General features: G+C 39.2%; 59 protein-coding genes, 1 tRNA gene and 2 rRNA genes. 1 reads left to right on the top strand and 61 read right to left on the bottom strand.

Translation table 11 applies throughout. From position 1 onward, the window contains the following. The 50 genes from J7W16_RS20315 to J7W16_RS20560 all read right to left on the bottom strand — a co-directional run. A 16S ribosomal RNA gene (locus tag J7W16_RS20315) occupies nt 1-69 on the bottom strand; the annotation flags it as partial. A 341-nt stretch (nt 70-410) separates the two neighbouring features. Beyond that, nucleotides 411-1,910, bottom strand: a complete 1,500-nt coding sequence (gene lysS / locus J7W16_RS20320) for a lysine--tRNA ligase (RefSeq protein WP_210599308.1) — start codon at nt 1,908-1,910, stop codon at nt 411-413. A gap of 237 nt (nt 1,911-2,147) precedes the next feature. After that, nucleotides 2,148-2,345, bottom strand: a complete 198-nt coding sequence (locus J7W16_RS20325; protein WP_210599309.1) for a helix-turn-helix domain-containing protein — start codon at nt 2,343-2,345, stop codon at nt 2,148-2,150. Then, on the bottom strand, nt 2,264-2,824 hold the full coding sequence (gene folK / locus J7W16_RS20330) for a 2-amino-4-hydroxy-6-hydroxymethyldihydropteridine diphosphokinase (protein ID WP_210599310.1): 561 nt from the start codon (nt 2,822-2,824) through the stop codon (nt 2,264-2,266). Before folK ends, J7W16_RS20325 begins: the two co-directional genes overlap by 82 nt. Next, a complete protein-coding gene (gene folB / locus J7W16_RS20335) occupies nt 2,821-3,183 on the bottom strand; it encodes a dihydroneopterin aldolase (RefSeq protein ID WP_210599311.1) in 363 nt (120 codons plus the stop codon). Before folB ends, folK begins: the two co-directional genes overlap by 4 nt. 1 nt (nt 3,184) lies before the next feature. Next, a complete protein-coding gene (gene folP, locus J7W16_RS20340; RefSeq protein WP_419095865.1) occupies nt 3,185-4,018 on the bottom strand; it encodes a dihydropteroate synthase in 834 nt (277 codons plus the stop codon). Continuing rightward, on the bottom strand, nt 3,996-4,856 hold the full coding sequence (gene pabC / locus J7W16_RS20345) for an aminodeoxychorismate lyase (RefSeq protein WP_210599313.1): 861 nt from the start codon (nt 4,854-4,856) through the stop codon (nt 3,996-3,998). Before pabC ends, folP begins: the two co-directional genes overlap by 23 nt. Beyond that, complete coding sequence (gene pabA, locus J7W16_RS20350; protein ID WP_210599314.1) at nt 4,841-5,437, bottom strand: aminodeoxychorismate/anthranilate synthase component II; 597 nt, start codon at nt 5,435-5,437, stop codon at nt 4,841-4,843. Before pabA ends, pabC begins: the two co-directional genes overlap by 16 nt. Nucleotides 5,438-5,450: 13 nt before the next feature. Continuing rightward, on the bottom strand, nt 5,451-6,905 hold the full coding sequence (locus J7W16_RS20355) for an anthranilate synthase component I family protein (protein ID WP_210599315.1): 1,455 nt from the start codon (nt 6,903-6,905) through the stop codon (nt 5,451-5,453). Nucleotides 6,906-7,030: 125 nt separating this feature from the next. After that, nucleotides 7,031-7,954 carry a cysteine synthase A gene (gene cysK, locus J7W16_RS20360; protein ID WP_210599316.1) on the bottom strand — a complete coding sequence of 308 codons (924 nt, stop codon included), beginning with the start codon at nt 7,952-7,954 and terminating at the stop codon, nt 7,031-7,033. A 103-nt stretch (nt 7,955-8,057) separates the two neighbouring features. Next, nucleotides 8,058-8,936, bottom strand: coding sequence for an Hsp33 family molecular chaperone HslO (gene hslO, locus J7W16_RS20365; protein ID WP_210599317.1), 879 nt, complete (start codon nt 8,934-8,936; stop codon nt 8,058-8,060). A gap of 5 nt (nt 8,937-8,941) precedes the next feature. Then, entirely contained in the window at nt 8,942-9,715 is a 774-nt protein-coding gene (locus tag J7W16_RS20370; RefSeq protein ID WP_210599318.1) for a type III pantothenate kinase, read from the bottom strand. Nucleotides 9,716-9,823: 108 nt separating this feature from the next. Next, entirely contained in the window at nt 9,824-11,818 is a 1,995-nt protein-coding gene (gene ftsH, locus J7W16_RS20375) for an ATP-dependent zinc metalloprotease FtsH (RefSeq protein WP_210599319.1), read from the bottom strand. Nucleotides 11,819-11,886: 68 nt separating this feature from the next. Beyond that, on the bottom strand, nt 11,887-12,426 hold the full coding sequence (hpt, locus tag J7W16_RS20380) for a hypoxanthine phosphoribosyltransferase (RefSeq protein WP_472924501.1): 540 nt from the start codon (nt 12,424-12,426) through the stop codon (nt 11,887-11,889). Between the two features lie 23 nt (nt 12,427-12,449). Continuing rightward, entirely contained in the window at nt 12,450-13,847 is a 1,398-nt protein-coding gene (gene tilS, locus J7W16_RS20385; RefSeq protein WP_210599321.1) for a tRNA lysidine(34) synthetase TilS, read from the bottom strand. Further along, nucleotides 13,828-14,277: a threonine/serine exporter family protein gene (locus tag J7W16_RS20390; protein WP_210599322.1), complete on the bottom strand. Its 450-nt coding sequence runs from the start codon at nt 14,275-14,277 to the stop codon at nt 13,828-13,830. The genes tilS and J7W16_RS20390 overlap by 20 nt, the downstream gene beginning before the upstream one ends. A 27-nt stretch (nt 14,278-14,304) precedes the next feature. Next, on the bottom strand, nt 14,305-15,057 hold the full coding sequence (locus tag J7W16_RS20395; protein WP_419095866.1) for a threonine/serine exporter family protein: 753 nt from the start codon (nt 15,055-15,057) through the stop codon (nt 14,305-14,307). A 31-nt stretch (nt 15,058-15,088) separates the two neighbouring features. Beyond that, the gene (locus J7W16_RS20400) at nt 15,089-16,075 is read right to left on the bottom strand and encodes a serine/threonine protein kinase (RefSeq protein ID WP_210599364.1); all 987 of its coding nucleotides are present in this window, start codon (nt 16,073-16,075) and stop codon (nt 15,089-15,091) included. Then, entirely contained in the window at nt 16,041-16,781 is a 741-nt protein-coding gene (locus J7W16_RS20405; protein WP_210599323.1) for a VWA domain-containing protein, read from the bottom strand. The genes J7W16_RS20400 and J7W16_RS20405 overlap by 35 nt, the downstream gene beginning before the upstream one ends. A gap of 87 nt (nt 16,782-16,868) precedes the next feature. After that, nucleotides 16,869-19,361 carry a stage II sporulation protein E gene (spoIIE, locus tag J7W16_RS20410; RefSeq protein ID WP_210599324.1) on the bottom strand — a complete coding sequence of 831 codons (2,493 nt, stop codon included), beginning with the start codon at nt 19,359-19,361 and terminating at the stop codon, nt 16,869-16,871. Between the two features lie 284 nt (nt 19,362-19,645). Continuing rightward, nucleotides 19,646-19,722, bottom strand: a tRNA-Met gene (locus tag J7W16_RS20415). 75 nt (nt 19,723-19,797) lie between these two features. Then, nucleotides 19,798-20,532, bottom strand: a complete 735-nt coding sequence (locus J7W16_RS20420; RefSeq protein WP_210599325.1) for an MBL fold metallo-hydrolase — start codon at nt 20,530-20,532, stop codon at nt 19,798-19,800. Between the two features lie 125 nt (nt 20,533-20,657). After that, nucleotides 20,658-21,152 (bottom strand): S1 domain-containing RNA-binding protein, encoded by a 495-nt coding sequence (locus tag J7W16_RS20425; protein ID WP_210599326.1) that lies wholly within the window; start codon nt 21,150-21,152, stop codon nt 20,658-20,660. A gap of 74 nt (nt 21,153-21,226) precedes the next feature. Continuing rightward, nucleotides 21,227-21,607, bottom strand: coding sequence for an FtsB family cell division protein (locus tag J7W16_RS20430; protein WP_210599327.1), 381 nt, complete (start codon nt 21,605-21,607; stop codon nt 21,227-21,229). Nucleotides 21,608-21,621: 14 nt separating this feature from the next. After that, nucleotides 21,622-22,200 (bottom strand): spore cortex biosynthesis protein YabQ, encoded by a 579-nt coding sequence (gene yabQ / locus J7W16_RS20435; protein WP_210599328.1) that lies wholly within the window; start codon nt 22,198-22,200, stop codon nt 21,622-21,624. After that, nucleotides 22,197-22,508 carry a sporulation protein YabP gene (gene yabP / locus J7W16_RS20440; RefSeq protein WP_210599329.1) on the bottom strand — a complete coding sequence of 104 codons (312 nt, stop codon included), beginning with the start codon at nt 22,506-22,508 and terminating at the stop codon, nt 22,197-22,199. Before yabP ends, yabQ begins: the two co-directional genes overlap by 4 nt. A gap of 63 nt (nt 22,509-22,571) precedes the next feature. Further along, nucleotides 22,572-22,832, bottom strand: coding sequence for an RNA-binding S4 domain-containing protein (locus J7W16_RS20445; protein WP_210599330.1), 261 nt, complete (start codon nt 22,830-22,832; stop codon nt 22,572-22,574). Nucleotides 22,833-22,842: 10 nt separating this feature from the next. Continuing rightward, on the bottom strand, nt 22,843-24,294 hold the full coding sequence (yabN, locus tag J7W16_RS20450; protein WP_210599331.1) for a bifunctional methyltransferase/pyrophosphohydrolase YabN: 1,452 nt from the start codon (nt 24,292-24,294) through the stop codon (nt 22,843-22,845). Continuing rightward, the gene (locus tag J7W16_RS20455; protein WP_210599332.1) at nt 24,291-25,886 is read right to left on the bottom strand and encodes a putative polysaccharide biosynthesis protein; all 1,596 of its coding nucleotides are present in this window, start codon (nt 25,884-25,886) and stop codon (nt 24,291-24,293) included. The genes yabN and J7W16_RS20455 overlap by 4 nt, the downstream gene beginning before the upstream one ends. Nucleotides 25,887-26,021: 135 nt before the next feature. Continuing rightward, complete coding sequence (gene spoVT / locus J7W16_RS20460) at nt 26,022-26,561, bottom strand: stage V sporulation protein T (RefSeq protein ID WP_210599333.1); 540 nt, start codon at nt 26,559-26,561, stop codon at nt 26,022-26,024. A gap of 158 nt (nt 26,562-26,719) precedes the next feature. Next, nucleotides 26,720-30,247, bottom strand: coding sequence for a transcription-repair coupling factor (mfd, locus tag J7W16_RS20465; protein ID WP_210599334.1), 3,528 nt, complete (start codon nt 30,245-30,247; stop codon nt 26,720-26,722). A 286-nt stretch (nt 30,248-30,533) separates the two neighbouring features. Continuing rightward, nucleotides 30,534-30,761 (bottom strand): anti-sigma-F factor Fin, encoded by a 228-nt coding sequence (locus tag J7W16_RS20470; protein ID WP_210599335.1) that lies wholly within the window; start codon nt 30,759-30,761, stop codon nt 30,534-30,536. 172 nt (nt 30,762-30,933) lie between these two features. Next, nucleotides 30,934-31,491, bottom strand: coding sequence for an aminoacyl-tRNA hydrolase (gene pth, locus J7W16_RS20475; RefSeq protein WP_210599336.1), 558 nt, complete (start codon nt 31,489-31,491; stop codon nt 30,934-30,936). Between the two features lie 90 nt (nt 31,492-31,581). Then, entirely contained in the window at nt 31,582-32,205 is a 624-nt protein-coding gene (locus tag J7W16_RS20480; protein WP_210599337.1) for a 50S ribosomal protein L25/general stress protein Ctc, read from the bottom strand. A gap of 89 nt (nt 32,206-32,294) precedes the next feature. Further along, nucleotides 32,295-33,245 (bottom strand): ribose-phosphate diphosphokinase, encoded by a 951-nt coding sequence (locus J7W16_RS20485; protein WP_246880131.1) that lies wholly within the window; start codon nt 33,243-33,245, stop codon nt 32,295-32,297. A gap of 29 nt (nt 33,246-33,274) precedes the next feature. After that, nucleotides 33,275-34,639: a bifunctional UDP-N-acetylglucosamine diphosphorylase/glucosamine-1-phosphate N-acetyltransferase GlmU gene (gene glmU / locus J7W16_RS20490; protein WP_210599338.1), complete on the bottom strand. Its 1,365-nt coding sequence runs from the start codon at nt 34,637-34,639 to the stop codon at nt 33,275-33,277. Nucleotides 34,640-34,890: 251 nt separating this feature from the next. Then, complete coding sequence (gene spoVG, locus J7W16_RS20495; RefSeq protein ID WP_210599339.1) at nt 34,891-35,184, bottom strand: septation regulator SpoVG; 294 nt, start codon at nt 35,182-35,184, stop codon at nt 34,891-34,893. 121 nt (nt 35,185-35,305) lie between these two features. Continuing rightward, nucleotides 35,306-35,683 (bottom strand): RidA family protein, encoded by a 378-nt coding sequence (locus J7W16_RS20500; RefSeq protein WP_210599340.1) that lies wholly within the window; start codon nt 35,681-35,683, stop codon nt 35,306-35,308. Then, nucleotides 35,680-36,531: a pur operon repressor gene (gene purR / locus J7W16_RS20505; protein ID WP_210599341.1), complete on the bottom strand. Its 852-nt coding sequence runs from the start codon at nt 36,529-36,531 to the stop codon at nt 35,680-35,682. Before purR ends, J7W16_RS20500 begins: the two co-directional genes overlap by 4 nt. Before the next feature lie 55 nt (nt 36,532-36,586). Further along, nucleotides 36,587-37,450 carry a 4-(cytidine 5'-diphospho)-2-C-methyl-D-erythritol kinase gene (gene ispE, locus J7W16_RS20510; protein WP_210599342.1) on the bottom strand — a complete coding sequence of 288 codons (864 nt, stop codon included), beginning with the start codon at nt 37,448-37,450 and terminating at the stop codon, nt 36,587-36,589. A 166-nt stretch (nt 37,451-37,616) separates the two neighbouring features. After that, a complete protein-coding gene (locus J7W16_RS20515) occupies nt 37,617-37,796 on the bottom strand; it encodes a small, acid-soluble spore protein, alpha/beta type (RefSeq protein ID WP_210599343.1) in 180 nt (59 codons plus the stop codon). Nucleotides 37,797-37,938: 142 nt separating this feature from the next. Beyond that, nucleotides 37,939-38,205 carry a biofilm formation stimulator Veg gene (gene veg, locus J7W16_RS20520; RefSeq protein ID WP_210599344.1) on the bottom strand — a complete coding sequence of 89 codons (267 nt, stop codon included), beginning with the start codon at nt 38,203-38,205 and terminating at the stop codon, nt 37,939-37,941. 253 nt (nt 38,206-38,458) lie between these two features. Then, a complete protein-coding gene (gene yabG / locus J7W16_RS20525) occupies nt 38,459-39,319 on the bottom strand; it encodes a sporulation peptidase YabG (RefSeq protein WP_210599345.1) in 861 nt (286 codons plus the stop codon). Between the two features lie 54 nt (nt 39,320-39,373). After that, nucleotides 39,374-40,249, bottom strand: a complete 876-nt coding sequence (gene rsmA, locus J7W16_RS20530) for a 16S rRNA (adenine(1518)-N(6)/adenine(1519)-N(6))-dimethyltransferase RsmA (protein ID WP_210599346.1) — start codon at nt 40,247-40,249, stop codon at nt 39,374-39,376. 2 nt (nt 40,250-40,251) lie between these two features. After that, entirely contained in the window at nt 40,252-40,803 is a 552-nt protein-coding gene (gene rnmV, locus J7W16_RS20535; protein WP_210599347.1) for a ribonuclease M5, read from the bottom strand. Between the two features lie 122 nt (nt 40,804-40,925). Beyond that, on the bottom strand, nt 40,926-42,143 hold the full coding sequence (locus J7W16_RS20540) for a G5 and 3D domain-containing protein (protein ID WP_210599348.1): 1,218 nt from the start codon (nt 42,141-42,143) through the stop codon (nt 40,926-40,928). A gap of 226 nt (nt 42,144-42,369) precedes the next feature. Further along, nucleotides 42,370-43,140 carry a TatD family hydrolase gene (locus tag J7W16_RS20545; protein ID WP_210599349.1) on the bottom strand — a complete coding sequence of 257 codons (771 nt, stop codon included), beginning with the start codon at nt 43,138-43,140 and terminating at the stop codon, nt 42,370-42,372. A 106-nt stretch (nt 43,141-43,246) separates the two neighbouring features. After that, nucleotides 43,247-45,226, bottom strand: a complete 1,980-nt coding sequence (gene metG, locus J7W16_RS20550) for a methionine--tRNA ligase (RefSeq protein WP_210599350.1) — start codon at nt 45,224-45,226, stop codon at nt 43,247-43,249. Nucleotides 45,227-45,588: 362 nt separating this feature from the next. Continuing rightward, entirely contained in the window at nt 45,589-47,418 is a 1,830-nt protein-coding gene (locus J7W16_RS20555) for an ATP-binding protein (RefSeq protein ID WP_210599351.1), read from the bottom strand. Between the two features lie 13 nt (nt 47,419-47,431). Continuing rightward, entirely contained in the window at nt 47,432-48,385 is a 954-nt protein-coding gene (locus J7W16_RS20560; RefSeq protein WP_210599352.1) for a DNA double-strand break repair nuclease NurA, read from the bottom strand. A 187-nt stretch (nt 48,386-48,572) separates the two neighbouring features. Between J7W16_RS20560 and J7W16_RS20565 the strand changes: the two genes are divergently transcribed. Then, nucleotides 48,573-48,863, top strand: a complete 291-nt coding sequence (locus J7W16_RS20565; RefSeq protein WP_246880132.1) for an AbrB/MazE/SpoVT family DNA-binding domain-containing protein — start codon at nt 48,573-48,575, stop codon at nt 48,861-48,863. 61 nt (nt 48,864-48,924) lie between these two features. Here J7W16_RS20565 and rsmI read toward each other — a convergent pair whose 3' ends face one another. The 11 genes from rsmI to rrf form a co-directional block, all read right to left on the bottom strand. After that, the gene (gene rsmI, locus J7W16_RS20570; RefSeq protein ID WP_210599353.1) at nt 48,925-49,785 is read right to left on the bottom strand and encodes a 16S rRNA (cytidine(1402)-2'-O)-methyltransferase; all 861 of its coding nucleotides are present in this window, start codon (nt 49,783-49,785) and stop codon (nt 48,925-48,927) included. Next, the gene (locus J7W16_RS20575; RefSeq protein ID WP_210599354.1) at nt 49,769-50,539 is read right to left on the bottom strand and encodes a tRNA1(Val) (adenine(37)-N6)-methyltransferase; all 771 of its coding nucleotides are present in this window, start codon (nt 50,537-50,539) and stop codon (nt 49,769-49,771) included. Before J7W16_RS20575 ends, rsmI begins: the two co-directional genes overlap by 17 nt. Nucleotides 50,540-50,626: 87 nt before the next feature. Then, nucleotides 50,627-50,977, bottom strand: coding sequence for a DNA replication initiation control protein YabA (gene yabA / locus J7W16_RS20580; protein WP_210599355.1), 351 nt, complete (start codon nt 50,975-50,977; stop codon nt 50,627-50,629). Nucleotides 50,978-50,993: 16 nt separating this feature from the next. Continuing rightward, a complete protein-coding gene (locus J7W16_RS20585) occupies nt 50,994-51,815 on the bottom strand; it encodes a PSP1 domain-containing protein (protein WP_210599356.1) in 822 nt (273 codons plus the stop codon). 4 nt (nt 51,816-51,819) lie between these two features. Then, entirely contained in the window at nt 51,820-52,809 is a 990-nt protein-coding gene (gene holB, locus J7W16_RS20590; protein ID WP_210599357.1) for a DNA polymerase III subunit delta', read from the bottom strand. A gap of 11 nt (nt 52,810-52,820) precedes the next feature. Then, complete coding sequence (locus J7W16_RS20595) at nt 52,821-53,150, bottom strand: cyclic-di-AMP receptor (RefSeq protein ID WP_210599358.1); 330 nt, start codon at nt 53,148-53,150, stop codon at nt 52,821-52,823. A gap of 19 nt (nt 53,151-53,169) precedes the next feature. Then, nucleotides 53,170-53,796, bottom strand: coding sequence for a dTMP kinase (gene tmk, locus J7W16_RS20600; RefSeq protein WP_210599359.1), 627 nt, complete (start codon nt 53,794-53,796; stop codon nt 53,170-53,172). Next, nucleotides 53,789-55,240, bottom strand: a complete 1,452-nt coding sequence (locus tag J7W16_RS20605) for an aminotransferase class I/II-fold pyridoxal phosphate-dependent enzyme (RefSeq protein ID WP_210599360.1) — start codon at nt 55,238-55,240, stop codon at nt 53,789-53,791. Before J7W16_RS20605 ends, tmk begins: the two co-directional genes overlap by 8 nt. Nucleotides 55,241-55,386: 146 nt before the next feature. After that, a complete protein-coding gene (locus tag J7W16_RS22565) occupies nt 55,387-55,605 on the bottom strand; it encodes a sigma factor G inhibitor Gin (RefSeq protein ID WP_419095867.1) in 219 nt (72 codons plus the stop codon). Nucleotides 55,606-56,492: 887 nt separating this feature from the next. Then, nucleotides 56,493-56,642, bottom strand: coding sequence for a hypothetical protein (locus tag J7W16_RS20615; RefSeq protein WP_210599362.1), 150 nt, complete (start codon nt 56,640-56,642; stop codon nt 56,493-56,495). A 99-nt stretch (nt 56,643-56,741) separates the two neighbouring features. Continuing rightward, nucleotides 56,742-56,829 (bottom strand): 5S ribosomal RNA (gene rrf, locus J7W16_RS20620); the annotation flags it as partial.

Raw genomic sequence — 56,829 nt, forward strand, 5'->3', positions numbered from 1 at the left:
CCGCTCGACTTGCATGTATTAGGCACGCCGCCAGCGTTCGTCCTGAGCCAGGATCAAACTCTCCATAAAATTGGTTTGAGTTTAAATAGCTCAATACTTGTTGCTGACTTTTAAAAAAGTCTAAATTCACGAGATGTCCTTACCGTTGAAACCAACAGTAAAATCTCTATTTCGCTTGGCTTTTGTTCAGTTTTCAAAGAACTCTTTGTCGTTTATTGGCGACTTTCATATCATAGCAAAGCACCGAATATATGTCAACAACTTTTTTAATGTTGCTTGTCCTCGTCTTAGCGACAAGAAATAATATACCATCAAACTATATTGTTGTGCAAGTCTTTTTTAAAAAAAGTTTAGCTTGTTTAAAAAGACGGTCAAGAACAGCTAATGCCGCCCCTGACCAAATAACCCTTTTATTCTCCCTGTTCACGATGTCGCATTTGAGGAAATAACAACACATCTCGAATCGAAGGCGAGTTCGTAAGTAGCATCACTAAACGATCAATCCCAATACCAAGTCCTCCAGTAGGCGGCATACCATACTCAAGTGCTTCAACGAAATCTTCATCCATCATATGAGCCTCATCATCACCTTGCTCTCTTTCAACAAGCTGCTGTTCAAACCGTTGTCTTTGATCAATAGGGTCATTTAACTCCGTAAAGGCATTCGCATGCTCACGCCCTACAATGAATAATTCAAAGCGATCTGTGAATCGTTCATCATCTGCATTTTTCTTCGCTAATGGTGAAATCGCAAGTGGATGGCCATAAATAAAGGTTGGTTGGATAAGCTCTTCCTCAACGAAATGCTCAAAAAACTCATTCACAACATGACCATACGTCATTGTTTCTTTTACCGGCACTTTATGTTCCTTAGCAATTTGGCGAGCTTCTTCATCCGTCATCTCTTGCCAGAAATCCACCCCTGTTTTTTCTTTTATCGCATCTACCATATGAAGTCTTTTCCACTTAGGTTCAAGGTCAACTTCATATTCTCCATAGGTTACCTTAGTCGTCCCTAGAACTTCTTGAGCAATATGTGCAACAAGTTGTTCTGTTAACTCCATAATGTCATGGTAATCAGCATAAGCTTCGTAGAGTTCGATCATTGTAAATTCAGGGTTGTGTCGCGTTGACACTCCTTCATTACGGAAGACTCGTCCAATCTCATAGACCTTTTCTAATCCACCAACAATCAATCTCTTTAAATGTAACTCGATAGCTATACGCATATACAGAGTCATATCTAACGCATTATGGTGAGTCACAAACGGTCTAGCAGATGCTCCACCTGCAATTGAGTGCATTGTTGGTGTTTCGACCTCAAGATAACCCTTTGAATCTAAATAACGACGCATTGATTGTAGAATGCGACTACGAAGCACGAACGTATCACGTACCTCTGGATTCATAATTAAATCAACATAACGCTGACGGTAGCGTTGTTCAATGTCCTTTAGACCATGGAATTTATCAGGTAAAGGTCTGAGTGACTTTGAAAGCAATTTGAAATCAGTCACTTTAATCGAGAGTTCCCCTACCTTTGTTTTAAATGCAGTTCCAACAACCCCTACAATATCACCAATATCGATTGTATTAAATAGTTGATACTGTTCTTCTCCAACTGCGTCTTGTCTCACATAGATCTGAACTTGCCCTGTCAAATCCTGAACATGAGCAAATCCTGCCTTACCCTTACCACGCTTAGTCATGATACGACCAGCAAAGGTAATTTCGTGTTCACTCTCGTCAAGACTATCCTTCTCTTGATCACCGTAAGCTTCATTCATTGATTTAGCCGTATGGCTACGCTCAAATTTACTTCCGAATGGATCGAGTCCTTGATCTTGTAATTGAGTTAACTTCTCTCTCCGAACCGATAATAAGTCATTTAACTCTACTTCCTGCGACATCTTGATTCATCATCTCCTCAGTTTTCTTTACACTGTTATCCCTCTATGTAGAAAAACTGTCAGTGACACGCACTGACAGCATTGTATTCACACACGCATTATAGTGAAGTAAGTAAGAAAAGTCAAACAGCACTAGACGTTCCTTCTATACTTCCTTGTACTGATATACGGATCTGTAAAGTGTGTTAATGGTATGTCCCCACCAGCTTCCACGCCGCTATTCAACTTTAATACGATTTAGCTGTTTAAATCAAACTCTGAAATATTCAAGACAACAGCTATACGCTCTAGTATCTGTTCATCAGGTTCTCTATTTCCTCTTTCAATATCACCTAAAACTGAAACAGACATTCCTACTTCCTTTGCAAAATTCTCTTGGGTATATCCCTTGAGCTTACGATACGCTCTAATTCGTTTCCCACTGTTTCGTTCCATACCCTTACCCCTTCTTCCTCTGGTAATTGATGAAATAATTCTAAGATCGTCTTTCCTAATGCTGAAATATATAAGGTTGGTGCAATCTCAGTTAAAGGAACTAGGACGAATGCTCGCTCCCACATACGAGGATGAGGAATCGTCAAATTCTCCATCTCCATATTTTCTTGGTCAAAAAGTAAAATGTCAAGGTCTATTGTTCTAGGGCCCCATTTCACTTCACGAGTCCTTCCGCATTCTAACTCGATTCTTTGAGTCTCTGTCAATAACCTCTCCGCAGTAAGATCCGTTCGAACTAAGATAACCATATTTAAAAAAGCCTGTTGATCAATATATCCTACTGGATCAGTCTCATAGATAGAAGATCGTTCAATGACATTTATTCTCTCATGTTCATCAAGCAAGAGAATGGCTCTTTCTAAATATTCTTCCCGTTGGCCAATATTAGATCCGAGTGCAATATAAGCTAGATGCTTCATACTCTTGACCTCGTAATCTCAACTGCAACCGATTGATAATGTCCCGGGATAGGTGGGTCCGGTTTTATTACTTTAATTGTACACTCAGTTAAATTATCAAAAGACCTAAGTAATTCAGAGGCAACTTTCTCCGCAACCGCCTCAACTAATTTATATGGCTTTCCCTCAACAATCTGCTTAATGATACTGTATACATCTCCGTAATTAATTGTCTCATCCAACTGATCAGTTAACCCTGCCTTCGCTAAATCTAATCCTAGCTTCACATCAACAATAAAACGTTGCCCTAATTTGTTCTCTTCTTCAAACACGCCGTGATAGCCATAAAACGACATTTGATTTAAATAAATTCTATCCATCCTATCCACTCCCTCTAACTAGGGCATCCATCATTTTAGTCATACGGCTCATTTCCTTCACATTATGAACACGCATAATTGAACATCCTTTTGTCACACCATAGCAGACGGTGGCTCCCGTCCCCTCTACTCTTTCATCAATCGGTAAATTAAGTGTCTTTGCAACAATGGATTTCTTTGATGTCCCGAGTAACACAGGATACCCTAGCTGTACGATTGTCTCTAAATTTCTCATCACTTCCATATTCTCTTCATACGTCTTTGCAAAACCTATGCCAGGATCAACAATAATGTTCTCTTCTACAACTCCAGCATCCTGACAGATTCTAATGCTTTCCTTCAAATCATTAATGACATCATCAATGAGATTGGTATACGAAACATCCCTTCGATTATGCATGAGCACAATCGGAACTTGATAAGTCGCAGCAACATATGCCATCTCATGATCCCACTTAGCACCCCATACATCATTAATAATCTCGGCTCCAGCTTGGATCGCTCGCTTTGCAACCTCAGGCTTATACGTATCAATGGAGATAGGCACAGTCACCACTTGTGAGACAGCTTCGATAATCGGCACAACTCGCCTTATTTCTTCGTCGGCGTCAACCATTGTTGCTCCCGGTCTTGTCGATTCTCCACCAATATCGATAATATCAGCTCCATCTGCAACCATTTCCTTCGCCCGACTAACCGCACTCTCTATTTCATTGAACTGACCACCATCAGAAAAGGAATCCGGAGTAACATTTAAGATCCCCATTATAAGTGTCTTTTCCCGAAGTTTACTTTTTAAATCTTGATTCATTTTATTGGTCCTCCCACAGTTCATCCTTACTCCAAAGAAGTGTTCGATTCTGTTTAAACGACTCCCTTAGCCTTGTTATTAAAGGAGAAGGTTCCTTGCGCTCTTGGGCTTCCTTAAAGAATAAAGGAACCACTTCTTGAATCGAGTTCGTTATAAAGCATTCATCCGAATTCAGTAAATCATCGGGTTGATAATGGCCCTCTTCGTAAGAGATATTCCATTTTTCTAATAAGGCTAGCACGTATTGCCTTGTAATACCATTTAAAATCCCCGTATCAATGGAAGGAGTATATACCCTTTCTTCCTTCACCCAAAAAACATTCGAGACTATCCCCTCAGCAATATAACCGCTATTAGTAAGAAAAATGCCCTCTGCATTACCCTCATTCCCTAACTCTCTTTTTGCTAGGATATTATTTAAATAATGATGCGACTTTAACCGCACATCTCCCTCAGGTGTATTTCTCGGTATTGAAAGAAACCTACCTCTTTTCTCTTTAGGGGTTAGGGGTAATGGTTTGATATAAACAATCGTCGTTGGCTCGAGATATGGACCTGTATAAAGACCAATATCCTCCTCACCAGCTGATACATTCCATCTTACATAGGCATTAGATAGATTATTTATCTCTAAGAGCTCATTTATTACCTTAACAGCATCAGTCCTCGTATAAGACCACTTAATCCCTAGCTGTTCCAGTCCTTTATGCAAACGTTGAAAATGGTCATCCAACAAGAATGGATGACCATTGATAACAGGGAATGTTTCAAAAAGACCTAGCCCATATACGAATCCATGGTCAAAAGCAGAAATACGGGCTTCTTCTCTCTTTATTATCTCCCCATTTAAATAGATGTACACGTAGTCTTCTCCTTACCATGCGTTTCAATAAAGTTTCTCAGCAATTGTTTACCTTCTGCTGTCATAATAGATTCGGGATGAAATTGAACGCCTTCAATAGCTAGTTCACGATGGCGAAGAGCCATGATTTCTCCTTCTTCCGTTTCTGCTGTAACTTCTAAGCAATCTGGAAATGTCTCCTTTTTCACGATTAGAGAATGATATCTTGTTGCGGTTAACGGCGTTGACAGCCCTTTAAAGATCGTCTCTCCATTATGGCTAATATCGGATGTTTTTCCATGCATGAGACGCTCAGCTCTAACAACATCACCACCAAAAACCTGGGCAATTGACTGATGCCCTAAACAGACGCCAAAGATAGGGATCTTCCCTGCAAAGTGCGAAATCGCTTCTAGACTAATTCCCGCCTCATTTGGACTACATGGCCCTGGTGAAATCATAAGAAACTCAGGATCAAGCTGTTCAATTTCCTCAATTGTAATTTGATCATTCCTTTTTACAATAAGGTCATGCCCCATTTCACCTAAATATTGAACAAGGTTATACGTGAACGAATCATAATTATCAATCATTAGTATCATCTTATTTTCCTCCTCAGCTCGACTGTACTGGCTTTTTACTCATCTCTTCTTCACTCATTTCAAGTGCCTTCCATAATGCCCTTGCTTTCTTCAATGATTCCTTATATTCATTCCTAGCAATTGAATCGATAACAATTCCAGCCCCTGCTTGCACATGTGCTTGACCGTCCTTACAAACCATTGAACGAATCGCAATATTCAGTTCCATATTTTCGTCAAAACCAATCCAACCGATCGAACCCGTGTAAAGACCTCGTCTGACTGGTTCAAGCTCTTCGATAATTTCCATCGTTCTCACTTTCGGAGCTCCTGTTATTGTTCCTCCAGGAAAGGTTGCCTTAATAACATCATAGAGAGTATTCCCTTCAGCGAGAGTCCCTTTGACATTTGAAACAATATGCATAACATGAGAGTATTTTTCGATCACCATCAGTTCATTTACTTCAACACTTCCATAGGATGAAACTCGGCCTAGGTCATTTCTTTCTAAGTCAACAAGCATGACGTGCTCTGCTCGTTCTTTTTCATTGTTTATTAACGTTCCTGCTAATTCTTCATCCTCTTGCTCATTCTTGCCTCTCGACCTTGTCCCAGCAATCGGCCTAGTACTAAGCTCTTTTCCATATTTCTTTACAAGTAACTCTGGAGAAGCACTTACGATTTGAAAGTCCGGTGTATGAACATAGCTCATATAAGGAGAGGGGTTAAGCTTCCTTAAATTCTTATAAACTCGAAATGGCTCGACTGTTAATGGTTTCGTTTGGCGAACCGACAGATTGACCTGAAAAACATCTCCAGCACTAATGTAATTCCGAATCTTTTCAACCGCATGGCAGAATTCTTCCTCAGTTAGGGATGACTTTTCATTTCCTTGACGAGTATAAGGAGAATAGACGTCATCTCTGATACTCTCTTCTTTCTCCCACATATCGATATACATTTCAATTCTGTCTTTCAATTGTTGCTGCTCATGCTTATGCCCATGGACGATGACCCACATTTTCTTCTGGTCATGATCATAGATAAAAACATCATCAAACAACATAAAATATAGATCTGGCATATCTAGATCATCTCTAGCATTCATTGGAAGACTCTCTATTTCACGGACAATGTCATAATTTATATAGCCAATTGCTCCTCCTTGAAAAGGCGGAAGCTCTAATTGAGTTGCTTGATAGTAAGGAGCGAGAACTTCTTTTAAACTATCTAATAAAGAGCCACGCAACTCCCACACCTTATTCTCTTCTCGAACCGTTACAAGCTGGTTCTTTCCAGAGACAATTGCAAATGGATGTAATCCAATAATACTATAGCGTCCACCTCGACCGCTCTCAAGTAAGATATGTTGAGGCTCGTCTTTAGCAAGTTGCTGATAGCGTCTAAACCATTTTTCTTCAACAAGAGGGAAAGACCTCACTCTTTTAAGCCTTGTTGATTGTTTCGGCAATGCCTTCACCCCCGTCATAGTTCTATCATCTATTCTACATGAGATGATAGCGGAAGCACAACAATGGAAAATAAGAAAAGAGAAAGAGTGTATGCTTTCAAAAAATGCATCCAAAGCTCTGTTTGGCTTTGGATGCATATGGATTAATCTTCAAATTGATATAATGGAGTACTAAGGTATCTCTCACCATTTGATGGGATGATCGCTACGACCTTCTTACCTGCACCAAGCTTCTCAGCTAGTTGAAGTGCTGCATAAATCGCTGCCCCAGAAGAGATTCCTCCTAGAATACCTTCTTCACGTGCTGCACGACGAGCGTATTCGAACGCTTGCTCTGTTGAAACTTGAATGACTTCATCATATACTTCTGTCTTTAAAATTTTCGGTACGAATCCTGCACCAATACCTTGAATTTTATGAGGGCCAGGCTTCCCACCAGAAAGAATTGGAGAATCTGATGGCTCTACTGCTGCAATATGAAGGTTTGGAAAATGTTCTTTTAAGAAACCTCCCGCACCAGTAATGGTACCACCTGTTCCAATTCCTGAAACAAACCCATCGATTTGCCCATCTACTTGCTCAAGTAACTCTTTACCTGTAGTAAGACGGTGAACTTCTGGATTTGCTTCGTTTTCGAATTGTTGTGGCATGAAATAGCCTTCTTCTTGAGAAAGCTCAGTCGCTTTGCGAATCGCTCCACCCATTCCTTCAGGTCCTGGAGTTAGTACAAGTTCAGCTCCATATGCACGAAGGAGGTTACGACGTTCCATACTCATTGTCTCTGGCATAACTAGTTTCGTTTTATAGCCTTTTGCAGCAGCAACCATCGCGAGTCCGATACCAGTGTTCCCACTTGTCGGTTCAACAATTGTTACACCCGGCTTAAGCTCTCCCGACTTCTCTGCAGCTTCAATCATCGCAAGACCAATACGGTCCTTTACACTGCTACCAGGATTCATATATTCAAGCTTCAAATAAACATCCGCGTGATTCTCTGATCCAAGACGATTTAGCTTAACTAATGGTGTTTGCCCAATTAACTCTGTAATCGAATTTACTACCTTCATTCTAACTCCCCCTCAATCCCTAGTAATTTTATTGGTTTTATTAACTTGATAGTATCAAACAGATGATTATAAGTCAATTTATGTCTCACAAATTCCCAAAAAATTATTTCGTCTGCTCTAGAAGCTGTACAAGGTCCTCTTCAGAAAATGTATAGACTTCATTGCAAAAATGACATTTCGTCTCTGCTCCATGATCCTCATCAATCATGTCACGAATTTCGGTTTCGCCAAGACTAATTATTGCATTTTCGATCCGTTCCTTCGAACAGCGACATTCAAATACGACTGGCATTGAATCAAGAAATTTAACATTATCATCCCCTAATAACGCTTGAAGCATTTCTTCTGGAGGCATACCAGCTTCTACTAACTTTGATACAGGTGGAATCGTCGAAAGTCGTCTTTCAATTTCTTCTATAATGACATCGTCAGCACCTGGCATTAATTGAATAATGAACCCACCTGCCGCAAGAATTGAATTATCTGGATTAACTAAGACACCGACACCAACTGAAGACGGTGTCTGCTCTGAACTCGCAAAGTAATAAGTGAAATCCTCACCTAGTTCTCCAGAAACAATTGGAACACTACCTGTAAAGTGCTCCTTCATCCCTAAATCTTTCACTACAGATAAATAACCACTTGTCCCGACTGCTCTCGCAACATCTAATTTACCATGTTCATTTAAGTCAAAATGCACTTGAGGATTTGAGACATAGCCCCTTGTTTCACCCTTTGTGTTTGCATCAACGATAATGGCTCCAATAGGGCCATTACCCTCAACTTTCACTGTTAGCTTGGAATCACCCTTCAACATCGTTGCCATCATTGTACTTGCCATCATCGCTCTTCCGAGTGCAGCAGATGCAGTTGGCCAAGTCCCTTGTCTTGTCACAGCTTCGTTGACCATATCAGTGGCCACAAGAGAATAGGCTCTGACTTTTCCATCAAACGCAGTTGCTTTTACTAAATAATCACTCATCTTTATTACCTACCTTTAGCATTTTTTTCATAAATCATTTGTAAACCATTTAGGGTCAAGAAAGGCTCGACAATATCAATAGTTTCTGTTTCCCCGGCAATTAACGACGCTAGCCCACCTGTCGCAATCACCTTAACAGAGTTGTCAGACAAGGCCTTCAATCGATTAACAATTCCATCTACCTGTCCAACATATCCATAGAATATTCCTGCCTGCATCGCATGAACTGTATTTTTGCCCAAAATGTCTTTCGGCTTAATTAATTCAATTCGAGGCAGCTTAGATGCCCGTGTATACAAAGCCTCAGTTGATATTGACAATCCCGGGGCGATCGCTCCACCCATATATTGCTTCTCCTCGTTAATATAACAAAAAGTCGTTGCTGTTCCGAAGTCGACAATAACAAGCGGGCCATCATATAATGCAGTCGCTGCAACAGCATTAACAATTCGGTCAGCACCCACTTCCTTTGGGTTATCATACTTAATGTTTAGCCCTGTTTTAATCCCTGGTCCAATAATCATCGGTTTAATTTTGAAGTACTTTTTGCACATATACTCAAGTGTAAACATAATCGGTGGTACCACAGATGAGATAATAATCCCATCAATGAGTGAAAAAGATAGCTTCTCATGCTCAAATAATGACTTTATTGTCATTGCCCATTCATCTTCTGTTTTTTGTCTACTCGTACTAATTCTCCAATGGTACTTTAGTTCAGTTTGTTCATACACGCCTAAGACAAGGTTAGTGTTTCCAACATCTATTACTAATATCATCTCTCATCACCACCAGCAACATCCTCATCAAAAATTCAAATTCATTCCATACCTTCTTTTTACTTAAAAAGAAAGAGGATGTCAAAAAAGACATCCTCTTTCGGCAAATTATTCATCTTTTTTCTTTGTAGGTTCTTCAACATGCTCTTGAACAGTTGTAGGATCTACCTCTTTATCGTCATCAACCTTTGAATTGATGTTCACCTTAACATCACTATCTGAATCGCCTTTTGCCTCGAGATGACGATTTGTATGATGGTTTTCAGGCAACTTCCCTTCATTGATTAACGATTTAATTTGTTCCGCATCAAGTGTTTCTAATTTAAGTAGCGTCTCAGCTACTAAATCTAAGCTTTCTTTATTCTCAGAAAGGATCACCTTACAGCGCTCGTAACATTCTTTAATAATGCGTTGCACCTCTAAATCAATTTCATGAGCAATCGCATCACTATAATTCTGTTCATTTTGGATATCTCTTCCTAGGAATACTTGGCCGCCGCCGTTACCTGACACAAATTGAATCGGACCAAGCTTTTTACTCATCCCATATTCAGTGACCATTTTCCGGGCAATACCTGTTGCACGTTGGAAATCGTTATGAGCACCCGTACTCGCCTCTCCAAATTGCAACTCTTCCGCAACACGTCCACCAAGTAAACCAATGATTTTATCAAGTAGTTCTGGCTCTGTCATAAAGTAACGATCTTCCTTAGGAAGCATGACTGCATAGCCTCCAGCCATTCCACGAGGTACAATCGTAACCTTATGTACCATATCAGCATTCTCAAGCTTCACACCTACTACAGTGTGGCCTGCTTCATGCCATGCAACAATGTTTTTCTCTTTAGGAGAAATCACTCGGCTCTTCTTAGCAGGACCAGCAATAACACGGTCAATTGCCTCTTCAATATGAATCATACTAATTTTCGTTTGATCGCCACGTGCAGCGATTAACGCAGCCTCATTTAAGAGGTTCTCTAAATCAGCACCTGAGAAACCTGGCGTTCTCGTAGCAATTGCATTTAAGTTCACATCATCATCTAGCGGCTTGTTACGTGCGTGTACCTTCAATACTTCTTCACGACCAATGACATCCGGACGGTTAACTTGAATTTGTCTATCAAAACGACCTGGACGTAATAATGCCGGATCTAGAATATCTGCACGGTTTGTAGCTGCAATGATAATAATTCCTTCATTTGCACTGAAACCATCCATTTCAACTAGCAACTGATTAAGTGTCTGTTCACGTTCATCGTGCCCTCCACCAAGACCAGCCCCACGCTGACGACCAACCGCATCAATTTCATCAATAAAGATAATGCATGGTGCATTCTTCTTCGCATTTTCAAAAAGATCACGTACACGGGAAGCACCGACACCGACAAACATTTCCACAAAGTCTGAACCACTGATTGAGAAGAAAGGAACACCGGCTTCTCCAGCTACAGCTCTTGCAAGTAATGTTTTACCTGTACCTGGTGGCCCAACTAGTAGAACCCCTTTAGGAATACGTGCACCAATAGCTGAGAACTTACGAGGGTCTTTTAGAAACTCAACCACTTCAATTAGTTCCTGCTTTTCTTCATCTGCACCGGCAACATCTTTGAACTTCGCCTTTTTCTTTTCATCACTAACCATCTTCGCCTTACTCTTACCAAAATTCATTACGCGGCTTCCGCCACCTTGAGCCTGGCTTAATAGGAAGAAGAAGAGAATGAAAATAATAATGAACGGAATGATTGAAGTGAAGAAGGTTACCCAGCCACTTGTTTCATCTGCTCCTAAAATATCAACAACTAACTGGTTACCATCAGGTCCTGTTGCATTTGATAATAACTCAGCCGTTTGCTCGCTTTGTAAAAGATTCGTCTCAAAAAATTCATCTTCACCTTGGTCGGTAAATTGACCACGTACTAAGTAAACACCACGAGCTGGCTTAACGGTCATCTCACGAACCTGACCTTGCTCAATTCGCTGAGTTAGCTCTGTAAAAGTTACAGGTTCTGTTTCCGTCTGATCATTACTAAACACGTTTACAATTCCGATAATTACAAGGAATATTAGTAAATAAAAGATGGTGTTACGAAATATTCGATTCATGTTTGACCTCCTCCCACGACAATACAGCTTTAGTTATCGTATCATAACTGTCCTTTTTATCACAAATGTTAACTCTCATAGATCTCAGGCTTTAAAACACCGATATAAGGTAGGTTACGATACCTTTCAATATAATCTAACCCATAACCAACGACGAAAGCATCTGGCACAATGAAACCAGCCATATCAGGAACCAAATCAACCTTACGTCCATCTGGTTTATCAAGTAATGTTACAACTTTGACTGACTTCGCTTTTCTGTAATGAAAAAGCTCAATTAAATAGCTGAGTGTTAAACCACTATCAATAATATCTTCTAAAATCAAAACGTCTCGTCCCTCAACCGATGTATCGAGGTCCTTTAGTATTTTAACCTCTCCAGAAGAGACTAATCCCTTTCCATAGCTAGAAACGTCCATGAAGTCCATTTCAATATGGGTATCAATTCTCTTAGTTAGATCTGCCATAAAAGGCATAGCACCTTTTAATACACCTACAACTAAAGGAAAGCGACCTTCATATTCTTCCGTTATTCGTTGCCCTAATTCACGACATTTGTCTTGAATTTCTTGTTCCGAAATGAGTACCTCTTTAATCTCGTCCTTCATCAAAAAATAAACCTCCTAAAATGTCAATCCTCTACATCGACAACTTGACGCCTGCAAGTGAGGACTAGTCTTTTCAACGTATTTCTATTAACGTTTGCAACTCTAGAACGATGGAGTAGCGGAACCCATAAAATGTTTTCCATTTTATCAACGACAAGCGGCCAATCATTTCGTTCATTATGGGCAACTTTCCGATCAATAAATAAACGCCTTATCTTTTTAGACCCGCTCATACCACGACAAAGCATTCGATCATGCGGAAGGACTTGTCGTATAGTTAATGGTAATTGAACCTGCTCCAAATCTAATATAATTTGGTTATCAGCTTCGTTCAGATCTTGTTCTTCCGTCACGTGGGCTCGTATAAACCAATCTCCTAAAGCTATACTACCAGGAATAGCTAGCTCTTCTGACGTTTGAACCAATGTTTCCTGTTCAATCTTTAGAAATTGACATCGGTCATAGTCTCGCCGAAATAAAAAAGAGTTTGGTAAATAATGTTCCCCGTTCATGTGTTCACGATTCATCATGTGGAGCACTTGCTCAATATGTATAAAATTTGTCGATGGAGAATTTTTCCCGTAAAGATAATTTAATATTAGATGAATCACTCTTCTTTGTAAAGGCATGTTAATCTTTGTGAAGGCTCGCTGTGAAATTGTAACGTTTTGTTCATTTTTTGAGAGCATAAGCGTTGGTAAGATTTCCTCTGCTAGCTCCATCAAAAACTGTTGATCCTCAGAACACCATTCCTGCTGTCTCTGCATATGTAAGTGAACATTTGGATTCTCCCTTTTTAAAAAAGGAAGAAGATCCTCTCTAAACCGATTACGTGTATAGTTCCTCGAAGAGTTACTAGAGTCTCTTCTTGGAACAATTGATACATCATTACAATAGTGCTCAATTTCCTGTTTCGTTATTCCTAAAAATGGCCGAATGATAGCTCCATGTCCTAACTTACGAAAGGCCGGAATTCCTACTGCCTTTAAAGGGTTCCTGCCGCGAACACTCATCATGATCATTGTTTCCACTTGATCATCTCCATGATGCCCCGTAGCAATTCTACTATTTTCATCTACTAATTCCTCAAACCACTGATAGCGAAGTTCTCTTGCTGCTAGCTGCGTCCCAATATTCCTCTGCTTGGCATATCCCCGAACATCCACATCTTTCTTCATATATGGGATGTGGTAATTTAAGCAATATCTCTCAATATAGGTTGCATCTTGATCAGCTTCATCACCTCTTAAATGATGATGTACGTGAACTGCCTTAACATTGATTTTCAGAATTGTTCGATGCTCCCAGAGAAAATGAAGCAACGCCATTGAATCAGGACCTCCCGATACAGCAACAAAAATAGTTTGACCCTCTTTTAAGAGTTTATGCTTCTCAATGAATTTAAGAACGTTTGATCTCATAACGTTGACCAATTCCTCCTTTTCCAATCGAAAAAAGAGATAATGCAAAGACAAGACCAGCTGCAATCGCTCCAGCCTGTAACATTGTTTCTATTCCTAGCTGCAACCCAAGAATATAATCACCATCAACAAAAGCAAGCATTGTAAAATACGCTCTGCTTCCTGGTACTAATGGAATGATTCCAGGGATACTAAAAATAGTAACGGGAACACGGATCTTCTTGGCTAGGATGTGGGATAATGCTGCTGCAGTTAATGAGGCAACAGCAGTCGCAAAAATCGTTGAAATTCCGTATGTAGGGAGTGTGGAGTGTAGAAACCAAGCTGATACACCAATTAATCCGCCAAACCACACAATTTTTTTGGGAACATTAAATATGACCCCGAAAGCAACGGTTGCTAAAAAACAAAGAATAAGTTCAATAACCATGTTGTTCTACCTGCCTTTCCTAAGGAGCTAAGTGAGGATAGCTATAGCAAGAGCAATTCCTGTAGCAATCGAAAGGGCAGTGATTAACGCCTCTGCTCCTCTACTAACTCCAGCAATTAGATCCCCCGACATAACGTCTCTTACTGCATTTGTGAGTGGTATCCCAGGCACAAGTGGCATAAGAGTCCCGATAATAACTTGGTCTAAATTATCTCCAAGGCCAAGCAGAACAAGAATGATTGCAACTGAACCACCAATAAATGCTGACATAAATTCAGCAAAGATCTTCACCTTTGTGTATTCCTGTAAGGTAACAATACACCAACTGGCAATAAAACCTGCAATAAACGCCGGAAACGTATCCATTAAATTCCCACCAAATAAATACGAAAAAGCCCCACCAGCAACTCCTGAAGCAATATGAATGAGATACGTCGGATAACTCATTGGTGCTTTAGCAATTTCCTCGAGCTGCCTTAGGGCTTCGTCACCATCAATCAATCCACTAACAAACTCTCTAGAAACTTGGTTGACGAGTGTCACTTTATTCAAATCATGAAGCCGATCATCCACTCGTACCATTTGCATAACATCGCCTTTTTCATCTTCCTCAAATGAAAGGAAAATACCTGTTGTTGTTACAAAGCTATGAACATTTCGAAAGTGGGCTGATTTAGCCATCCGTTCTAATGTCTCTTCTACCCGGTACGTCTCTGCCCCGTATGTCAGCATAATTTGACCAGATAGCATGCATATGTCCATCATTCTGTCTGAATTCACAATGTAACGCCTCCAGATCAATCCATAATTCCTACATCATTTGTCCAAATAAGTATAGGATATATGCTAGAAGAAGAAAAGAGGAAAGCAGGAAAATTTCAACAAAGTAGGACTGTTTCTTTTCCTTCTTTTCTTTCTTTGGAATCGGAGCTTGACTTACCCTTTTTTTCACTTTAGTTTTCCTTGATGACTGTATTACATTAGAGCCCTTTGATGATAGAGCTTTAACCATTTCTTCTTTCATCTCAGTTGCATTCGTATATTTAGCTTGTAGCGCCTTTAACATCACTTCTCGGAATGGATGTAATAGAGCTTCTTCGTCAATTTTCTGCTTTAATAAAATGAGTGGTTTCTCACCTTGTTTTTCAAATCGCTTAGGGTATGCACAATTGAGCATGATCATTGCAACTGCAAACAAATCATAGCTCGCTTCAGCCTTTCTTGATCCAAGTCCCCAATAACCACGATCAAAAAACTCTGTATACTCCTTAATGGATCGACCAATTAACGTAGTTCCACCAACATCAAGCCAGCGAATTCTAGCCGGTGGGCCTACGACAATAACATTCTCAGGCTTTAGATCACCAAACACCCAGCCCGCACGGTGAAGCCGATCTAAGTCTCCTAACAATTGAATCATTAATATACCGAGCCACTCAGAGCCTTTACTTTTCATATAATCGTTCAATTGAGACCCTTTTAAGTACTCCATCGCATAGAAAGGAAATGTTCCTTCTTCTTTCACAACATCGTCCACATCAAGTAAAGAAGGTCCAAGTATTTGCCCTTGAACCTTCGAAAAATGCTTTAAGACATTTACTTCTGATGTAATTGACATATTATCAAGTCCAACCTTTAATGCAACAAGCCCTGACTTTGATTGGGCTAAATATACGGTCCCATTTGCTCCAGCCCCTAACACTCGGATAATTTGGTAAGGGTTTTGATGCCATTTCCCAATGAATTTATCACCAGCGTAGAACTTACATACCTTTTTCGAGTAGCTGTTCTTCATCATCACCAGCCATCAAACTCCTTCTTGAATTTGACTTCGTAAACTTCTGAAGTGCAACCTTCAAAGCAGGACCCGTCGGTGTAATACCTCCAGAAGACAACTTCTGAAAGATCCCAGTAAGTGAATTAAGCTGTGGTGACCAATCAAGGAGCTTATCAATGTCCTTTCTCTTACCTGGGAATGAATAGAGCGAAAATCGATTAGCACCCATTCTAGAAGTAAGGCTAATAGACAAATCGGTCAGTGCTTCTTGTACCATTGGTAGTTTATTTTTCATACTTGCACTTGTATCAACTAAGATGAGAACATCTAAATTCATTGTTTCTCCAAGCTCATCTACAACTTCCATTACTTGCCCTCTTTTAGTAGGTGATAAATCTTCCATTTCTTGATTTTGGCCTAATATTTGTGAGAGCTCTTTATTCACTACTCCATGAATCGTTTGTGTCATGGCCTTTCTCGTCACCATTTGAACTGTTTGGGCAAGCTGTTTTGCATAGACAATTTGACTTACCCCATTTCCAGCCATGGCAATCGCTTCTATCTCTTCTATGCCTTGCTCACTTAAGTGGTTTTCATCAACAATTCCTATAACATTGACAGTAATTCCTTGTTCTTTTGCAAAAGCAGCAATCGCTATGGGATCTTCCCCTTGATTTGAATGTCCATCTGTTAACAATAGAATCTGTTTTAACGTACCTTTACTCACTATGATCCCCTCCAAGTTATGAATAATACCATCATTCACTAGCTTAGAAGGTTTTATACGTGCTAACGGACTTTGTCGAACGATTCTTTATGAAAGGGCCGCCTTCTGTGTTTTCTTCCTCATAATGTTTGGTGCTTTATATAGAGGAATAGCGGACCACTTCGGTGTGTTTCGTTTCACCTTTGCTACGATTACAGTCATATCATCATCAATCGTACCATGCTCTGTTCGAATAATTCGTTCAAGAATGATATCAGCCATTTCCTGCGGATCCTCTGTCTCAATTTCACTCAACATTCGCTTCATCCACATTTCCTTATTTTCAACATGTTTAGGAGCATCATAGATTCCATCGCTCATCATCACGAGGAGATCACCTGCTTTTAGCTGCTCACTTACAACATCTACATCGAATTCTTGAATCATCCCCATCGGTAAATTACTCGCTTCGACCTTCAAGACGTTTGTGCCTCTTTTAATAAAACTAGGAATCGATCCGATCTTTAAAAATCTCGTGTTCGCATTTTGTAAATCAATCATTGCTAGATCAAGTGTTGAGAAGATCTCATCAGTTGTCCGGAGTGAAAGAACTGAGTTTACGGATTTAATCGCCACCGTTTCCTCAATTCCAGACTGTAATACCTTTTGCAAGAGCTGCAGTGTCTCATTACTTTCTAAATGTGCACGTTCGCCATTACCCATTCCATCACTTATGGCAATGGCATATTTACCTGAACCGAGTTCGATTGTTGAATAACAATCTCCTGATACCCATGCCCCGCCTTTGGCAACATGGGCAACGCCAGTATCAATCACGAACTGTTTTGCTGAGCTAAATGATACATGACTATACCCATTTGGATAAAACCCATTTTCCTCTTTCTTGACAATGACCGTTTCCCTTAGCAAATCAGATAGCATTGGTGCAATAATCTTTTCACATTGTCCATGACTATTATCTGCAGATATACTCATCTCTATTTCAACATTTCCCTTTTCAAGACTGAAAATATCAATATGTCCAACTTCGAATCCAACTGTTCTTAATGCATCAAGCATCTGTTCCTCTTGGTAATGATGTGCCTCTTTCTCTCTTTGAATCTCTTTTGCAAAATCACCCATTACTCTTGATACTCCAAGTAATTGGTCAGCAACGAGTCTACGACTTTCTAATACCTGCTTTTTCAATTTTTGATTTGCTTGGTACTGTTGATGTTCATGACTAATAGCTTGGATGACTTTGTCTGGTTTGATGCAATGCCTTTTCCATTCCGCCATTAATACCTGATCTTTCACTTCATGATTTGTTTCTGTTTCTGTCATAATACGTTGCATTGAATCATAGGTTTTAGTAAAGTTCTGTACCCAGCAGCGTTCTTTTTTAAAGCAAGTCTGGCATGTTCTTTCAGTGACATTACTTAGAAAGTAATCAATTTCACGCTCATCCTCTTCGCTATTAGGTATTTGTGCAGGCGATTGAAAACTATTAGATAATGTTTGAAATAAGGTCGAGAACTGCTCCACTCTTCCAGCTGTAATATCACGTATTTTTCGTAAATACTGCTGCTGTTCCTTTGAATGCTCTGCTGTTCCCGGAATAAATCGAGCAATATACTGAATAAAACTCTTTGGAGTAAGAAAGAAAACAAGAATCGCAAGCATCGATTCCATTAATGTTACAGTCACTTGAGTTGAACCCTCTCCGTACAAGCCTATTAAGAGTGTACCGACTAGTAGTCCTATTCCAACACCAAGTTTATTGCCTTCTTTAAGAAGTCCACCTAATAGACCTGCAAATGCAAGTAAGCTCATTTGGTATAAGCTTGCTACGCTCGCTAAGCTCAAAATGAGTCCAGTTACGACACCAACTGTTGAACCAATTGCTGCTCCTCCTACAAATGCAAAAATTAATACAAGGTATCTAGCAAGCATATGTTCAACCGTTATATCTTGAAATACCCAACCAACAGTACCTGTCATAACAGAGGCCAAAAGGATAATTAAACAAACAATTTCTTCATTACGTAAAGGCTGTTGCAATCTCTTCCCTGTCATAATCGGTACACTTTGCAAAAAGATCATTGTCAAAATGAAACTTAAACCCGCTTCAACTGTTGCCATCATTAGTTCATAAGTTACAATTGTCCCTTCTGTAACAAGAACGAATGCTAAGCGCGTAACCATACTTGCAGCAAAGACCGTATAAGGTAATGCCTTTGTAGCATCTTGACCTGTCTTAACCACAATCTTCTGAATAACAATATAAACCACAATCCCACTCAGTATAAACAATGCTTGTCCATGATACCCCGACAACGCTCCAGCAACTAAGGATAATGCAGCCACTCCTGTTCGTTCACGCTTAAGCATATAAATAGCAGCTAGGTATGGAAGAGCAAACGGTGCCAGCTCTGATAAAATCATGGCCCTTCCTAATAAGAAACCTACTAATGCAATAAGCAACCCATATTGAAAAAGTGCAGCTCGGATCCATGACTTCATTTTGCCACCCATGTTCTTCATAACATCCAGTCCGTGCTCGGCAGGGTTCGTCCAATCTTTGGTCAATTTCCTAATCATTTTTCCACCACCCTATTTTAATCGTGGTTTCATTATAAACAGATTTCATACACAGTTTTTGTCAAAATGACCAAGCTAGATTGAGAAAACGTTCGACTCTTTTCGTCCTCAATTGGTATAGATTCCTATAGTATGCGTAACTACGTTTAAGAAAGAGAACTATTATAGGAGATTATTGCAGACTATGCAGAAAAGTGAGGAAGGAAAGTTGGTTTAGATTTCACTATTGTAAAATGAACACAAAAAAACCTACATGCTAGCATGCAGGTTTGATCATTTATGTATGGTAGCGGCGGAGGGAGTCGAACCCACGACCTCACGGGTATGAACCGTACGCTCTAGCCAGCTGAGCTACACCGCCATAACTTGTCACTTCAATTGCGACAAGTAATAATATATCATGATTATTTACATAGGTCAAGTACTCTAAAAAAAATTATTTAAATTCTTTTGTCCACCCAGACGTAGCAATTGAAATGGTACCATTAAAATAATCCGACGCTTCTCTCTTCAAGTTTTGATGATCGCCGATATGAGGCAGATGTGTCAATAATAATTCTTTTGTATTTGCTCGTCTCGCTAACAAACCTACATCGTGACTATTCATGTGCCCGAATTGAGAAAGGTCATTGTTTGCATATGTGCTACATTCTGCAATAAGGAGATCACTCTCATCCGCAAATACCGCTAACTCCTCCATATAACTTGAGTCAGCAGTGTAGACAATCGATTTTTGATCACACTCAATCCGCATCGCATAACAAGGAACGGGATGATTTGTTTTAAAAAAAGTAAATAAAAAGGGACCAATTTCTAGCGGTTCTCCCTCTTTATATTCAATCGCCTGCACAAAACCTTCCTTTTGCAAAGATGAAAAAGCTTCCTTGTCGTCATTATGACCATATATCGTTGGCACTTTCCGTTGCTCTTCTGAAGCTGTTAATATCTGTGCATACTGATAGACACCTATATCCGCCATATGGTCATGATGGTAATGAGACAGAACAACACCATTTAATTCAGAAAGCAGACAGTACTTCTCAATTGATGACAGGACCCCACTCCCACAATCTAAGAGCAGCTTATTATCTCCCTTTTCTAGTAAATATCCTGATGTCGCATCTCCTTTTTCTGGATACCCATGCCAAAAACCAACCACTGTGATTTTCAAATTAACCCAACCTCCACTGAATAGTTTTAGAATAGTAGTTGATTATGTTAAAAAGGCATTACATAAAGAAAAGCTACCATCTTTATTCATGGTAGCCTTAAATCTATAATATAAATAGCAGCAAGTTAACCTCGACGAGCGCCTCGACCCCCACGCTTCGATTCAGTTTGACGCTTCAATGTAGAGATGCGTTCTTCACTATCTTTTAGGAAACGACTCATTTTATCTTCAAAAGATACAGCTGGCCTTGGTTGGTTCGGTCTTGCACCACCTCGACCTCCACCTTGAGGACGACTTGGTCTTTGTCCGCCGCTCGGACGACCTGCTGGACGTGAAGCTCCTTCTGGACGCGGAGCACGCTCTGGGCGTTCTGGTCGCTCAGGACGATCCTGTGCTTTACGAATTGAAAGTCCGATTTTGCCATCACTTTCAACATTCACTACTTTTACAAGCACTTCGTCTCCAACCTTAAGAAATTCATTAATGTCCTTAACATAATTATCAGCGACTTCGCTAATGTGTACAAGGCCAGTGGAACCACCCGGTAACTCTACAAATGCTCCAAAATGAGTAATTCCTGTAACCTTACCTTGTAACTTGCTGCCTGCTTCGATTGACATGAAAAAATAGATCCTCCTTAAGAAATCTGAAAATGTTCAATTTTTTATATTATAACCGAATCCAAAAAAAAGTGTCAATCTGTTGATTTGCTAGGTAATTTAAACAAGGTTTCCCCAGGTCTAGTTAAATAATAATCCCGTCTAGCAATCTCTGCTATATAGTCGGTATCATTGTAATTCTTAATATCTTCATGTAATTGCTTTTCTTCTATTCCAAGACTCTCTAACTCTTCTTCTAATGCTAGCTTCTCTTGGTTCTTCTCCTCAAGCGTTGAAACTTGAGATAAGATTGTCACAAAACCTAGACAAGTCAGAGCAACCGCAATAATTGCTAGAACACTTAGGCGTCGCAACAGACCTCTTCGTCTTCTTGCAGTTAGCTCCATTTCCATTTCCTTTTGCTGAATATATTGATTGTCCATTTCTCTCACTCGTGAAAGACGTTTTGTGACCATACCTTATCCCTCCTCTATTCCTTTTTCTTCATGTATCGGATAAATCCCTTTATTTTTTGAATGATTGGTTTTGTTTTCTCAACTAAGCGGTTAACCCCTGTCCATTTAAATAATAGGAAGAGGATCCATCTAAGCGGCTTCCAAACAATATTTAAGATAAAGAGAATAATGGTCAAACATGTAGTTAATACCATAATACATAAGGAATAGAGCAGTTTCAATAAATACTTGATTGGGTTAATCAGCAGGACAATAATCAACCTGACAATAAAACGATAGAGTTGTATCGTTTTTTCAATCATATACTCCAGTACCCTCTGGTAGGTTTGTTTCATCAATGATTGATAACCAGCAAACCCACAAAGTAAAGCTAGAAAAATATAAAACCGAATTTCTCCATTATTGGAATGTAAAAGAACATAGAAAACAACAAGAGCCTGTACGAGCCAAAATAGTACATCATTACATGCGGTAATCCAATTAAACGAGGGTCTTCTTCGCGATAGTCGACCATACGTATCAATAGCTGCACCTAAATAAATCCCCATTGCAGCCATTGATAGCATCGTATACAGTTGAACCGTTAAGCTCACTTGAATAACTTCCCAAACAAGCCTTTAGATTTTTCCTGATTACTTTGATCAAGATAGACTAAATCATAGACTTTCCCCTCGATAGAAACAATCCCTTGCTCAACGTTTAGGTTTTTCATATGCAGGTTCTGTCCTCGTATCGACAAGAAACCCATAACCGTTTCTAACAAAAACTCCTCATTATCAAAGCTCTCAACTTGCTTAACTCCTGTAATATCTAAATGTTTTCGACCCTTTAAGATAATGTCATGGTCATTTGATTCTCGCTGCCTGCCCATTGGGGTACCAAACTCATATTGATGATCCATCCAGATCCCTCCTCATTTGCTTCTATAGCATTGTATGAGATGGGGGGACTGTTTAGAACAAGCCTATTTCGATACAGGCTCCTCACTCGTAATCGTATACATCATCGCTGCCTCTTCTTTTCGAACAACCTCTCTGACATCATCTATCCGAACAGTCACTAGCTTTTGTCCGAAACGAACAACAAGAATGTCACCACCTTTGACATTTGAACCGGCTTTTGCAACCTGACCATTAATCGTAATTCTTCCTTGATCGCAAACTTCCTTTGCTAATGTTCTTCTTTTAATTAAACGGGATACCTTCAAAAATTTATCTAGTCTCATCATGGACCTCCTATTTTTCTAATGTTTTTGCTTCTTCCCAAATGACGTCAAGCTCTGATAATGAAAGCTCACTCATTTGTTTCCCTTGTGCTTGTACCGTTTCCTCTATATAAGTGAATCGTTTTTTAAACTTCCGATTTGTTCCTAGCAAAGCCTCTTCTGCTTCAATATCATAAAAGCGGGCAAGATTAACGATCACAAAGAGAATATCTCCTAATTCCTTTTTCATTTCTTCTTTGCTTTCTCTTTTGATTTCTTCTTTAAATTCATCTATTTCCTCTTGTAACTTTGCCCACATTGGTGCTGCATCATCCCAATCAAAACCAACCTTTGCCGCTTTCTTCTGTAGTTTCTTTGCTTCTAATAAAGCAGGAAGCCCTTTAGGTATAGAAGATAGAATGGAATGTTCTTCTCCTTGTTCCCCCTTTTCCTGTCGCTTAATCTCATCCCAATTTGCAACAACTTCATCAGCATTTTCAATTTCAACAGTAGAGAACACATGTGGGTGACGGCGTATCATCTTTCCAGTTGTTGATTGGATAATATCTTGAATTGTAAAATAGCCATTATCCTCACCAATTTGGGCATGTAGCATAATTTGTAGCAACACATCACCTAGCTCTTCAATAAGATGGTCATCATCTTCTTCGTCAATTGCCTCTAACACCTCATATGTCTCTTCAAGTAAATATTGTTTTAGCGACTGATGTGTTTGCTCCTGATCCCATGGGCAGCCTCCAGGACCACGAAGTCTTGCAATGACCTTTCGTAGTATTGAAAATTCCCCATATAGGAATGGATCCTCTTTCACTGGTGGCACATAGACAGCAGTTAAATTATTTAGCGTCGTAACCCGGTCTAATTCAAATAGAGGTACCGTTGTTAAGCTTTCCTGCTTGGAGCCTACGGCTGTTGCAATCGTAACAGGGTAATCATCTGGTAATCTTTCCATCAATGTTAGCTTCACCTCTGAAGCAATCATTTCATCATACACTTGGACGATAATTATATGATGCGTTAATTCTAACTCATCTCGTTTCAAGTCTGTACCATCAACAATCTGACAGCCCTCAATCGGATCTATATTTAATGCTCCATACATCGGGTCGAGAAAGCTCTGTCCTCCAATGAACTCTAACTCTACTTGCTCACTAGCTAGAAGAAGCTGAATCGTTCTTTCTGCTACAAAAGGATGTCCAGGAACAGCATAATTAATCTCCTGTTGCTCCGTTTCAAGTAATTGCTTAACAATTCCATTATAGACGTCTTCAAATTGATCATAGGTCTCATATACATGATCAAATGAATGAAAGACAACGCCTTCCTCTTTAAGTTCAACTATCGCTGGATGATCATCTGTGCGGACATAAATTTCTTTCTGCTGTTTTATGTATCTGTACACACCTAAGGACATTTGTTCCAAATCTCCCGCACCTAAACCAATTATGTTTATTTTTTTCACCTTTTACACCATCCCTTTATTCGACTTCGGACCTTATTCATTTTCGGAATTGCGTTCCATTCATCCTCAGAAAAAATAGAAAATAACATTAGGCATCCAATAACGACAAACGCGCCTATCGCCACTGTTGAAAGAGCAACCAATGCATCATTAATCCTTGTTTGTTCGATTCCTAATGAAAGGATACCATTTTTCCATAATAGACTAACTACTCCCATTACACCTAATAACAAAAGAATTGCTCGGAAATTGTTCAACTCACCTATATAGAGAACTCTCTTCTTTCTCGCAACAAACAGTAAATAGCTAATCATTATAATAAATGCAAAAACAGTAGAATATGCAGCGGCCATAATACCGTAGATTGGAATAAATAGAAGATGCCCAACTACCTTACTAACTAGTCCGGTGACAACAGCAATCACAGGTAAATGAATTTGATCATACCCTTGCAGGACCGCTGATAGTGTAATAAAAAAAGAGCTTAAAATAATGACAAATGCCATTACTTGAAGAACATCAGCACCGATTGAATTCGTGAATAGCATATGGTTCGTTTCTTCAATAATAATCATTAACCCAAGACTTGCTGCTCCTCCAACAATTAAGGTTAGTCTGTAAGAAAGCTGTTGGAATTGATTAGCCTCATCTCTTTTACCTAAAGCAACTGCCTTTGAGACCATTGGTACTAAAGCTAATGTGAATGTTGTCGTAAGGACTGTACCGAGTTGTAATAATGGTTGTCCACGGTCATAAATGCCTTTCGTTACATATGCTTCTGCTGATGATAAGCCATACCCTTCTAACAGTCGTACAATGGTCAAGGCATCGACCATTTGAAATAGAATTAATAACAATGAGCTTAAGCAAATAAATAAACTTTGCTTTGATATGTTCACGTAGGTTCCGGCAGCCTTCTTAAGAGAAAACCCCTTTAAAAACACTGCTTCTTTTAGCCAAGTCCCTTTTGTCATCATAGTCATGACGATTACTCCTGCAACTGCTCCGAAAATAGAGCCATAGGCTGCTCCTGCACCTATTTGATATGCTGAGAAACCTTGTGAAACAAAATAAATCGTGATTGCTATTATTAGCACAACCCGGATAAATTGTTCTGCAATATGTGACATAGCTGTTGAGTAAAGTTCGCCCTTACTTTGTTGGTAGCCACGACTGACACTTAAAAACGGGAATAAAAATAAAATAAAACTTATTGCCTTTATTGGTTCAACTAATTGAGGGTCCCCCATTACCATTGCTAGACCAGATGCCTGAGTATAGGTAATGATCCAAAGAACAAGAGCTGCTACTAAATAACCGTAGAAAAACAAACTAGTTAGCTGTTTCGCCTCCTCCTCCTCACCTCTACTAAGAAGAGTGGCTCGTTGCTTTGAAAATACAACAGGCAGACCATACATTGCAAGAACCATCACAATTCCATAGATTGGATACACCTGTTGATACACGTAAAAACCAAGATCCCCAGCTAAATTTTGATAAGGGATCCGATATGCTGCACTTAACATTTTGGCGACTAGGGCCGCAACTGACAAAAGGGCCACACCCTTTAATATTCTCTGTTGTTCCTGCAAACCTTTTCTCCTCACAATCATTGATCTTCTCTTATCATACTGAATTACTAAGCAATCGCCAAGTATGGAAAAAAAAGCTACTTCCATTTCGAAATAAAAAGAAAGCTCGTCTCCAACTAGAGAACGAGCTTTCTTTTATTGTTCCATCTGACGAGCGAGGAAACTTGCTGCTGTTTCTGCTAATTTTTGCTCAATCATTCCTGATAAGTCTTCTTCTTTACTAAAGATGATTACAGCTCCAATTGGGTCGCCGTTAGCAATGATTGGTGTAGCTACAAACCCTTTTAGTTCATCGCTATGGTCACCAACGAGGTTGTATTCCCCTGCTGTTGTTTCAAGGGTTGTTTTTCGGTTTTCCATTACTTTTTCAACGATTTCTCCAATAGCCTTATTAGCAAATTCCTTTTTCGATGCCCCAGCAACCGCGATAAATGTGTCACGATCTGCAATTAGCACGTAATGATTCAAGCTATCATATAGAGCTTCAGCATATTCTTTTGCAAAATCACCTAGCTCTGAGATAGGTGAATACTTCTTAAGGATGACTTCTCCATCTCGATCAACAAAGATCTCAAGAGGGTCTCCTTCACGGATACGAAGAGTTCTTCTAATTTCTTTCGGGATAACAACCCGTCCTAAATCATCAATACGACGTACGATTCCTGTAGCTTTCATACTGTATTGCCTCACTTTCTAATGATGTATTCACTTGATGGTAAGTGTAATCTCTTAACCATAGTATCTTTCGTAAAAAAAGAACTATTCACCATTACATGAATTTGTTTGGTTGTCTAAATAATCCAGTGATACAATCATTTAGTATTTGTGAGGATTTAATTAGGGCTCTTTGCCTTTATGGCAGCATTTATAAATTGTTCTATTCGCTCCAAAATTTGTTCATCTGTTAGTGTTTTTGTTTTAATTGTACATTTAATTTTTCCATCAGATGACCCTAAACCAACTTCACGTCCAAGTTTTATGACCTGTTCCATTAGTTTTGCTCCATCAATTTCATTCGTTGTTTCAGGTGAGACGATAATTTCAATTTGATCCTTTGCTTCAACAATTCGCTCAATCCTATGTTCATTAGCAAGGAGTTTCAGCGTTGTTAGACGAAGTAAGAAATCGACTTGCTTAGGATACTCCCCAAAACGATCAAAGATTTCATCCCTTAAATCAGTGAGATCATCAATGGCTTCTGCTCCTTTGAATCGTTTATACATTTCAATTTTCTGCTTTGCATCCTGTATGAAGGATTCAGGAATATAGGCATCAATCTTAACATCCAATTCAGTTTGAAACACTGGTTCCTTTGGTTTATCTCCTTTTCGTTCTTCAATTGCTTCCTTAAGCATTTGGGAATACAAGTCAAAACCAACGGATTCAATGAAGCCATGCTGCTGAGCACCAAGTAAATTCCCAGCCCCACGAATTGACAAATCACGCATTGCTATTTTAAAGCCTGAACCAAGCTCAGTGAACTCCTTGATTGCTTGTAGACGTTTCTCTGCAACCTCTGTTAGTACTTTATCACGTTGATACGTAAAATAAGCATACGCTACTCGATTCGAGCGACCGACACGTCCTCTAATCTGGTAGAGCTGAGAAAGTCCCATCTTATCCGCATTGTAGATAATAAGTGTATTCACATTCGGAATATCGACACCCGTCTCAATGATCGTTGTTGTTACTAACACATCACTATTTCCTTCTAGGAATTCAAGCATCACTGTTTCCAATTCACGTTCATTCATTTGCCCATGGGCATAACTAATCCGAGCATCTGGTACGAGCATTGACAATTGTTCTGTCATTCGCTCAATATCATCAACACGGTTATAAAGAAAGTACACCTGGCCACCACGTGTCAATTCACGTTCAATCGCTTCTCGAACGAGAGCAGCGTTGTATTCCACTACATATGTTTGAACAGGGAAACGGTTCTCAGGTGGCGTCTCAATGACAGATAGATCACGAACCCCGAGCATAGACATATGTAATGTTCTCGGAATAGGAGTTGCCGTTAACGTGAGAACATCTATATTGGTTTTTAATTGTTTAATCTTTTCTTTATGAGTAACCCCAAAACGTTGTTCCTCATCTACGATTAACAATGCCAAGTCTTTAAACACAACATCCTTTGAAAGTAAACGGTGAGTGCCGACAATTAGATCGACAGACCCTGCTTTTAACCCCTTAAGTGTCTCCGTCTGCTCTTTCTTTGAGCGAAATCTACTTAGCACACCAATGTTAATTGGATGATCAGCAAAGCGTTCACTAATGGTTTCAAAATGTTGCTGGGCTAAAATTGTTGTTGGAACAAGAATGGCTACCTGCTTACCATCCATAATAGCCTTAAATGCTGCTCGAATAGCTACCTCTGTTTTCCCATATCCAACATCTCCACAGAGCAATCGATCCATTGGACGAATTTTCTCCATATCGACTTTAATTTCTTCAATTGCTCTAATTTGATCTTCTGTTTCCTGATATGGGAAGGAAGATTCAAACTCCGCTTGCTCAAATCCGTCCTTAGAAAAGGCAAAACCACGACTCGCTTCCCGCTCAGCATAGAGCTTAATCAAGTCATCTGCAATATCTTCAACAGATGACTGCACCTTTTTCTTAACCTTCTTCCAGTCATTTCCACCAAGTGCGTAAATCTTAGGGTCCTTATCCTCAGAACCGACGTATTTTTGAACTTGGTCAATTTGTTCAACAGGAACATAGAGTTTATCATTGCCTGCATAGCGTAAATTCAAGTAATCCTTGTGCAATCCATTTATCTCTAACGTCTCCACACCAAGGTATTTCCCAATTCCATGATTCGTATGAACAACCAAATCTCCAACTTTGAGTTCTGAGTAGCTTTTGATTCGCTCTGCATTAGATAACTTATTCTTTCGTTGTGGGCGCTTTACTTGCTTTTTGGCATATACTTCTTCTTCTGTAATGACAACAAGCTTACTAGCGGATAGCTCAAATCCACTACTAAGTGCCCCGACCATGATATGAATTTGCCCTATTTGCAAAGTCGTTGCATCCTCAACAACCCTTACATCCATTCCTTCTTCTTCTAATTGGATTGAAAGCCTTTTCGCTCGATCGTTTGAACCTGCAAGAAATACAATTGCCTGTCCGGCCTTTTGCCATCTTTTGACCTCTGATTGTAAAAGAGGCAGTTGCCCATGGAATTCCTGCATTGATTTACAGGCAATCGAAACAATATTCTCCGGATTGGTTGACGTGACGTGCTTTAGGAATAATGACAGATAGATGATCGGATTCTGTCCTTGTTTCAACTTTTCAAAAACGGAGACAGACATCGTCACATTATGAACGATTTCTCCTTGTTCAAGTAGTGCTGTATTCCATTCAGCTTCTTCCTTATCAAGATTATCCGATATTTCTTTTACTCTAGATGTCTCATCAATCATAATCACTGCATCATCAGGTAAATAAGATAATAGTGAATGTTCGCCCTCATAATACAAGGACATGTACTTATACATACCTTGAAAAGGCGTTCTTTGTTTTAATTGACTAATTTCGAAGGAGACATTTTGTGAGAGCTTTTCTTTGATTTCCGAGGATTTTATCTTTTTCAAAGTAGCAGACAAGGCAGCCCTAAGGTTTTCTTCAGCTTGAAGATAGTGCTCTTTATGAAGAATGATTTCGTTAGCCGGTCCAAGAATTACCTGCTTCCTCTCTTCAATTGACCTTTGCGTATCAATTTGAAATGTTCTAATTGAATCAATCTCTGTATCAAATAATTCAATCCGAATAGGATTGCTCTCTGTTAAAGGATATAAATCAATAATTCCCCCACGTACACTTACTTCACCTGGGGAGGAAACCATATCGACTCGTTGGAAACCCATTGTAATGACTTTTTCTAAAAACTGATCAATTGTACCAATATCTAGGCCAATATCAAGTTTTAATTGATTTTCTCTCCATACGTCAATTGGAGGAAGCTGCCTTCTAATCCCGGCTAATGGAGCAATAATAATTCCCTTAAATGAATGGGTTAATTTATTTAAGATATCAATTCTTTGTGCTTTCATTTCTGGACTTGCTATCGCAATTTCCGCAGAAATCAGTTCATTTACTGGGTAAAGTAAAACTTGTTCATCATCAAGAAACCCAACTAAGTCCTCATATAATTTCTGTGCTTGATAAAGGTTATGGGTAATTACTAAAGTTGGTTTTCGTACGTCTAAATAGAGAGAAGAAATAAATAGCGTTCTTGCGGAGCCAGTTAACCCTGATACGAGCTGTTCTTTCATCCCAGCTTCAAGCGTTTCTGCTATTGCTCTTACTTCTTCATTCGAACGGAAATAATTTTGCAATCCTATCATGCTTTTCCCCCTGTTAAGTCTACACCTAAAGTCTTAGAACCATATGTATGAGTTTACTCTCTTTTCTATTCTTGTTTAATATGCTAGAATCCTGCAATTGAAAAATGGGTTTATCCTAAAAGGTATCATTTATACCTTAACCCTTTAGGACAAACCCCGAGTAATGAGCAATGTCGCTACATCTTTTAAAAGCCTTGAGAGGAGCGGGTTTCTCCTCTCAAGGCGAGTAGCGAACGGACCATTGCCAACCTCTAATTGGCTTTTCTAAATAGACCCTTTTCGTACATTATTGAACCATTTTATCTAATTCGTGAAAATCTGGATTACGCATTAATGCCTCATGACAATCTTCACAAATAGCACTAACATGAATATCACCGTCAGATGAATAAGTGACCATTTCTGTTCGTTCTGAACTAGTTAACTGATCAAACCCTAATGAGTTTGAATCTAAACTGTTTTCAATTGTCCCAAGTTCTGTTTGACAATGACGACATTTGTAATGGACCGCCAACGGAAAGCCCCCTTTACTAGAAACTTAATATTTCTAGTATGAACGGTAAGAAAGGGCTATATACAAGGCCATTGAAAAAGGTGACAACATCCCTTTTCAATGGCCTTGCAGCAATAAGCAGAACCATTGCTACTTCAATAATTATGCTATAAAGACGTGTTCTATAGAACATTTAATTGAATTGATTCATAACCTCTAGAAATGGTTTTTCGGTCCATGCTTCTACTGCCTTAGATGCTTGCATAATTGACTCTGTTACATCTTCTCTTTGTTCAGGATGATATCGTCCTAAAACATAATTAACAATTGATATGCCTGGTTCTGGACGGTCAACCCCCATACGAATACGCTTAAACTCCTGTGTACCGAAATGTTGAATAACAGACTTAATCCCGTTATGTCCACCAGCACTTCCTTTTTGACGTAAGCGGATTTTTCCAGTTGGCAGATCCATATCATCATAGATAATGACAACATCTTCAACAGTCATGCCGTAATAGTCCATTAATGGGCGAATTGATTCACCAGATAGATTCATGTAAGTGAGTGGCTTCAACAAGAAGAGCTTTTCTTGGTTGACTAGTCCAGTCCCGAAAACGCCTTTAAATTTTGATTGATTTAACTCAATATTGAATTGCTTCGCACAGTAATCAATACAATCAAAACCAATATTATGACGGGTACCTGCATATTTTTCTCCAGGATTTCCTAATCCGACTACTAATTTCAAACTGAACCTCTCCTAACTCCCTCGTCATTTAAGCCATTATAAACAATAAGAGAGGTGTCTGAAGGGGAATACCTTCAGACACCTTATTTCTTATTCTTCTTTTTCTGCTTCACCAACTACTTCTGGTTCAGCCTCATCTTCTGTTCCTTCAGGCTCTACTTCAGCAGCAGGCGCTTGAACAGTGACGATTGTCTCTTCATCTTCATTCGTAATTTGAACATTTACTTTTGATCGAATGTCAGCAATTTGAATCGAATCACCGATATTTAAATCAGATACATCAACTGAAATCTCTTCTGGAATATCTGATGGTAAGCATTTCACTGCTACTTCATACATCAGATGTGAAACCATTCCACCTGCTTTTTCCCCTGGTGATTCACCAGTTAAATGAACAGGAACACTAGCATCAATCTCAGATGTCATATCGACTTCAAAGAAGTCGATGTGCAAATACTCATTTTTAATTGGATCAATTTGTAGGTCATGGATCATAACTTGATGTTTTTTCTTACCTGAAACATCAAGTGAAAACAAACCATTTTTCCCTACTTCTCTTACTGTTTTTAGGAAGTCTACGCTCTCTACTGATACTGGTTGACTTTCTATTTTATTACCGTACAACACGGCAGGAACATACCCTGATTTACGAATCTTTCTCGTTGCAGAACCCTTTAGATCTTCTCTTGGATTGGCTTTTAATACTGTTGCCATGATATCACCTCAACTAATTTTTAGATGTCTCTATATCATGTGTTCCCTTAAACAACATATTTCAAACCATTTTTTTGTAATTAGCAATATTAATCAAACAGGGTACTTACTGAAGCATGCTCATGAACACGAACAATAGCCTCTCCCATTAGAGCGGCAACAGAAAGTTCTGTTACCTTATCACTCTTTTTAGCTTCATCTAAAACAATTGAATTCGTGACAACTAACTCTTTAATTTTTGAATTATTAATACGTTCCATTGCCGGACCTGATAGAACAGGGTGTGTACAGCAAGCATATACTTCCTTAGCACCATGCTCCATAAGAGCATTAGCAGCAAGTGTAATCGTTCCAGCTGTATCAATAATATCATCAATGATAATCGCTGTTTTTCCTTCAATATTCCCAACGATATTCATTACTTCCGATACATTAGGCTTTGGACGACGCTTATCAATAATTGCAATTGGGGCTTTTAGACGATCAGCCATTTTACGGGCACGAACAACTCCCCCATGATCCGGGGAAACGATAACAATGTCCTCTAAGTCTTTCGCTTGGAAATAATCAGCTAGGATTGGTACACCCATTAATTGGTCAACAGGAATATCAAAGAATCCTTGAATTTGTGTTGCGTGTAGGTCTAATGTCAACACTCTTGTTGCACCAGCTGTCTCAATTAAGTTCGCAACTAGCTTTGATGTAATTGGCTCACGAGCTCGTGCTTTACGATCTTGTCTTGCATAGCCGTAGTATGGCATAACAAGGTTAATTGTGCGTGCGGACGCTCGTTTTAATGCATCAATCATAATTAATAATTCCATTATATGCTCATTAGCTGGGGCAGATGTTGATTGGATTAAATAAACATCGCAACCACGAATACTTTCCTCAATATTAATTTGGACTTCCCCGTCACTAAATCTAGTAACCGAGCAGTCTCCCATTGGGACACCAATATGTTCTGTGATTTCGTGTGCAAGCTTTGGATTTGAGTTTAATGTGAAAATTTTCAAACGCGGATCGCCGTATTTAGGCATTATTTTTTCCCTCCGAAAATGTCTTTTTTCTATGATTGGTTCTTTAAATAATCTGGTTTATTGGTTTGTCTAGATCTGGCAATTGAGAGGGAATCTCCTGGAACGTCATCAGTGATTGTAGAACCAGCTGCAACAAGTGCTTTCTTGCCAACCGTAACTGGTGCAATTAGGTTCGCATTACACCCGATGAACGCCCCATCTTCAATAATTGTTTTAAATTTATTTTTCCCATCATAGTTAACAGTCACTGCACCACAGCTAAAGTTGACATCCTTGCCAACTGTCGCATCTCCAATATAACTTAGGTGCGATGCCTTGCTTCCTTGACCAAGTGTTGACTTTTTCACCTCGACAAAGTTGCCGATTCTGACGTCATCTGCAATAGCCGATTGTGGTCTAATATGAGCAAACGGACCAATATTGACATTTTTCCCGATCTCACTATCATGAACAACAGATTGTCGAATCACCGTTTGATCACCAACAGAGCTATCCTTAATCTCTGTATTTGATCCAATTTCGCAGTTTGCCCCAATACTAACCTTCCCCTGTAAACTCACTCCAGGATGAATAACAGTATCTTGACCAATCACCACTTCGGTCGAGATATATGTATGCTCGGGATCTACAATTGTCACCCCTTGACGCATCCAGTACTCATTTATCCGTCGCTTCATTACTTTTTCAGCTTGAGCTAAAGCAACACGATCATTAACTCCAAGTGTTTCCTCAAAGTCAGCTGTTTGATAAGCTGCAATCGTTTCACCTTGTTTTTTTAGTATTTCTATAACATCAGGTAAATAGTACTCTCCTTGTGCATTATCATTTCCAACTTTCGTTAATGCTTCAAATAATGCAGCATTGTCAAAGCAATACGTTCCTGTGTTAATTTCCTGCACAGATAACTCTTCCTCTGTCGCGTCTTTTTGCTCAACAATTCGTTCAACAAGCCCCTCTGCATTTCGAATAACCCTACCATAACCAGTTGGGTTTTCTGCATTTGCTGTTAAAACCGTTACTTTTGCCTTTTCTACATCATGTGTGGCTAGTAACTGATTAAGCGTTTCAGCTGTTAGGAGCGGTGTATCCCCACAAAGCACAACCGTTGTTCCTTTCTTATCCTCGAGTAAACTTGCTGTCTGCATGACCGCATGACCAGTACCTAGCTGTTCTCCCTGTACAACATAGGATAATTGATCACCTAACTGATTTTGGACGACTTCTGCTCCAAAACCGACAACTGCAATTTTCTCTTGAAATCCAATAGCCGAGACTTGATCAACGATATGTTGAACCATTGGCTTTCCACAAACAGGATGTAATACCTTATAAAGAGATGATTTCATCCGTGTTCCTTGGCCTGCCGCTAAAATAACCGCATAACGATTGCTCATGGTTTCCCTCCAGATGTTCCATTTTCCCTTACGAATATACTCTAAAACACGTGCTATTTCAAGGATATATCAACATCCTTCACAATAATGATTATATTTCACCATTGAATACCAAGTATTTGATAGATCCTAGTAGACTTAATACTATATTAACACGTAGAAAAAGAGGATGTCGTTAAAGGTAGAGAGATAACCTTAGACATCCTCAATTATTTTCAAACATTCCATTCCAATTAAACAACTTCTAAAAATTAAGAAGCTCCAGCCTCTTCAAATTCTACTTCTTCCAATTCACCAGCTTTATCATACTCTGTCAAAACTGCTGATTGAATCTTTTCTCTCGTTTGAGAAGAGATAGGGTGAGCAATATCACGAAATTCGCCATCTGGAGTGCGTTTACTAGGCATAGCCACAAATAAACCGTTATTCCCATCAATTACACGAATATCATGAACCACAAACTCATGGTCAATTGTAATAGAGGCGATAGCACGCATTCTACCCTCTGTATTGACACGACGTAATCTAACATCTGTCACCTGCATCTTGGTCACCACCTAATAGAATGATTAATCATACCTATCATTTCTCCAAAAAAATGGCTATTCCTTCTTTTTAACAAAAAAACTTTCAAACTTTTTACTTTTTTTATTAATTGGTCGTTTTTTAGCTATTCACTAATGCAATTACTTCAATTTCGACAAGAACATCCTTTGGAAGTCTAGCTACCTCTACACAAGAACGAGCCGGCTTATGTGTATCAAAATATTCACCATAGACTTCATTAATTAACGGAAATTGATTCATGTCTTTAATGAATACCGTTGCCTTTACAACCGTCTCCAAAGATGCACCAGCTTCTTTGAGAACTGCCTTGAGGTTTTTAAATACTTGATGCGTTTGTTCTTGCACTGTGCCATCAACTAAGTCGCCTTCAGCCGTTAAAGGTATTTGCCCAGAACTATAAAACAGATTATTTACTACAATCCCTTGTGAGTATGGTCCAATTGCATCAGGTGCACTTTTAGTATAAATTGTTTTCATTCTAACCCCTCCACTTTTTCTGAATGTAATAACGAACGAACATTGCCAGGCTCTACTTTAATTGTTTTTTCACGAACATTTACCTCAGTTAGACGAGTTATTGATAAATAATCATCGACAAGCCTTTCTTCAACACCGACTGATTCTACTAGTACACCAATGCCTACTAATTCTGCTTGAAATTCCTCTAGTAGGTCCATCATTCCACGAATCGTACCTCCAGCCTTCATGAAGTCATCGACAATCAATACTCGTGACCCAGGTGCTAAACTCCGTCGAGCTAATGTCATTGTTTGGATCCGTTTGGATGATCCAGACACATAATTAATACTAACCATCGACCCCTCAGTCACTAGATGATCGCGTCGAACGATACTAACCGGGACGTTAAGCTGTTGTCCAACCGCATAGGCTAATGGAATTCCTTTTGTAGCAACCGTCATAACAGCATCAATCTTCTTATCTGCAAGAACAGAAGCAAATACTTGTCCAACCCGCTGAATAAACGTTGGATTTCCAAGTAAGTCCATCATATACAAATAGCCCCCTGGTAATATCCGTTCAGGGACAGCTAGCTCCTTGATCCAATCGTCGACATAGACTTGTACTTGTTCAGCGTTAATACGAGGAATATATTTCACTCCGCCGCTCGCACCTGAAATTGTTAATAAGGATCCATAGCCTTCTTCTTCAAAAATCTCTTTTACAATGACTAGGTCTTCACTAATTGAAGACTTTGCTGACTGGTACCGTTCTGAAAAATGCGTTAGTGATATGACTTGATGTGGATGTTGCAATAAAAAATAAGTCATATCAACCAAACGCCCACTACGTTTTATCTTTTTCATGCTACCTCCACAAAAACCGAATATTTTTTATTAACATAACATTTTTATCCGGTTTTTAGCAAGCATCTGTCGAACGAATTAGCCGAACCGCGTAAACATCATGACAAAAGCCTCTTAAACCGTTATATACACGGTGAAGTCTAGACTCATGCTCGACTAGACCAAAAACAGTAGGTCCACTTCCACTCATTAAAACCCCATCAGCTCCAAAACGAATCATCTGTTCTTTAATATGTTTCACCTCAGGGTATAACCCAAGTGTCACATCTTCTAAAACATTATGGAGGTTATCGCATATCCCTCTGAAATCCTGTTGCTTAATCGACTCAATCATTTGCGTTGTCTTTGCATGTTCAACTTCATTGACTTTCAGACGCTTGTATATATCAGCTGTTGACACACCAATGGGTGGTTTTGCTAATATGACCCAGCATGGTGGTGGAGCTGGGATCGCCTGAATGATTTCTCCCCTACCTGTAGCTAATGCAGTCCCACCATATACACAAAATGAGACATCTGAACCAATTTCCGCCCCAAGGACAGCTAGCTCGTCCAAACTAAGACCTAGCTTCCAAAGTTGATTCAACCCCTTTAACGTCGCTGCAGCATCGCTACTTCCTCCAGCTAAGCCAGCTGCGACTGGTATATGCTTTGTAATGTAGATATGCACACCTTTTTTAATACCGTACCTTTTTCTAAGTAAATCGGCTGCTTGATAAGCTAAATTTCGTTGATCACTCGGAACAAAGCCTGCAGACACATCTACGGTGATGCCGCTTTCTGTTTCGGTTAAATCAATTCGGTCAGCTAAATCAACTGTCGTCATAATCATTTCTACTTCGTGAAACCCATCTTCTCGCTTTCTGAGTGCATCAAGCGATAAATTAATTTTCGCAGGAGCTTTTACCGAACATTTCAATCTTGTCACCTTCTATAATCCATTTGCTTACGCTATTTTATCACTAGTCATTCCAACATACCACAGCTAACCATTTTTTGTGCTAAATTATATAAAAAAAGGGTGCCCCAAAATTGAGTCACACCCTTTACATAGTATCTACTGTAGACTAATTACTTTTTAAGCATTACTTATTCCTCTCGGCAAGTTGTTGTTCGGCAATTTCAATGGCCCTTTTCACCATATTTCCAGCATCCCTCGCTCTGATACCGCCCCAACCTTCATTCTGAACAGTATCGTAGAAACCAAGTTCTTTTGCGAGTTCCTCTTTAAATTGGTCTGACATGACTCCACGACGTCTACTCATGTCTAAAACAACTCCCATTTCAGAAATATTGTTTCTTCGGCTGATCCGTATAAGTGAGAATCAAACCTTGCGTATAGTATGATCTTTTTTGAACATAACTATGCCCCCCTAAAAGATTATTTTAGGGGGGCATAGTTATGTTTTATGCTTTTATAACTGTCGAATCAATACCTTCTTCACAAAGCATTAGTTCAACTGTTTCCGTAAGAATATCAGCATAGCTGTAAGAAACACGCTCAAATGCATTCTGTTGTTCATCGAGTTTCACGATAAACACTGAAGGGTATGTTTCTTCAAGTAGACCTGATCGCTCAGATGTTTTCCTACGACCACCGTTCGCTTTAATCGTGATTCTCTTCCCAACATTTGCATCTAACGCACGCTTAATATCAATCAACGTTTTCGCCATTAGGACACCCCACCTCACTGTATAATCAGTATACCACAGTCAACAAATTTCGTCAAACAAACAAAAAATTATAACAAGCGGACAAGAACATTGTCAATTATTTTGACAAAATTCAAACAATGTAAAATTTCTACCAATTCATACTTAGTATGACAAGTCCGACAATTAATATGTAAATAAATTGAAATTTGTTCTTAATTAAGAAAAAAACTTCTAAAAGATCTCAATTTTGGACCTTTTAGAAGTTTACACATTAAGAATTAAATTTCATCGGCATTCCACGTCTCATGACTCCCTTTGTTTCAATACCACCTAACCCTTTTTCTCCAGTAATCGTGCTACGGAGAACATCAGATAGACTCACCCGATCCATAAAGGAGGTCAAACTCACTCTTGAGGCAATATAGACTGGATCCAATGCATGAATATTGATTCGGTCTGGTGAACTAGCGAAATTCGCTCCTGCTTTAATTAGGGACTCAAAATGTGATTGACATGCCCCAGCAAAAATAATCAAATCATCACGATTCCAGGAATGTTTCCTGGCAATCCGAACACACTCTGCAAAGTACTTTGTGTTTCGATACGTTCGTACATCGTGATCATCGCCTCTAGATTTTAAGAGAGCATCATGGCCAGTTACAACAACAATGTCAGGCTGAACCATTTCGAGCAAGGATCCTATTTGCTCTGGCATCTCCCTTTCATGTAGATGAACCCCATATACCGGCACTCCTAGTTTTTCATAGAGATCTGTACACTTCTTTAAATAGAGCCCATCACCATCTATATGCAAGACTCTCCCACGTAATTCAAAAAAGTCAGCTTCATTTTTATAACCAGCCGTAACCTCGTATTCGCCTCTCTGTTTCAACAGCTTCGCATCTTGCCTAAATAGCTTATATGAATGCTCTTCTAACTCCTTTGCCTGTTTCTCTCGAAGGACACGATCCTCTTCGGAGACAAGGATAATATCCTCAATTGGAGCATCAGCTAATAAACGCATTTCCTCTCCAACTAATTCAACATAGGTATCACGAACATCAAGCACTCTAAATAATAAATCACAATTATATGACGGGCGAGTGACAATATCCCCTTTTTTCAGCTTCATTGGCACGCCTCCTCTCCACTTAAGTTATGTTTGGAGACGGGCTATTGTGCTATGTTAATGCAATCTTTTATAAAGAGCGTCACTTAGTATCGCAAATTCTTCGAGTGATAAAGTCTCTCCCCGGCGCTGTGGGTCAACATCAGCCTCTGCCAAAGCCGCTTCAATCTCTGGCTTCTTTTCTTTCGGACCAAGGTTATGAACCAAGTTATTCAGAATCGTTTTGCGACGGTTAGCAAATGATGCATGAAACACCTTAAAGAAATACGGCTCATCAATAACAGAGACTGCCGGCTCATCTCTAATTGTTAAACGAAGCACAGCTGAGTCCACACGAGGTTGTGGAATAAAGACCGACCCAGGAACAGTCATCACTTTTTCTGCTTTTGCATAATACTGTGCAGCAATAGAAAGGGCACCATATTCCTTTGTTCCTGGTTTAGCAGAAATGCGGTCAGCAACTTCGGCTTGAATCATAACAACAATTCCCCGAACAGGGAGTTTCTCTTCTAGAAACTTCATCAAAATAGGAGTGGTCACATAATAGGGTAGGTTAGCAACAACCATGATATCAGTGATGTCTTTGAAATTATCTTCAATAGCTAATCTTAAATCAGCCTTTAATACATCTGAATGAATAATTGAAACATTTGAGTAAGGTGCTAATGTTTCATCCAAAACAGGCAATAGCCGTTGATCAATTTCAAAGGAAACGACCTTTTTCGCTTTTTTAGCAACCTGTTCAGTTAAAGCACCTATTCCCGGTCCAACCTCAATCACTCCGGTATCCTCTGTAATTGATGCTGCTTCAACAATGTTCCTAAGAATATTTGTATCAATTAAGAAATTCTGACCTAAACTCTTTTTGAATTGAAAACCAAACTTTGTAAGAATTTCTTTTGTTCGTATTGGTGTGGCAATGTCCTTATCCATCCTTATTCCTCCTCAAGAATCCTTTGCAATGCTAGTGAAAATTCTTCTTTTGTTATTTGAAAAGTTTGAAGTCTTTTATGTAGCTGTTTTCCATTTGCATAACCAATATGTAATTGTTCGCCTAACTTTTCTCGCATCCTCTTCGCTTTTGCACCTGCAATTAAGCCAGCAGCGTGTAAATCCTGCCATTCAATTACCTCAACATATTGCATCATCTCCTGCTTCACATTCGAGAGAGCCTCTCTAATGGCATCAGGTGAGGCATTCTCAACACCAAGATCATCTTTATTTTTTGAAATGGCTTGCTTCTTAGGCAAAAAGGCATGTTTACATTCAGGAATTTGTTGACTAATAATTCTTCTAATACGCTCTCCTGGATAATCAGGATCCGTCAGAATGATAACGCCTCTACGGCTTTGTGCTAGGGCAATTTGGGCCATTACACTCTTTCCTATAGCAGAACCATTTGTCTCTATCGTATCGGCCTCTACGGCTCGTTTAATTGCAACAGTATCATCTTTCCCCTCAACGACAATCACTTCTTTTATTCTCATTGTTCGCTCCAATCTTTTTCAATCCGATCAACTGTATATGAATAACCACACTGTCTATTATAACTATTTTACATAACAAAAACACAGAGTGATGTTCACACTCTGTGTTTCCAATGAATAGACTACTCAAGGATTGTGATCTTTACAGTTCTCGTACCCCATTTATAGGCATCCGCCTTCGTAGGCATATGGACATCAATTTTGTTTCCAGATATGGCTCCGCCAGTATCGCCAGCAATTGCTGTACCATATCCCTCTACAAATACTCTTGAACCAAGTGGAATAACTCGAGGATCTACAGCAATAACCTTCATATTTCGATTGGTATTAAGATTAATACCAGTCGCTGTAATTCCACTACAACCTGGACAATTAGCTGTATAAGCAGTTGATGTCACTGTAATCGTTCTGCCTTTTTTATCTGAAGCACTCGCAGAACTAGTAGGTGCTTTGCTTCTAGATGTTGCTGGGACAGGTTGAGTACCGACAGCCACGATACGGTCTTGACTCTCTTTGACTGTCTCTGTCTTCACAAGTTCTCTAGAAATTTCCACACCATCTTCTAATATCACTTCATAATGCTTATTGATTTGCCCAGCTTCGCCTGATTGAACAACCTTTTCCTTACCCGTAAGAAGATCGCCATCTTTCCGGGTAACTGTTGCAAAATCAACATTCTCTTCCACCACATCGGTGACTTTTTCTACTCGTATCACTTGAATGTCTGTTTCCTCGTCTAGCCTTTCATCTAAAGCTGGCTCCACGCGATCTAGTTCTCCTAATGAAACATTTTCTTTCTCTAAAAAGTCAGCGACAGTCGTCGAAGTTGTCCATAACTCAAGTTGTTCGCCGTCACTTGTAAGCTCTACTAAGAATGCAGATTCATAGATTATCTCCATGTTTTCTGTAATCTCAGTGTCTAACCCAGGCTCAATTAAATCATGTTCTTTATATTGTATATCTAATTGATTTATCAGTTCCTCTACTGTTTTTACCGTTGTCCAGATAGACTCTTCTTCTCCGTCAATTGTTGCAGCTACTTGCTTCGCTTGAGTCCAAGTCACATCCATCTCGCCAGTAATCTCAGTATCCAAACTTGGCTCTACTAAATCATGTTCTTTCACTTGCCATTCCTGCTCGAGCATTAGTGCTTCAACAGTTGCAGCATGTGTTTCTATAACGGTCTCTTCACCATCAATCATTACTGTTACAGTTGCCTTTGTCGTCTCGTATACAGCGTACGTAATCACGCTCACGAAGAGAATGAGACTTACCAAGGATATGATCCATTTCTTCCCTAAAATCGCTTTGGGAAGAAACTTAATCCTGTTTACTTCCATGTTACGCCCTCCTCTTTCTCAACGTCCGAATTATAAACACTGTACCTCCCTCTTGTCAACTAATTATTTTTTGTTTCTGACACATTGACCTCATTATCCATGAAGTTGCATCTAAAATAAACAAAAACTTCTCGACAAGTCCACTCTATGCAAAAATGAGATTGTGTAGAACTAGTTCGAATGAATTCCCTATTAGACAAGCCATGCCATAACTCGCTAAAATCTGCTAGCGATTTATGCCAAAAAGTCTTATGGCATTAGCTGTGGTCTGTCTTGAAATCTCTTCAAAACTCACTTCTTTTAACTCTGCAATTTGTTCAGCTACTAGTTTAACATATGCAGGTTCATTTCGTTTGCCACGGTACGGGTGTGGAGCCAAATATGGACAATCTGTTTCAATCAATAAACGATCCATCGGTATTTCTTTTGCCACTTGCTTTGGTCTTTTCGCATTCTTAAATGTAACTGGACCACCTAATGAGATATAAAAATTCATATCTAAGCATTCTCTTGCAATTTCAACACTTCCACCGAAGCAATGCATAATTCCGCCAACCTCATTAGCTTGCTCTTCTTTTAAAATAGTGACAATGTCTTGATCTGCATCACGATTATGAATGATTATTGGTAATTTCACTTTCTTAGCTAATTGAATCTGCTTTCTAAATACTTCCTTCTGGATATCCTTAGGTGATTTATCCCAGTGATAGTCCAAGCCCATTTCTCCTAGGGCTACTATTTTTGGATGTGAGGCTAAGCTCTCAAGCCAATTTAAGTGGTCATCCGTCATGTCAATCGCATCAACCGGATGCCAACCGACTGCCGCATATAATTCATCATATCTTTCGATTAATTCAAGGGCTTTGTTAATCGTTAGCTCATCAAAACCAACGACAACCATATGCCCAACACCAGCTGCCTTTGCACGTGAAATGACCTCTTCTACGTCATCTGTGAATTGTTCAGCATTCAAATGTACATGTGTATCAAATAACATACTCTTCACCTTTTCTCAATAGTTTCTATTTTACATGCTTGCTACTATTTCTTATGAGAGAAAATAATGACCCAAAAGGAAAAAATATCCTTTTGAGTCGCCATTCTTACTTCACTTGTGAACCATTTGGTAAACTTCCATCAATTGTCGCTAACTGTAATTTCTTCCCTTTTGAACCTGCTAAAATCATCCCTTGTGATAATTGTCCTCGGAGTTTAACTGGTTTTAAATTAGTAACGCAAATGACCTTCTTGCCAACAAGCTCTTCTGGAGTATAGTATTTTGCTATGCCTGAAACAACTTGACGCTTCTCATAACCCAAGTCTAGCTGTATCTTGAGTAGACGATCCGCACCTTCTACAGGCTCAGCCTTTATAATTTCGGCTACCTTTAACTCTACCTTTGTAAAATCATCAATTGTAATTTCATTCTCGTCTTCTACTTCTTCTACTTCCTCATCTTTTGCCAAGACTCCACCCATTTGCGTGACAATATGAGCAACCTCTTCCTCACTGTCCAAACGTGGGAAAATCGGTTCTCCTTTTTCAACAACTGTTCCATTTGGAATTTGTGCAAATGAACGTAGCGACTCCCAACTAGTTATTTCTTCACTAATTCCTAACTGCTTCCATATTCTCTTTGGAGTTTGAGTCATAAATGGTTGGATTAAGACAGAAACGACCCGTAATGCCTCCGCTAAGTGATACATAACTGAGCCGAGTACCTCTTTTTGTGTTTCTTCTTTTGCTAGCATCCATGGTTGTGTTTCATCAATGTATTTATTCGTTCGACTGATTAATTGCCAAATAGCTGTTAGGGCAACAGAGAATTCCATTTCTTCCATTGCATTTTCAACCTTAACAATTGTCGCATCGACAAGATCTAGTAATGTTGCATCAAATGGCGTCGCATCCTTCACATAAGAAGGAATTTCACCATTAAAGTATTTATTAATCATTGCAACTGTGCGATTTAATAAATTGCCTAAATCATTTGCTAAGTCATAATTAATACGTTCCACAAATCCCTCTGGTGTAAAGACCCCATCAGACCCGAATGGAACTTCGCGAAGCAAGTAATAACGAAGTGCGTCTAAGCCATAGCGATCAATTAAGGGCACAGGGTCAACTACATTCCCTTTTGACTTTGACATTTTCCCATCCTTCATTAGTAGCCAACCGTGACCAAACACTTTTTTTGGTAATGGCAAATCAAGGGCCATTAACATAATCGGCCAGTAAATTGTATGAAAACGGACAATCTCTTTCCCAACAAGATGTACATCAGCAGGCCAGTACTTATTGTATAAGGTTTGGTCATCATGACCGTATCCTAACGCTGTAATATAATTAGAGAGAGCATCGATCCAAACATAAACAACATGCTTAGGGTTACTCGGCACTTGTACCCCCCATGTAAAGGACGTACGCGAAACAGCTAAATCCTCTAAACCTGGCTTAATAAAATTATTGATCATTTCATTTTTTCGAGATTCTGGTTGGATGAACGTAGGATTTTCTTCATAGAACTTCAATAGTCGATCAGCATATTTACTCATTTTAAAGAAATAGGATTGCTCACGTACCTTTTCAACAGGATGGCCACTATCAGGACTTTTGCCTCCAATGATTTTCCCGTTCTCGTCTTTAACCGGATCAACCAATTGATGTTCGGTGTAAAATGTTTCATCTGGTATCGAATACCAACCTTCATATTCATCTAAATAAATATCGCCTTGTTTAAGAAGCTGTTCAAAAATTTGGGCAACGACCTTTTTATGACGTTCCTCTGTTGTACGAATAAAGTCATCATAAGATATATCTAACTTATCCCAAAGAGCTTGAATTCCTTTTACAATCTCATCTGTAAATTGTTGAGGTGTTTGCCCTTTTTCCTTAGCCTTTGTTTCAATTTTTTGACCATGCTCATCCGTCCCTGTTAAATACCTAACATCAAAGCCTCGTAATCTTTTATACCTGGCCATTGCATCTCCTGCTACAGTTGTATAAGCATGACCAATATGAAGCTTGTCACTTGGATAGTAGATCGGTGTCGTCAAATAAAACGTCTTGTTCGATTGTGCCATTGTTAGTCCTCCTCTATTTTTGCATACAAAAAGCCCTCATCCGCAAGGGACGAGAGCTAACTCACGTGGTACCACCCATTTTCCCTTCTCGCTTTGCAACAAAAAGGCTCATGAAGTCCTAGACTTCCCTGTTAACGCCAGCTACGTCGAATCTTATGTGAAAAAAACACACTCGAAAACGAACTCCTCCCAGGACCATCTTCCATCAAACATCTATACCGGTTTCCAGCTTCCCCGGCTCTCTGCATAGCCACAACGACTACCTATAGATTATTTGCTGTACTCATCCCTTCATCGGACTTCCCTATTCATTTCATTATTCATTAGTATACCCAAAATATACCTAACACAGTCCTCTTCTGTCAAGAACGTGTATAAAGTGTTGCAAATGGTGTTTTCTCCTTCTTAATTAAACCATCTTCACTTAAGCGCTCAAGCTCCATTTTCCAGGTCTGTACATCCCAGTTCTTTTTTGCTTCTTTGTTCAAATTAGTCAAGTGGCTCATGACATTCATCTCCGCCATTGGTAAATAAGGGTCGATCACTTTTAGCAATTCTGCTCTATCCTGATTGTTCATTTCATCTAACTCGTCAAATGGATTTAATGTGTGTGGACTCGTTGAATGTGCCATCCTAATTCGAATCGCCATCGTTCTCCCCATTATTGCTGATGAGACGAACACATCTCCTGATCTTAAATAAGGTAGACGTTTCCCTTCCTCATGGGTTAAATCTGTTTCTTCTTTTATCGTCTGAATATCTGTCCCACGAACAGTCCTAAAGACAAACTTTGTATTTAATTGAGCCGTGATCGTCTCATCGAGTAAAGTAGGTCTCTGTGTAGCAAAAATAAGAAAAACCCCATATTTTCTTCCCTCTTGGGCAATTTCCTTTAACACTGACTTTGCTGGTGCATCATATCCCTTTGGTGCAAAATTATGAGCTTCATCTGTGACAACGAGAAAAGGTGGGAAAAACTCTCCTTGTTTTTGCTGTAGCTTCGCATCGCGATACATTCTTCGTTTTCCATAGAGTGCTCCGATTACATAACTCGAAAAGACTTGTAAAAGCCAGACTGCTCCCTGGATAACAACCAACTGACCTGCATAAATCCCCTGCTCGATTGCTCGGATATTTTGTTGAAACAAGCCAGCTTGATTAAGACGATGAACACGCCATTGTATTCCTTTCACAGAAGCAAGTGGAAGACTACCAAATTGATCAAGTAGCTTCCTAAATAAATTATAGCGTGCTAGTTCATCACGCGACATTCCACCATCATTGACAAATGCCTCTACCTTCTGCTTTCCAAGTTCCAACGCCTCTGCCAAGTGAGCGACTCGATCACTGAAGGATTGGTAACTGTCCTTGCGTTTATGAATTGATTGGATGACATTAACCATTGATTCTGTTAATGAACCGGCTGCCGATAATAATCGCTCGACATCTCTAGTTGATAGTGCAGAGAAATCAACACCTACATCTTGTCCAATTTGCACAACAGTATAACGATCTCTGTAGGATTCGCCACTCCCTTCTGCTGCACTTGCTGAGAAGTTCATTTCAAAATGTGGATCAAAAACAAGTGTCGGGATTTTAAGCTTCATTAGTTCCTCTAACATCACTCGTAGTCCAAATGACTTCCCTGACCCTGATCCACCGAATACACCAATATGAGGATATTGCTGCATTGCTCGAATATCAAAAATAAAAGGAACACCATTTTGAGTTCTTAGTCCATCGTGATCATGAATGTGCAGGAGGTCTGTCAGCTTTTCTGGTAAGGTGTTATGAATAAAGTCTGTTGATTTGACCTCTCCAAGCACAAGCCCCTGTTCCGGTTCAGCTTTAACAAGGAGGTCTGCAATTTCTTCAAAATGTGGATGCCTAACATTTGCCCCTGTCTGAATCGGTTGAACGGCTTCTTCAAACAAGCGCACCTTTGCCAGATGGATATCATCGGCTCCAATATCATAACCAATTTGCTCTAATGTTTTTAATACTTGGTCATCGGCAATCCCTTTATCAAATCCCATTGGAATGTATCGATTGTAGGAAAAGGTCTCAACAACCTCACCTTTTGGCTGATAGAGAGATTCATCCTCAATCACAACCATCTCGTTCATCCTAAACTTATGTGATTTGGAAGCTACATACACCTCATGCTGAGTCGTGACTCCAACAATTTGCATGAATTTCTCCTCCTTAGTACGGTCTATTATTTCGTTTCTGTATAAAGAAACGATGCTTTAATTCTGGATCAATATATTGTTCAACTAGAGCATCGACAAGTTTATCCGTTACTCTGATTTCACGATCAATCATATCTAACCATAAAGGGATCCCCCGACCACCCATAGGGGTTAATGTTAATAATACATTACCAATCTCTTCCTTAAAACTAGCTTGTTCCTCAAGTAAATCAAAGCCGATAATTGCCGGGTCTGAACTTAATCTAGCCCAAACCGACTGGAGTCCTGCTTTATGCTGAACGGCTTTAACATGAAGTAGCTCATCTTGATGTAAAACACCAAACAGTAGATCACGATCATATGTATAAGGCTGCTTCTTATAGGAGTGAAACGCCTCTAGAGTAACTAAGTTTTCAGTTGTAATCTCTTCAGATACTCCAACTAGTAGCACTTCATTTTCGAGTGCCTTCTTCCGCAAGCGCTCCCATTCATCTGGTGCGTCAATACGGTAATGATAAAGGGCTCCGTCCATAATCAGCAGTTTGAGACTTCTTTGTTCTAATAGCTGATATGCTGCTTCAAGTTCTAATTTTGCTAACATATATGAACGCCAATGTGTAGAACTCTCCTCTTCGTTTTCCTTTTCTAATAATGGGGTATATATATCTGAGGTATGACAACTAAAGCCTGTCGTTGTTTTAGCTATCGCTTGAAACAGGTAAAGAATATGAGGTGGCTCACCTTTTGTCTGATTAACCGAACCATCAACCGCTGCAATTTCCTTGCCATTCAACCAAGTCTTCAATGAATCTGTCGAAACTCGATTTAATTTTCGACAATCTGCACTAACAGTTTCAAGTTTTTGTCGAATAATCATTTTTCCTTCTGTCGAACGGTTATACGTATCCTTTAAAACATCATTAACATTTTTTATTTTTTCTACTAACTCTGGATAAATATGTAGCATTCCACATTTTCCCTCCCTGTCTAAACATGGCGTTTTAACAACATTTTTTTGAAAATGGAAAAAAATTAACTACAAAATGGAAAAAAATAATTGACTTGTTTTGGAAACGCTGATAATCTAAGAAAAGAAAGAAATATGTCGAATATTGACTAAAAAACTGTAACGAGTCTGAGAGGAGACTATATATATGAAATCTACTGGTATTGTTCGTAAAGTTGATGAACTTGGTCGTGTCGTTATTCCAATTGAACTTCGTCGTACACTAGATATTGCTGAGAAGGACGCACTAGAAATTTACGTTGATAATGATCGTATTATTTTAAAGAAGTACAAGCCTAATATGACTTGTCAAATTACTGGTGAAGTATCTGACGAAAACCTTTCAATTGCTAATGGCAAAATCATCTTGAGCCCACAAGGTGCACAAGAGATTATTAAGGATCTTCAAGAATATCTAACACGCACAACAAACGCTTAATTATAGCTTTTTATAGTTTGGTGTTTCGACAGGATCTATTCCTATCGAAACACCTTTTTTCTTATTCTTGATGGTAGATCGCATACACTTCTCTTTTAGGAATTTTTCGTTCAACTGCTACTAGTTTTATCGCATCCTTTGAGGACTTTTCTGCATCAATATAATGATTAACATGCTCTAAAATAGTCAGTCTCTCCCACCATTGTTCCTGCTCTTCAATGTCGTTTGCTCCTTCAACCACTAAACAAAATTCACCTTTTATTTTGCCGGTCTCACACCAAGTCATCGCCTCTTCTAATGTACCCCTTTGATATTCCTCATACCTTTTCGTTAGCTCTCGACAGATGGTTATTTTTCGATTACCAAATACGTTAAGCATTGCTTCAAGTGCCTCTTTGATTCGATGCGGGGATTCATAAAAAAGCAGAGTCGCATCCAGCTTCTTTAACTGCTCTAATCGTTCACGTCGTCGTTTAGATTGTCTAGGTAAAAAACCAATAAATTGAAAAGCTTCAGTTGATAAACCGGAGGCAACTAAGCTTGTTAGGGCAGCGTTAGCACCTGGTAAAGAGATAACAGGTAGGTTCTCGTTAATTGCTTCTCGAACCAATTCTTGGCCAGGGTCAGAAATCGCTGGCATTCCTGCATCACTTACTAGAGCAACGTTCTTGCCAGCTTTCACTTCTTCAATTAATTTTGGTCCACTCATTGTCTTATTGTGCTCATGATAACTAACGAGAGGGGATGAGATATCAAAATGGTGGAATAATTTCATTGTCTGTCGAGTATCTTCTGCTGCGACAACATCCGCTTCCTGAAGAATACGGACAGCACGAAATGTCATATCCTCTAAATTACCTATAGGTGTAGGAACAAGGTATAGAGCTCCTTTTTCATTTGTAAAGCTATTTTGCTGCTTCATTTATCGATCCTTCCTGGCGAGTGGTTCGCCCTTCATAAATCTCAAGGAACTGTTCACTATATGTCCCATCTGCTTTGTAAACAACAATTGGTGGGAGACAATTCACTCCAGGACTCCCATCCTTAATTCCTTCGATTAGAACCATATTTGCTTCCTTTTCTGGCTTTGGATGAATAAATTGTATCCGCTTAGGTTCAACCCTATATTCTCTCATCATCGTCATAAGGTCTGTTAATCGCTCTGGTCTATGGACAAAGGCGACTTTTCCCTTTTGCTTTACATATTTACTTGAAAGACGAACAACATCTTCTAACGTGCAATGAATCTCATGGCGGGCAATGGCTAAGTGCACATTTTGATTAATTTCCTTTTCTGATACTGTCTGAAAATATGGAGGATTACAAGTAACCACATCAAATGACTGATTAAGCTCTAACTCCTTAATATCAGAAACAATAAAGGACACGCGATCTGTTAATTGATTTAATTGATTTGACCGTGCTGCCATATGGACAAGCCTCTCCTGAATATCAACACCGACAATAGTTGCTTTTGAACGCGTCGTGAGTAGAAAAGGGATTACACCATTCCCTGTACATAAATCGAGAATACTCCCTTTTTGAATCGGTACTCGTACAAAACGTGCTAATAATACAGCATCGATTGAAAAGGAAAATACCTCTGAGCTTTGGATGACTTTTAAATCTGTTCCCGCAATATAATCAGTTCGTTCCCCTTCTAGTAATGTCACCATATTACCTCATTCCTATATAGAAACTATATATTTATCGAAAGAAAGAACAGATCCCCCATTTCTAGAAGACCTGTCCTAAATGTTACCCTATTTTTGATGTAGAAAGGAAAGACAAAATAAACAATCATCTCCACCAGAACGGATACTACCATAATGAGTGTTACATACGTGGAATCCTTCTTGATAGAGCCTCGCTAAGTTATCATATCCTTCACCAACAAATGACTTCTTAGCTTTTTCATCCTTGGTAGTCGTCTCAATATGACTCTCTTCTTGAACTTCAAGACGTTCACGGAGATTTTCATTTTCGACATGCAAATAATGATTTTCTTCTATTAAATAGGCTAATTGTTCCTTTAGTCCTCGTAATTCATTATGCAACTCACCTAGACGCTCTTCTAAATGACTTACTTGTGTAAAGATTGCCTTCTTATCCACGATGTTTTCCACCTCATTATTCTGTGGCTTCGATCGGCTCCTTATTCGTTAACTCATCGAGTGTAAATTCAATTACACGTTCTCCATCAGCTAGTTCCACTTGAATAAGGTGCTCCAATAAATTAAGACCTGTCACTTTCCCTTTTCCATGAGGAGTGTCTATACGCTTACCTATATCAGGTAACAGCTGTTTCGCTTCCTCATACGTGTCATTTTCATACTTCAAACAACACATTAACCTTCCACATAAACCAGAAATTTTAGCCGGGTTTAAGGAAAGATTCTGATCCTTCGCCATTTTAATAGAAACAGGCTCAAAATCCCCTAAAAACGACGAGCAACATAAGACCCGGCCACAAGGACCAATCCCACCGAGCATTTTGGCTTCATCCCTGACTCCAATTTGTCTCAGTTCAATTCTTGTTCTAAAGACAGCTGCTAGATCCTTAACTAATTCTCTGAAATCAATTCTTCCATCAGCAGTAAAGTAGAACAAAACCTTATTTCGATCAAATGTATATTCAACATCAACTAGCTTCATATCAAGCTGATGCTCAACAATCTTCTCTGTACAAACCTCGAATGCCTTTTTGGCAGCCTCAAGATTTTCCTCGACAGTTAATTTATCCTTCTGAGTAGCGATACGAATGACTTGCTTCAAAGGCAATACTACATCATTCTCACCAACTGTCTTCGTTTCAATCACAACTCGTCCAAACTCAATTCCTCTTGAGGTTTCAACGATAACCATTTCTTCTTTCTCTAACTGAAACGAACCTGGGGAGAAATAATAGATCTTTCCTGCCTTCTTAAAGCGAACACCTACGACTTGATGCAATCTTCTATCCCTCCTGTATCGAAAGCATAAGCTTCTCCATCAAAAGCTGTGGATTGACATTAGAATGAAGATGTCTTTTTGCTTCAAGAACATAAGACATATTCATACTTAGCCTCTGCTGTGAACGATGAAGAGCCTGCTGCTCTATTAAACCGATTTGGTCGACAAAAGCTAAATGATCGACCTTACCTATCTTTGAAAACAATAGATCTCTAAACCATAAAAGGATCATATCCAATCCTGTTTCTAACTGCCATTTCTCTTTAAACAATGGCAACCACTTTTCTTGTATCGTAAAAAGTAGTTGTGTAGGCCGAGAATAGAGTTCCTCCATCAATTGTATCACTACGCTTCGTGCTTGTGCAATCCAATCTGCTTCTATCATTTGTTCCACATCTTCATAACTTGTTGTCAAACTAGCCAGTAAGCTAGCATTTGTTGTTGAAATTCCCATATCCTCCAACATTTTTAGAAATAACTCTCGCTTTAATGGTGCAAAACTCAAAGACTGACTTCTAGATTGTATTGTTGGTAAGATTTTTTGAGTGTTCTCTGTCAATAATATTGCAAGCGTTGCACCATTGGGCTCCTCTAAAAATTTTAGAATGCTGTTTGCTGCACCTGTTGTCATCAAGTCAGCTTGATCAACAATATATACTTTTTTTGCAGACTCAACGCCTCTATATGAAAATTCTTTTTGTAAATGCTCAACTTGATGCTTTTTTATTGATAAGCCATCAGGCTCGATCATGTGTAAGTCTGGATGATTTCCATGCTCAATTCGTTTGCAATCAACACAATATTGGCATGGGTCTATTCCTTTGACTTCCTTGCAAAAGAAGCTCTTCGCTAATTGAAGAGCTACTTTCCTTTTTCCTGTCCCTTTGCTGCCTTCAAAAAGGTAAGCATGGGCAAGACGGTTCTTTGCTAATGTTCGAGATAGTACATTGACGACCCTTGGCTGTATTTCTTCTAAATGTCCCCATGTTTCCATGTTCTCACACCTTAAAATTGTTCAAACTGCTCGACAGGTAATACAAATACAGTTGCTCCTCCAACCTGAACTTCAACTGGATATGGAACGTATGAGTCAGCATTCCCACCCATTGGCGAAATCGGTGCAACCAATTGATCACGGCTTTGACAGTTTGCTTTAATGATACCCATGACGTCCTTGACGTTCTTGTCTTCTGTACCGATGAGAAATGTCGTATTTCCTGCTTTTAAGAAACCACCTGTACTCGCTAGTTTCGTTGCTCGATAATCAGCCTTAATCAAAGCATCTGACAACTTATTACTATCCTTATCTTGAACGACAGCCATAATTAGTTTCATCTAAGACAGCTCCTTCTTGTTAAAATAACTTATCAATTTCAACCATTGCATCCTTAAATACATTAGAAATCGGTTGATTTGCATCGATCTTTTTAATTCGATTTGGGTAGGTTTCCATTACCTTCTTATAGCCTTCACGAACGCGTTCATGAAAGTGCATTGCTTCTTGATCAAGACGATTAATTTCACGATCATCATCATTTTTTATTCGTGTCAAACCGATCTCTGGATCAACATCAAAAAACAACGTCAAATCTGGTAAATAGCCTTCAATCGCAAATTCATTAATTGCCTTCACATTATCAAACCCAATTCCTCTTGCATAGCCTTGATAAGCTAGACTGCTATCAATGAATCGATCACAAAGTACAATCTTTCCTTCGTTCAATGCAGGGATCACCTTTTCAACAAGATGTTGTCTTCTAGCTGCAGCATATAGTAGTGCTTCTGTGCGGCTGTCCATCTCTGTATGCTCTATATCTAATATAACCGTTCTTATTTGTTCAGCTATGCGAATGCCACCTGGTTCGCGTGTTCGAACAACACTGTAACTCTTTTCCTTTAATGCTGCTTCAATTTCAGCTAAGACAGTTGTTTTTCCTGCCCCTTCTCCACCTTCAAACGTGATAAAAAAACCTTTACTCATTGTCATCCTCCGAATCAATAACCAAAACATCCTTCAAATCGTGCTCCAGTTGAAACTTTGCCCCTACAGCTATCAATTTTTCTATTTCTTCAATTATACGCTTATCTATCCTTTCACCTGGTAGAACTACAGGAATGCCTGGTGGATACGGAATAATAGACTCAGCTGAAATAAAACCTACTGCCTCGTTAAGTAAAACACGTCTTTTCTTTGCTTTACGAATGGCTAGGGAGCTTAATTCAAATTTCTTCACACCAATGTTAACCCTAGGAGACTCTCTTTCAGTATCATTGACTACATCATAAGCTTGTAGGAGTTTTCCTACAGAATGAATGGCCTGTATAGGTAGTTCTAGATCTACTTCACCTAATCCAAAAATAAATAACACATGCTTATCGTCAGCAAGTTCAGGATAGAGATTGTGTTTAATAAATATATCTTGAAGTTCAAAGCCTGTTAGTTTAGTTGTTGTTCTTATTGTAACTTTTAATGGGTCGGAAAGATACCAAACATTCCAATTCACGACTTCGATCTGTTTAATCTTAGATAATTCTTTTTTTACTACATCAATTCCTGCCAGAATAACATCAATTTCTGCTTTTGTTAAAGACTCAGCGTAAGACCTTGCTCCATCCAATGAGGCCATTAGTAAGTAAGACGGGCTGCTTGATTGAAACATTGCTAACGCTTCCTTTATCTTATGTTCTATATCACCATTTAGTTTCTCACTTATATGTAAAAAGGAACTCATTGTTAAAGCCGGAAGCATCTTATGTGCTGATTGCACAACCACATCTGCTCCTACATCTAATGTTGAATATGGAAAAGGATCTCCTAAACAATAATGAGCACCATGTGCCTCATCAACTAAGACAAGCATATTTCTTTGCTTCGCTTCCATGATCAAAGGCTTAAGGTCGAGACTTGTACCGTAGTAATTTGGATAAGTTAGTAGTAAACCTTTTGCTTCTGGAAAACGAGTGATTGCATCCTCAAACGTCTCAGTATTCACTCCAATGGGAAGAGTAGTAACTGGATCATATTCCGGTGCAAGCAGGATCGGAGTAACCCCTGCAATTTCCATAGCATGAAAAACAGACTTGTGGCTGTTACGCTGTACCAAAACCTGATCGCCTCGTTCAAAGCAGCCATAAATCATCGCTAAATTACCAACAGTCGTTCCACCTACAAGAAAAAAGGTTCGCTTCGCACCATATAATTCAGCCGCTTTCCTCTGGGCTTCAAGTATCGGCCCAGTCGGTGCATGTAGATCATCAAGACCAGCTAATTCTGTCACATCATATGGTAATGCTCCCTTAAAGTCCTCATACATCTCATCATGAAAAAACAGACCATTTTTATGGCCAGGTACATGGAAAGAGACCGGGTTACGACGGGTATAGTGTTTGATTGCCTCAATTAAAGGCGTCTTCTGCCAATCCAATTAACAACGTCTCCTTTGAATACTAAATATCAATCAGTAATATCCATTATGATACAGTACTTTCTTATCTTTGTTAAGGAACATCACGGATACTGCCAGTTCTCTTAAAAAGGAAAAGGCAAGTCTACAGAAGACTTGCCTTTGTATCATATAAAATTATTTGATAATGTCCTCACTTGTTTTACATAAGTATGATAGACTGCATCTTTCTCATCTGAATGGACTAGTTCACTTTCGCATGACAAACATATAAACGTGTTCACAACTTGTAATCCTTCAGGCTTCCTCTTATTACAGATCATACAATTATCGCCGAGCCGCACTTTCATTAATTTAGTCTTTGGCATTATGATCACCCCTGACATCAGTATCGGCTTTCAAATAAAAATTCATACACTCTTTCTTCTAAACTATTCAACTTAAACTAATTTGTGCCTGTATAAATAGAAATTATCTTAATGGGAAGGGGATGTCGGGAAACTTTTTAGATTTATTAAATAGTATTAGCCAATTATTAAAGTTTACTAGCTGATTTTGTGATAATATACTAGCCGATAAGAGCAACTCCCCCCTTTTTCTCGGAGAAAGAGGTCTTCTCAGCGGGCGAAAGCTGCCTTTTATCATGGGGCATGGCTCTTTATGAGCGGGATTGGGTATTTTATGAGCCGATGCTAGCAACTTATGAGCCGAATTAAATGTATTATGAGCCAAATCTACACTATTATGAGCCTCAGTTAAACTCACCATCTTTTTTGATGCACAAGCTGACAGTTGTTGGTTTGATTAATTTTAAATTTGGATTTGTTATTCTAGATATTGATCTTTCACTTAGTGGGGGGCTTTTTATTCATTGTGCTCTTTTAAAAAGAGCTAAGTGACTGAAATTCCAGCCAAATTCTCTATTTACTCGAAGAAGCAGGTCACTTCAGCGGCCTAAAGATGCCTTTTACCATAGGGAAGGGCTTTTTTTGAGCGGGATTGGCTATTTTATGAGCCGAACTAGCTGTTTTATGAGCCAAATCTACACTTTTATGAGCCTCAGCTGAACTCACCTTTCCTGATGCACAAGCTGACGGTTATTCGTTTGATTAATTTTAAATTGAATTTTATTATTCTTGATAATGATCTTTCACTTAATAGATGGCTTTTTATTCATTGTGCTCTTTTAAAAAGAGCTAAGTGACTCAAGTTCCAGCCAACTTCTCATATTTTCTCGGAGAAGCAGGTCTCCTCAGCTGCCACACTTGCCTTTTTACCATGAGGTAGGGGCTTTATGAGCAGGATTGGCTATTTTATGAGCCACTGCCTGCAATTTATGAGCCGAACTAGCTGTTTTATGAGCCCAATCTACACTATTATGAGCCTCAGCTGGAGTCCTTGATGTTTCCTTGAAATTGGCCAAAGTCAGTAGCTCCTTGGTCTCGCCTTTGGCTCTTTTCAAGATGCTTATCTATCTATATAAAAATAAAAAAAGCACAATCCAAATGGATTGTGCTTAATTGCCCGGCAACGTCCTACTCTCACAGGGGGAAGCCCCCAACTACCATCGGCGCTGAAGAGCTTAACGACCGTGTTCGGCATGGGAACGG

The organism is Halalkalibacter suaedae (assembly GCF_017939705.1).
Lineage (GTDB): Bacteria > Bacillota > Bacilli > Bacillales > Bacillaceae_D > Halalkalibacter > Halalkalibacter suaedae.

Coding starts and splice junctions, on each gene's coding strand:
- lysS (WP_210599308.1), bottom strand. CDS start 1,910: ATGTCGCAGGAAGTAGAGTTAAATGACTTATTATCGGTTCGGAGAGAG.
- J7W16_RS20325 (WP_210599309.1), bottom strand. CDS start 2,345: ATGGAACGAAACAGTGGGAAACGAATTAGAGCGTATCGTAAGCTCAAG.
- folK (WP_210599310.1), bottom strand. CDS start 2,824: ATGAAGCATCTAGCTTATATTGCACTCGGATCTAATATTGGCCAACGG.
- folB (WP_210599311.1), bottom strand. CDS start 3,183: ATGGATAGAATTTATTTAAATCAAATGTCGTTTTATGGCTATCACGGC.
- folP (WP_419095865.1), bottom strand. CDS start 4,018: ATGAACTGTGGGAGGACCAATAAAATGAATCAAGATTTAAAAAGTAAA.
- pabA (WP_210599314.1), bottom strand. CDS start 5,437: ATGATACTAATGATTGATAATTATGATTCGTTCACGTATAACCTTGTT.
- J7W16_RS20355 (WP_210599315.1), bottom strand. CDS start 6,905: ATGACGGGGGTGAAGGCATTGCCGAAACAATCAACAAGGCTTAAAAGA.
- cysK (WP_210599316.1), bottom strand. CDS start 7,954: ATGAAGGTAGTAAATTCGATTACAGAGTTAATTGGGCAAACACCATTA.
- hslO (WP_210599317.1), bottom strand. CDS start 8,936: ATGAGTGATTATTTAGTAAAAGCAACTGCGTTTGATGGAAAAGTCAGA.
- J7W16_RS20370 (WP_210599318.1), bottom strand. CDS start 9,715: ATGATATTAGTAATAGATGTTGGAAACACTAACCTTGTCTTAGGCGTG.
- ftsH (WP_210599319.1), bottom strand. CDS start 11,818: ATGAATCGAATATTTCGTAACACCATCTTTTATTTACTAATATTCCTT.
- hpt (WP_472924501.1), bottom strand. CDS start 12,426: ATGAAGGACGAGATTAAAGAGGTACTCATTTCGGAACAAGAAATTCAA.
- tilS (WP_210599321.1), bottom strand. CDS start 13,847: ATGAGATCAAACGTTCTTAAATTCATTGAGAAGCATAAACTCTTAAAA.
- J7W16_RS20390 (WP_210599322.1), bottom strand. CDS start 14,277: ATGGTTATTGAACTTATTCTTTGTTTTTTAGCAACCGTTGCTTTCGGG.
- J7W16_RS20400 (WP_210599364.1), bottom strand. CDS start 16,075: ATGATGAAGAACAGCTACTCGAAAAAGGTATGTAAGTTCTACGCTGGT.
- spoIIE (WP_210599324.1), bottom strand. CDS start 19,361: ATGATTAGGAAATTGACCAAAGATTGGACGAACCCTGCCGAGCACGGA.
- J7W16_RS20425 (WP_210599326.1), bottom strand. CDS start 21,152: ATGTCAATCGAAGCAGGCAGCAAGTTACAAGGTAAGGTTACAGGAATT.
- J7W16_RS20430 (WP_210599327.1), bottom strand. CDS start 21,607: ATGGTCACAAAACGTCTTTCACGAGTGAGAGAAATGGACAATCAATAT.
- yabP (WP_210599329.1), bottom strand. CDS start 22,508: ATGGATCATCAATATGAGTTTGGTACCCCAATGGGCAGGCAGCGAGAA.
- J7W16_RS20445 (WP_210599330.1), bottom strand. CDS start 22,832: ATGAGACTAGATAAATTTTTGAAGGTATCCCGTTTAATTAAAAGAAGA.
- spoVT (WP_210599333.1), bottom strand. CDS start 26,561: ATGAAAGCTACAGGAATCGTACGTCGTATTGATGATTTAGGACGGGTT.
- mfd (WP_210599334.1), bottom strand. CDS start 30,247: ATGATAGGATTGCAAAATTATTTCCGTTCGAATGAAGAAGTAAGAGCA.
- J7W16_RS20480 (WP_210599337.1), bottom strand. CDS start 32,205: ATGGCAACAGTATTAAAAGCCAATCCAAGAGAAGATCTAAAGGGTTCT.
- J7W16_RS20485 (WP_246880131.1), bottom strand. CDS start 33,245: ATGCCTAAATACGGCGATCCGCGTTTGAAAATTTTCACATTAAACTCA.
- glmU (WP_210599338.1), bottom strand. CDS start 34,639: ATGAGCAATCGTTATGCGGTTATTTTAGCGGCAGGCCAAGGAACACGG.
- spoVG (WP_210599339.1), bottom strand. CDS start 35,184: ATGCAGGTGACAGATGTTAGATTACGTCGTGTCAATACAGAGGGTAGA.
- J7W16_RS20500 (WP_210599340.1), bottom strand. CDS start 35,683: ATGAAAACAATTTATACTAAAAGTGCACCTGATGCAATTGGACCATAC.
- purR (WP_210599341.1), bottom strand. CDS start 36,531: ATGAAAAAGATAAAACGTAGTGGGCGTTTGGTTGATATGACTTATTTT.
- J7W16_RS20515 (WP_210599343.1), bottom strand. CDS start 37,796: ATGAGTAGACGTCGTGGAGTCATGTCAGACCAATTTAAAGAGGAACTC.
- veg (WP_210599344.1), bottom strand. CDS start 38,205: ATGGCGAAAACGTTGATTGATATTAAGCGTGCGTTAGATGCAAATGTT.
- yabG (WP_210599345.1), bottom strand. CDS start 39,319: ATGAAGCTGAAAAAAGGGGATATTGTCACTCGCCCGTCATATAATTGT.
- rsmA (WP_210599346.1), bottom strand. CDS start 40,249: ATGGATAAGGACATTGCCACACCAATACGAACAAAAGAAATTCTTACA.
- rnmV (WP_210599347.1), bottom strand. CDS start 40,803: ATGAGAATAAAAGAAGTGATTGTCGTTGAGGGGAAAGATGATACTGTT.
- J7W16_RS20540 (WP_210599348.1), bottom strand. CDS start 42,143: ATGGAAGTAAACAGGATTAAGTTTCTTCCCAAAGCGATTTTAGGGAAG.
- J7W16_RS20545 (WP_210599349.1), bottom strand. CDS start 43,140: ATGTTATTTGATACACATGTACATTTGAATGCTGAACAATTCACAGAT.
- metG (WP_210599350.1), bottom strand. CDS start 45,226: ATGGCACAATCGAACAAGACGTTTTATTTGACGACACCGATCTACTAT.
- J7W16_RS20555 (WP_210599351.1), bottom strand. CDS start 47,418: ATGCAAATTGTTGGAGTCACGACTCAGCATGAGGTGTATGTAGCTTCC.
- J7W16_RS20560 (WP_210599352.1), bottom strand. CDS start 48,385: ATGCTACATATTTATCCAGAGTTAGTAGAAAAAATAAAAAATGTTAAT.
- J7W16_RS20565 (WP_246880132.1), top strand. CDS start 48,573: ATGAAATCTACTGGTATTGTTCGTAAAGTTGATGAACTTGGTCGTGTC.
- rsmI (WP_210599353.1), bottom strand. CDS start 49,785: ATGAAGCAGCAAAATAGCTTTACAAATGAAAAAGGAGCTCTATACCTT.
- J7W16_RS20575 (WP_210599354.1), bottom strand. CDS start 50,539: ATGGTGACATTACTAGAAGGGGAACGAACTGATTATATTGCGGGAACA.
- holB (WP_210599357.1), bottom strand. CDS start 52,809: ATGGAAACATGGGGACATTTAGAAGAAATACAGCCAAGGGTCGTCAAT.
- J7W16_RS20595 (WP_210599358.1), bottom strand. CDS start 53,150: ATGAAACTAATTATGGCTGTCGTTCAAGATAAGGATAGTAATAAGTTG.
- tmk (WP_210599359.1), bottom strand. CDS start 53,796: ATGAGTAAAGGTTTTTTTATCACGTTTGAAGGTGGAGAAGGGGCAGGA.
- J7W16_RS22565 (WP_419095867.1), bottom strand. CDS start 55,605: ATGTCAGGGGTGATCATAATGCCAAAGACTAAATTAATGAAAGTGCGG.